Source organism: Marivita hallyeonensis (assembly GCF_900129875.1).
GTDB classification, from domain to species: Bacteria; Pseudomonadota; Alphaproteobacteria; order Rhodobacterales; family Rhodobacteraceae; genus Marivita; species Marivita hallyeonensis.
Window position 1 is genome coordinate 1,013,000 of the sequence record NZ_FQXC01000001.1, and the last position, 56,786, is coordinate 1,069,785.

Sequence of the window (56,786 nt, forward strand, 5' to 3'; positions counted from 1 at the left end):
TCCCACGCGGGACCGGGTCTGGATTGCAGAGCGCGCGGGGCTGCGGCTGGGCACGATCATGTGCGTGCATTCAGACGATCCGGACATCTCCAAGCTGCGGTTGTTTTTCGTCGATCCGCTGGCGCGCGGGCAGGGGATCGGAGCGGAGCTGGTGGACCGTTGTATCGCGTTCGCGCGGGAGGCGGGGTACGGCAAAATGGTGCTTTGGACGCAAGGCCAGTTGCACGGGGCGATCCGGCTTTACGAACGGGCCGGGTTCGTTTGCGTCGATCGACAGACCGAGACTGACTTCGGGCAGACGGTGGAGAACCAGAGCTGGGAGCTGCTGCTGTGAGCGGTGATGTGCAGCTGCGGGCGTACGGTCAGGAGGATTTCGACTGGCTCGTCGAGCTGCACCGCGTGCATTACCGCGAGGTCGACGGGTTCGACGACACCTTCGCGCCTTTGGTGGCGTCGATCCTGCGGGCGTTTCAGGACGAGCATGACCCGGCCTGTGAGCGCGGCTGGATTGCGGAGCGGGATGGCGTTCCGGTTGGCAGCATCTTTTGCGTGCGGCTGGACGAGGGCACGGCCAAGCTGCGTCTCTTTCTATTGGCACCCGAAGCGCGGGGGCAGGGGGTGGGCACGCAGTTGTTGACGGCGTGCATGGGGTTCGCGCGGGACATGGGATACCGGAAGATGCAGCTCTGGACGCATGAAAGCCATACGGCGGCCTGTGCGCTATATCGGAAATTCGGCTGGACCTGCACTTCGTCGAAGCCGGTGCACAGCTTTGGCGTTGATCTGGTGGAGCAGGCCTGGGAGATCGCGCTTTGACGCAGTTGGGTCTTGCATTGCTTTTGGCCTGCCGTTATCCCGCCGCGTAGTGCCGACATAGCTCAGTTGGTTAGAGCGCTTGATTGTGGATCAAGAGGTCCCCCGTTCGAGCCGGGGTGTCGGTACCATTTCACCAAATGCCGCGTTGTCAATTTGGCATTAGTTCGAATTGCATTTGATCGTATTGCTGTTCAAAATGCATTCTTGTTGGTTCCACATTTCCGCGTAACCGTTCTGCAGTATATTCGTAATGACACCGGGTATCGGTGTATTTGAGGATTTGATTATGATTATTGTAAGGATTTGGCAGCCCAATAAGGTTGGTGTGGGGCATGCGTCTGCGCAGTGTTTTCTCGACGGAAATCCCAACTACATTTCGTGGTGGCCTGATTTTGGGGACAAGAAGGATAGTGCGCCGGGCCGGGCTTTAGAGCGATACAACGAAGATGTGGAAATGGAAGGCAGACCAAGCGATTGGCACACAACCATAAAGGGGCTCAACGAGCGCAAAGGCTTGGAATGGTGGCATTCATTCTCGGGCAATCCAACGAGTACTTATGATGTCAGAGGCACGAACTGCTCTTGGGCTATCGCTACCTTTTTGCTCAAATGCGGTGCAGGCGAAAAATATTCGCTCGGTCAGCATGCATACAACGTCACGACTATAGCACCAAATCTTGGCGGATTCGGGCACATCTTGGCTTCAATACGCGCAATCAACCCTTATTCTGACATGGGCGCAAAGGTCGAATACGCAGATTACTACTCAGCGGTCTGGACTCCGGCTGATGTTCTGAGGATCGCCAACATCTGCAGTGGCAAGCGTGCTGAGGACGGACTAGCTGCCGCCAAAGCGACAGCGTTGAGGCACTAAGCGGATTAGTCCGACTCTGACGAGACAACGACATTAATAACCTGCAACAGCCGCCCGCTGTCGCGGGCGAAGATCAGGATTTGGTCATCCTCGGTCACTACGGCGTACCAGTTGCGGGCCTGTGTGAAGGCTGTAGCGGTGGTGCCGTCGGGCAGAGTGATCGTGTCCGGCAAAGGTGTGGCGCTTTGTTGCGTGCGGATGACAATCAATGCGGTGATGAGTATGACACCGCCAATCATCACAGCGGTCAGGACCGTCACGAGCCGGCGCAGGAAGCGCAGGTTGGCGGGTTCGGGGGCCGGGTCTTCGGGGGCGTTTTCCATGTCTGATCCCGTCTTGCACGTCACCATTGGCGCGTCACCGCCTGCGCGCCTTGATAAGGCTTTGGCGCGAGACGTGCCAGAGGCGGCGGCGCTGTCGCGGACACGGCTGGCGCGTTTGATTTCGGACGGTGCCGTGTCGCGGGAGGGTGCGGTCCTCGATGACCCGAAAGCGCGGGTGGCCGAGGGGGACGTGATCGAGATCGCGGTGCCGGAGGTCGTTGAAAGCCATATCGCGCCAGAGGATTTGCCGCTTGATGTGCGGTACGAAGATGAAGATCTGATCGTCGTCATGAAGCCTGCAGGCATGGTGGTTCATCCGGCACCGGGCACACCGTCGGGCACTTTGGTGAACGCGCTGTTGCATCATTTCGGTGGAAACCTGTCCGGGGTCGGCGGTGTTGGGCGACCGGGTATCGTGCACCGGATCGACAAGGATACAAGCGGGCTTTTGGTGGTGGCCAAGTCGGACCGCGCGCATCACGGGCTGGCGGAACAATTCGCCGCGCATTCGGTCGAGCGTGTGTATCAGGCGCTGGTCTACGGCGTGCCGGATCCGGGTGATCCGCGCCTGCGCGGTGTGCGCGGGGTCTCGATAGAGCCGGGGTCCGTGATCAAGATCACCAGCGATCTGGCGCGGCATAAGACCGACCGCCAGCGGCAGGCGGTGTTTTTCGGCCACGGCAAACATGCCATCACGCGCGTGCGCGTTGTCGTGCCATTCGGCACGCCGCCGCAGGTGGCGCTGGTGGAATGCCGGTTGGAGACGGGCCGGACGCATCAGATCCGCGTGCATCTGGCCCATGCGGGCCACGGGCTGATCGGTGACGCGGTCTATGGCGGACGGCGCAAGATCGCAAAGGGCGCTTTGCCGGATGTGGCCATGGAGGCCGTGGACAGGTTCGACCGGCAGGCGTTGCACGCGGCGGTGCTGGGGTTCACGCATCCGGTGACCGGTGACGCGCTTCGGTTCGAAGCGGAAGTGCCGGACGACATGGCCGACCTGATCGCCGCATTGCAGGTCAAAGACGCCCCGTGATCAGAAGCCAGAGACATAAGGCGACTTCGGCGAGAATGCAGATCAGGTAGGCGGGTTGGAAGACCACCAGCCAGTCTGGGGCAGTGAGGCGCAACAGGCCGCCTGTAATATACACAACCCCGGCCGCTGCGATGCCGATGGAAATCATCCGGGGCAGAGCGGTCACTTTCAGGAAAATGAGCGCCATCAAAAAGCAGTTCACGCCGAACAGGATCAGCCCCAGATCGTAACCGCCTGCATGGGCTTGGACGGCGGCAAGAACAAGGTCTTGCTGGTTCTTTGTTACAAGCCCGGGCACGGCGGCGAGAAGGACCAGAGAGGCGGCGATCACAGTGGCTTGCATCAAACGGAACACCATGGCCGAGAGGGCCAGGATTGGGGCGCGGTCGCTGAGCAGGGCGAAAAACACAAGCGCGAGGGCGATGTCCGCGAGCAACATGACGACATCGCCCACCAAGCCGGCGCGGAACATGCCCATGGATGCAGCGATGGCGTCGATGGTGGTGGTGGCGTCACCGGAGGACAGGAGCGGGCCGCGAAACACGAACTCTGCCGAGAGCCCAGAGAGGATGATGACGAGATATAGCAGTCCGGCCAGCCGAACTGCGGGCTTTGATGCGGATCGGGTCCCGACGGGGTGCGGCGATGCGGCGGTCACGGTGTTTGAGCCTTCGGTGAAATAAGGACCAGCGTAGCGCAGACCCTGCAACGGGGAAAAGGCGCTTGTGGTTGCGGGAATCAGCTTTCGCGACGTGCCGGTCGATCACGGGTTTGCGAGGCTGAAACAAACGTCCCATGTGCGTGAGAGCACTGACATTAGGCTTACGCCGCGGTGTCTGTGCGTTAAATTAGAATTAACGCGAAGACTTGAAACTGACGTGCGCGATACCAAATTTAATGTTAAGCGCATAAACATTGGAGGGACATGGGTATGGCGAACTATGCAAATCTCCCGGCCCCGTCGCCGGAAGCTGGCCTGAGCCGGTATCTGCAGGAAATCCGGAAATTCCCGCTCTTGGAGCCGGAAGAAGAATACATGCTGGCCAAACGCTGGGTCGAGCAGGAAGACACCGAAGCGGCGCACAAGATGGTGACATCGCACCTGCGCCTCGCGGCGAAGATTGCCATGGGCTACCGTGGCTATGGCCTGCCGCAGGCCGAGGTGATTTCGGAAGCGAATGTCGGCCTGATGCAGGCGGTAAAGCGGTTTGACCCGGAAAAGGGCTTCCGTCTTGCGACTTACGCCATGTGGTGGATTCGCGCCTCGATCCAGGAATACATCCTGCGGTCCTGGTCGCTGGTGAAGCTTGGCACGACCTCGGCACAGAAGAAGCTGTTCTTCAACCTGCGTAAGGCGAAATCGCGCATCGGCGCGCTGGAAGATGGCGACTTGCGGCCGGAACACGTGGCGAAGATCGCCCATGATCTGGGTGTGAACGAGGACGAAGTGATCTCCATGAACCGGCGTTTGTCGGGTGGTGATGCGTCCCTGAACGCGACCGTGGGATCCGACGGCGAAGGTGCCATGCAGTGGCAGGACTGGCTCGAAGACGAAGGCGCCGACCAGGCCGGTGATTACGAAGAGCGGGACGAACTGGAAGCGCGGCGCGAATTGCTGGCGCAGGCGATGGACGTGCTCAATGACCGCGAGAAAGATATCCTTACGCAGCGGCGCCTGGCCGAGAAGGCGGTGACGCTTGAGGAGCTGTCGGGTCAGTATGACGTCAGCCGGGAACGAATCCGCCAGATCGAGGTGCGTGCATTCGAGAAGCTGCAAAAGCGGATGCGCGATCTTGCAAAGGAGCAGGGGCTTCTGACAAGCGCCTGATCTCCACTTGATCTCCTCCCTGAGATGCGCCGGGCCTGTGCCCGGCGTTTTTCTGTGTTAGGGCTACCGAAAACGCGCGGAGGGGCGATCATGGCGGCCATCAGATGGGGTATATTGGGTGCGGCGAAGTTCGCACGCGAGCAGATGGGTCCGGCGATCAATGCCGCGCGGGATACGCAACTGGTGGCTTTGGCCACGTCCGATCCGGCGAAAGCCGCGCCGTTTCAGGCGATTGCGCCGGGGTTGCGGGTGTTCGACAGCTATGAGGCATTGCTCGCGGACCCGGAGATCGATGCGGTCTATGTGCCCTTGCCAAATACGCTGCATGTGGAGTGGACGCGCAAAGCAATGGAGGCGGGAAAGCACGTGCTGACCGAGAAGCCGATTGCGATGCGCGCAGACGAGATCGACGGGTTGATCGCACTGCGCGATCGAACCGGGCTGGTGGCAGCGGAGGCTTACATGATCGTGCACCACCCGCAGTGGCACCAGGTGCGCGACTGGTTGCAGACCGGTGCGATTGGCGACCTGCGCCGGGTGTCGGCCACGTTCACCTATGACAATTCCAGCGACCCGGACAACATTCGGAATGCAGTGGAGACCGGCGGCGGGAGCCTGCCGGATATCGGCGTTTACACACTGGGATGCGCGCGCTTCGTCACCGGGCAGGAGCCATCGGATATTCTCTTTGCCGATATCCGGCGCGAGAACGGGGTCGAGGTGCGGGCCGAAGCGGTGGCGCAGTTCGACGGCTTCACGCTGACCTCGCTGACCTCGATGCGGATGCTGCGATATCAGTCGGTGACGTTCCAGGGCACCGAGGGCGTGGTCGAGGTGCCGGTGCCGTTCAATCCGTTGGGCTATGGCGATGCGGAGGTTCGGTTGATGCGCAAATCGGGACCGGTTGAGGTGTTCCGGTATCCCGGTGTGAACCAATACGTGCTGCAGGTCGAAGCCTTCGGTGCAGCGGTGCGCGGTGAGGCGCCCTATCCCTGCTCGCTGGAGTTCAGCCGCGGGACTCAAGCGTTTATCGATATGATCTGGGCGGCGGAACGATAGGTCTGCACCTTGCGGGTCAGGATCAAGTGTACGAGCCCGTTGGACGGGTCGAGCCACCGGTGCAATGTCCTGAATTAGGTTTCAAAAACGACGATGCCGGGATGCTTTTCTGCTGGCGGTGGCGTTGGCCCGAAAGGGGACCATCAATTCGATGAAATGCTGCCTCATTCCTGCAAAACTACCCGAATAGGAAGGTTCAACGGCGAGGCTTAAGTCCCTTGGACGCTATGCAATCCAAGGGCAAAACGCGTGAGGGACAATGAAAGCTTTCCTGAACCATTTCGGGGCATGTGTGGTCGGCATTTGCCTGATGTCGAGTTCCACCCAAGCGATTGCAGACACTACTCAACGACTGACGGGGATCGATTTGTCCCATCACAACACTGTATCTGATTGGTCTGCAATAACGTCCGCTGAACTTTCCTTTGTCATTCTGAAGGCTACGGACGGAATGGATTATCTGGACCCCACCTTTGCGGACCGGTTCGAGACATTGGGGACTTTGGGCTTGGTCAGGGGCGCTTATCATTTCTACGAGACCAACGACGCCCCCGAGGTTCAAGCAAGCTGGTTTATTGAGAATGTCGGCCTTAGAGCGGGTGACCTGCCGCCGGTTGTCGACATAGAGCGGGTGAAGGCTCCGGTCAGAGAAGGACTTCAGGACGAGTTCAAAGTCTTTCTCGACATGCTCGAAGATCACTATGGCATGAAGCCGATCATCTATACGGGTCCCGACTTCTGGACGCATGTGATGAAGGAGCACCTACCACATTATCCGCTCTGGATCGCGCAGTATGGCGTAGACACTCCTGAAATCCCCGACGGTTGGGGGAACTGGACATTATGGCAGTATACTGACGCCCACGTTGTCCCAGGGATCAACGGTGAAACCGACGGCAACCATTTCAACGGCGGGATTGACGACCTCCGATCGGTGCTTCTGATCGACGGTTAGGGGTAATTTCGGCTCCCCGGCACCGGAACCGGGTATCTGCGCCGTTGAAGCGCATATGCGCTTTCTTCGGCCGTGCCGACATCACTCGCACACAAGATTCGTGAGGCGGCGTGTCGCGGTTTCCTCATCGCGGACATGGGCGAGGGCTCGGACGTCACGATGGAACGAAAAAGGGCCGATCCTGAGATCAGCCCTTTCGTATCATGCGGCGTTGGTGTTGGCCGGTTTTTGACTGGCCTTTTTCGCCTTAGGCGCGTCGCCCGCGTTGCTGTCGATGAAATCGAGCACCAGTGGGCGGATGTTGTTGCGCCAGCTTTTGCCGGCGAAGATGCCGTAGTGGCCGGCGCCCGGTTCAACGTGGCTCGCCTTCATGTTGTCCGGCAGTCCGGTGCAAAGGCCGAGGGCGGCGATGCATTGGCCGGGGGCCGAAATGTCGTCATTTGCGCCTTCGACGGTTTTGACCGCGACGTTGGTAATGGCGCCCATGTCGACCTTGTGGCCTTTGACCACGAATTCGTTCTTCGCGATTTCGCGTTTCTTGAAGATGCGGTCTACTGTGGACAGGTAGAATTCTGCCGGCATGTCCATCACGGCGAGGTATTCGTCGTAGAAGCGATTATGCGGATCGTGATCCGACGCGTCGCCACGCATGACGTTCTGGATCTGATTGGTGAAGGCGTTCGAGTGGCGTTCGCCGTTCATCGAAATGAACGAGGCAAGCTGCAGCAGGCCAGGATAAACCATGCGGCCGACGCCCTTGTACTTGAAGCCAACGCGCTGGATCATGGTCTCTTCGAGCTGACCCATGGTTACGCGGCGCCCGAAGTCGGTGACATCCGTTGGTGTCGCGTCCGGGTCCACCGGGCCGCCGATCAGCGTGAGCGTGCGGGGCTGGGCGTCTGGTTCAAGCTCGGCAAGGTAAGCGGTTGCGGCCAGTGTCAGCGGTACTGGTTGGCACACGGCGACGACGTTGGTGTCCGGTCCAAGCTCTTTCATGAAGTCCATGAGGTAGAGGGTGTAATCCTCCACATCGAACTTGCCGGCGCTGACGGGAATGTCGCGGGCATTGTGCCAGTCTGTCACGTACACTTCGCAGTTCACGATGAGAGATTTGACTGTGGACCGCAGGAGCGTCGCATAGTGGCCGGACATCGGCGCAACGAGAAGAATCTTGCGCGGCTGCTCTTCGCGGCCGACCACGTTGAAGTGGATCAGATCGCCGAAGGGACGTTCGACTATAGTATCAACCGAGACCAGATGATCCTTGCCGTCTTCACAGGTGAACGTCCGAATCCCCCAGTCGGGTTTGACGACCATGCGCTCGAATGTACGTTCGGTCACCTCGCCCCAGGCGGCGAGCCATTGCATGCCCGGGTTCGGTATCATCGCCCAGGCGGGATACGAGGCCATGGTTTTCGCGGTTGCGCCAAGCCATTGATTTGTATTGCGAAACGTCTCCATGAGATCGTAGGTCATCATGTAACGCATAGAGGCATCTCCTTCAGCATGAACCCTTTGACCGGGCCAATTCGTCGCTTTGCCTCCCCATGCGAGCGACTGTATTCTGCATGGCAGCATGCATAGGGGGGAATGTTGGCCATGACAACTACAGACGTCGCCGCACCAGAAATGAGCGCGGAACTTGAGGCCAATTTGCAAAAGATCGAAACACTGACTCAGCGGCTGATGTCCGCGTTGTCGAACAAGAGGCAAATCAATCCGTCGCTGCACGGTCCGGACGCGGCGCTTTACGGAAAAGCGATGCAGGCCTACTGGGCGGAATGGCTGCAGAACCCCGCGAAAATCCTTGAGCATCAGATCGAGTATTGGGGCAAATCGGTCACCCATTACGTGGAGGCGCAGCAAGCGCTGGCGAAGGGCAAGCTGCAAGCGCCGGAGGATCCGGGCCCAAAGGATCGGCGGTTTCAGAATCCGCTTTGGGATGAACACCCGTACTTCAATTTCATAAAGCAACAGTATCTGATCAACGCCGAAGCGATCCGCACGGCGGTCGAGGATATCGACGATCTGGATGCGACCGAGAAGAAGCGTCTGCGCTATTTCGCACAGCAAATCGTGGACATGTTCGCGCCGACGAATTTCCTCGCTACCAATCCGGATGCCCTGCAAAAGGCGCTGGAGACGGAGGGCGAAAGCCTTGTTCACGGGCTTGAGAACCTTGTCGCGGACCTTGAGGCCAATAATGGCGAGCTGGTCGTTCGGCTGGCCGATGAGGGCGCGTTCAGGATCGGTGAGAACATCGCCACCGCCGAGGGTGAGGTGGTCTATCGCAACCATATGATGGAGCTGATCCAGTATGCACCGACCACGGAGAAAGTGCATGAGACGCCCATCGTGCTGTTCCCGCCCTGGATCAACAAGTTCTACATTCTCGATCTGAAGCCGGAGAATTCGTTCATCCGCTGGGTGGTCGATCAGGGTTACACGCTTTTCGTGGTCAGCTGGATCAATCCGGATGAGAGCTACAAGGATGTGGGTCTGGAGACCTATATCGAGGATGGCTACCTGCGCGCCTTCGAAGAGGTCAAATCGATCTGCAACGTCGATAAGGTGAATGCGATCGGGTACTGCATCGCAGGGACGACGCTGAACCTGACCCTGTCGCTGATGAAGCAGCGCGGGGATAAAACGGTCAAATCGGCGACCTTTTTCACCACGCTCACCGATTTCTCGGATCAGGGCGAGTTCACGCCGTTCCTGCAGAACGATTTCATTGACGGGATCGAGGCCGAGATCGGCGATACGGGCATTCTCAAATCGTTCATCATGGCGCGGACGTTCAGCTATTTGCGGTCGAACGATCTGATCTACGGTCCCGCGATCAAGAGCTACATGATGGGCGAGACGCCACCGGCGTTCGATCTGCTTTACTGGAACGGCGACGGGGCGAATTTGCCGGGTAAGATGGCGATCCAATATCTGCGGGGTCTATGCCAGGACAACAAGTTCGCGGAGGGCGGGTTCGAGCTGATGGGCGAAACGCTCAGCCTCAAGGACGTGGATGTGCCGATCTGTTCGATTGCCTGCGAGACCGATCATATTGCGGCATGGAAGGACTGTTACCGCGGGGTGCAGCAGATGGGCTCCAAGTCGAAGCAGTTCATCGTCTCCGAGTCGGGTCACATCGCCGGGATCGTGAACCCGCCAACCAAGAAGAAATACGGCCATTATTCAAATGACGACCTGTCCCTGCCCGCGGACAAGTGGCTGGAAGGGGCGGAGTATACCGAAGGGTCGTGGTGGCCGGTCTGGGAAAAATGGCTGGCCAAGCGCGCGGGTAAGTGGATCAAGGCGCGCACGCCGGGTGACAAGGCGCATCCGACCCTGGCTCCAGCTCCGGGGACCTATGTGCGGGTCAAGGCCACCGCCTAAGCCTGCCATAACCTTCTTTACCCTGCGACACTTTGGCATGCTGCAGTGCAGAAAAAGGGTTGAAATGCTGCAGTGCGGCATGTATATATTCTGCATCTGCAAAACACAGCGGGGTGGGCCCGCCGAGCAGGAAAGGATTTTGAACGATGGCAAAGACACCTGACATGACCGCGACCCTGAAAGAGATGATGGGCGCATTCCCGGTTGACACGAAAGCAATGGAAGACGCTTTCAAGACAACAGCAACTCTGAACGAGAAGCTGTCGCACGTTGCTCTGGAAGCAGCTGAGAAGTCGACAGAAATCTCCGCCAAGTGGACCAAAGACACGCTCGCCAAGCTGGGCGACATGTCCAAGGCGAAGACAGAGCCGGCAGACTACGCCAAGGCGATGACCGATTTCGCGTCCGCTCAGGCAGAAGTTGCTGCCGAGAACATGGCGGCCTTCGCTGAGATCGCGAAGAAAGTCCAGATGGACACAGTCGAGCTGATGATGGCTGCAGGCAAAGACCTGTCGGAAGACGCAACAGCCGCTGTCAAGAAAGCGACTGCTGACGCAACTGCCGCTGCCAAGAAGGCAACTGCTGCTGCGAAGTAAGCACCGTTAAGAATTAGCGTTCTCTCCTCCCAAATCTGGAACGCTACATTCTGGCCGGGTCCCTTGTGGATCCGGCCTTTTTTCTTTTCGGCCATATGGTTGTGCGACAATGCTTTCTTTTTGTGCTGCGTGTGCGTAAGCTGCAATGCAGCGCTGGCTTTCCGGGGAGGGGACCTTGGCCGATACAGAAAAACCATTACTGATCAAACGTTACGCGAGTCGGCGTTTGTACAACACCGAGACCTCGGATTACGTGACGCTTGAGGATATCGCGACGTTCATCCGGGACGGGCGCGAGGTGCAGATCGTCGATCTGAAGTCAGGCGACGATCTCACGCGGCAATATCTTTTGCAGATCATCGCTGAACACGAAAGCCGTGGCGAAAGCGTGTTGCCGACCAATGTCCTGAACGATCTGGTGCGCAGTTACACGACGCAGGCGACGAGCGCCGTGCCGCAGTTTCTTGCGGCGAGTTTCGAGATGTTCCGCGACAGCCAGTCCAAGTGGATGGAGAACATGAACAAGGCTAACCCGATGGCGGGCATGCCCGGGTTCGAGGCGCTTCAGGCACAGCAGGAAGCGTTTCTCAAGGCCATGACGGGCGGAATGGGGAGCCAGTGGTCCGGCCCATCACCGGAGGAGACAGGGGCCCCATCACCGGAAGCACCGGCGGAGTCCGACGATCTGGATGCCATCAAGTCCCAGTTGGCGGAGCTACAGAAACAGCTCTCCAAGATAGACAAGAAATAAGCCTAGTCCAGTTCGAAGTCAGCGCGGATTCGGGTCAGCCGCTGTGCGTCTGAAATGTGGTATTTCTGAACAAACCGGGTCTTGTAGCCGACGCGGCCGCGCCGGGCCCCGAAGTTTTCACCGTGATTGAGCATGTAGAGCACCGCCGGGTATGACAGCGGTGTGAGAGGCTGTCCGGCAAGCCGAGCAAGGTAGGGAAACATGCGATGTTCGTGCTGCGTCATCTCGGTGAGGAAGGCGGTTGAGGCTGGCTCACGCGGGTCGTGGAAGAGCGCGGCGCAACTGCCGCAGAGTTTCCAAAACGGTTTGCGCATCGGTGCGCTGAGGCTGCGTGTGTCCGCGAGCGCGATCTCTTGCGTGGAGACGTCCATGACGAGACCGGACTGCACGAGGTACCCGCCCGAAGCTTGGCGTGTCAGCATCTCGTCCACGGTATCAGGGTGAAGAAGATCGTCGGCGTCGAAGGACATGACGTAGCCGGGTGTTTCCGTCAGGTCGGGCAGCGCCTCGTTCAGCAGCCGCAGCTTCCGCCATTTGTCATTCCCCGCAGCCGGGTCGGTGAAGGGCAGGTAGGAGATGCGGGGGTCGTCGGGCAGGTTCGGACGCTCCTGACAACAGATCGCAACGGTCCAGTTGGGATTGGTCTGGCGTTGGAAGGTCCCGAGCGTGGCGGTCAGGCGATGTGTGACCGCGTCCCAGTCTGAGACATGGTGCGGACCGACAAGGGGGATCAGAAAGGTCAGATGATCCGCGTGGCTCTTTTCAAGGGATTTGGCGCGCAGGGTGAGAGCGGCGTTCTCTGACGCGGCCATGCCCGGCGTTGGGGCAATCTGGCCCAGCCATTCGGCGCGCAGCAGGTGCCAGGCGCGGGTGAGTTTCGGAACGGCGGGAACCTGTGCCATGGGGCCTCGGATCAGGGATGTGCGATGCGCGCGACTTTGTCCTTGAGTTCCGCGTACAACACCTTGCGTTCGTCTTCGCTGAGAAACGCGCCGATCTCAACCTCTCTTCCCGCGCCGGACAGGGTCACGTAGTGCGGCACGGGGCCACCCTTTTCGTGCAGGTTGACCTGTGTCCAGTAGGGATTGCAGCGCCATTCCTGTGCGCTGCCCTTCGGGTTCTGGCGCGACAGGTGCAGGTCGTCCGGCGTGAGTGTCAGCACTTCGAGGATTTGCAGGTCCCGTTCGTTGCGCCTGAGCGCGTACCACATCGCACCGAGCGCGAGCAGGAGGAAGGGCAGGATACCCCAGAGCAGCACGGTGCCGATCAGGCCGTAGAGCGGGATCGTCGACAAGGTGAAAATGCCAAGGATCGTCGCCGCAAATCCGTGCGCCGGTAGCGACTGGTGCGGCCAGAGGCGCAATTCGGCAGTGTTGGTGTGGGTTTCCGTCCAGGTATAGGGCATCGTGCGCCTTCAGTAATCGGTGAGCAGCAGATCGGTGGCGCGGATGATCTCGTCGCGCTGGTGGGCGGCAGAGCCGATATAGGTTCCGAGTTCCTGTCTGGTCAATGTCGCCATCTGCGTCATCTGTACACGCAGCGAGATGTCCCCGAGGGCCAGTTTCGGTGAAAGGTTCTTCAAGGGTGGATCGGGCCAGTCGTCCGGCACCAGTCTTGCAACAACGCGCGTGGCGAGACTGTCAAACGTATCGCTTTGCAGCACGAGGACATAGGTGTCATTGGTTGTTCGATAGACATCGAATTGGCGCGCCATGCTTCACCATTTCCGGTAAGCATCAAGCGGGAGGCCTTCTGCCTCGACACGCTTGTTGTAAGCTTGGATCGCATCCTTGTTTTCCTCTTTCCAGCGTTCGGCTTCGGCCTTCCGCACGTCTTGCTCAATCCCAGCTTCGGCGGCGCGGGAGAGGTTCACGCCGACGCGCTTGGCGCGGGCGATGAGGTCTGCGTCGAGGCTGATGCTGGTGGATTTGCGGGGCATGGGCGCGTCTCCTTTGTGAATTAATCTACCGGAAAACGTACCCGATCTCAATGGTAGGTTCGTTAACAGAAAAGGCCCCGGCGGTGCGGGGCCTTTTGCTTTGGTTCGGATCAGACGTACGCCTAGTGCGCGTGCTGCTTGTCCCAGTCTTCCCGCTTCGGAAGCTGCTCGAACGTGTGTTCGGGCGGCGGGGAGGGCAGGGTCCATTCCAGCGTATCCGCGTATTCGTTCCACGGGTTCTTCGCGGTCTCGACCCGGCCTGCGCGCAGGCTGTAAACGATCACGCCGATGAAGAAGAGGAACGAGGCGAAGGACAGGAATGCGCCCCAGCTGGAAATGTAGTTCCAGTAAGCGAATGCCTCGGGATAGTCGATGTAGCGGCGCGGCATGCCCTGACGGCCCAGGAAGTGCTGGGGGAAGAAGGTCAGGTTGGCCCCGATGAAGAAGGTCCAGAAGTGCAGCTTGCCTGCCCATTCCGGGTACATGCGACCGGTCATCTTGGGGAAGTAGAAGTAGATCCCCGCGAAGATGCCGAACACGGCGCCAAGGCTCATCACGTAGTGGAAGTGCGCCACGACGTAGTAGGTGTCGTGATAGGCACGGTCCACGGCAGCCTGAGACAGAACGATGCCTGTCACACCACCCACGGTGAAGAGGAACAGGAAGCCGAACGCCCAGAGCATCGGGGTTTTGAACTCGATGGAGCCGCCCCACATGGTGGCGATCCAGGAGAAGATCTTCACCCCTGTCGGCACCGCGATGACCATCGTCGCCAGCATGAAGTAGGACTGCTGGGTCAGCGACATGCCAACGGTGTACATGTGGTGCGCCCACACGACGAAGCCCAGAGCGCCAATCGCGATGATCGCCCAAACCATCGGCAGGTAGCCGAAGACGGGCTTGCGGCTGAACGTGGCGACCACGTGGCTGATGATGCCGAAGGCCGGCAGGATCACGATGTACACTTCCGGGTGGCCGAAGAACCACAGGATGTGCTGGTACAGAACCGGGTCACCGCCGCCTGCAGGATCGAAGAATGTGGTGCCGAAGTTCCGGTCGGTCAGGAGCATGGTGATCGCGCCCGCAAGAACTGGCAGGGCCAGAAGGATCAACCAGGCAGTGACGAAGATCGACCACGCGAACAGCGGCACCTTGAAGAGCGTCATGCCCGGTGCGCGCATGTTCAGGAAGGTGGTGATCACGTTGATCGCACCGAGGATGGAGGACGCACCCGATACGTGGACCGCGAAGATCGCGAGGTCCATCGACATACCGCCTTCGGTCGTCGAGAGCGGTGGGTAGAGCACCCAGCCCACGCCCGAGCCAAGCTGACCGTTACCGCCCGGCGCGAAGACCGAACAGACCGCAAGCGTCGTACCGGCGACGAAGAGCCAGAAAGACAGGTTGTTGAGACGCGGGAACGCCATGTCCGGCGCGCCGATCTGCAACGGCATGAAATAGTTGCCGAAGCCGCCGAAGAGCGCCGGAATCACCACGAAGAACATCATCAGGATGCCGTGTCCGGTGATCAAAACGTTCCAAAGGTGCCCGTTGGGGGTACATTCACCGACCGCCGCTGCGGTCATGCGTGCGCCCTCCATACACATGTACTGAACCCCGGGGTTCATTAGTTCCATGCGCATGTAGACGGTGAAAGCCACCGAGATGAAGCCCGCGATACCGGCGGCGATCAGGTAGAGAATCCCGATATCCTTGTGGTTCGTGGACATGAACCACCGGGTGAAAAAGCCCCGTGTGTCCTCATGCTCGTGGCCGTGAATGGCGGCGTCTGCCATATCTGCCTCCTGCTGGTTCCCAATAAAAAGGCGCAAGGAATCCCGAGCGCCATTTTTGTCATCCCTCTTTTAGAATGTGTCGAAGGTGTCAGCAACGGACGTATTTGACGCAGATCAATCCTTATTGTCGCATGCGCGCGTGCTGTGGATTCCTGCACTCTTCGCCCGTTTTCAAGAGAAAACAATGGGTTGTTACCCACTCTTCCATTGATGCGTTGTTGCGCTCCGGTAGGCTGCGCTGACGAGGTCAGAGCACGGTGGGGGCTCACCGGTGGAGGTGTTGGACGGACGTGACGCGGAGCATCGCACCTCGTCGCTGCCGGGCATCGGAGAAGCGCGTCTAAGCGTTGAGCCGGCCTTTGCTGGAAGACCGGCTGACAAGAGGTGCTGCGCTACGCGCTTGGTGCCAATGACCGATGCGCCTGTCGGCAGACGCCATGCGGATTTGGCGGCGCCTCCCTTGAAGAGCGCCCTCTCGATCCCATCTGAATTTGAGACGCACCTTTTCATGAACCGGACCCGCCCATGTACGCCATTCCTCTTGTCGCCACGCTGCTCTTGGCGGCACAAAACGCGTCTGCGGATCCGAATGCTGAAATCCGTATGCTCGGAAATTGCGCGGATTGCGCGATCACCGGCGAAGACTATTCGGACCGCCCGCTCATGGGCCTTGACCTGAGCAATGCAGATGTGAGTGATGTCGACTTTTCCAATACGTCGATGTCGGTGGCCGTGCTGGATGGCGCGCGGCTGAACGGTGTGAACTTTGATGGTGCGGACCTGCGCGGGGCCACTTTCGTGAATGCGCGCCTGTCGAACGTGTCCTTTGCTGGTGCGGACTTGACCGGAGCGGTGTTCGAAGGGGCGGTTCTGGTCGACAGCGATCTGAGCGCGGCGCGCTTGTGCAAGACCCAGCTGCCTGACGACGCCATGGCAAATGACGGCTGTGGAGAGAATTGAGGTCTGAGCCCGCCGACGGTTCAGCCCGGCGTTTCTGCAGTGCGCGATGTGACGCAAGCCTCGAAATTGCGCTGCAGGGCAACGTCCACATCATCCATGGTGACCGGCAGGCCGAGATCGACAAGTGACGTCACACCGTAGTCGGTGATGCCACAAGGCACGATGCCGTCGAAATGGCTGAGGTCCGGCTCAACATTGATCGAGATGCCGTGGAAGCTGACCCAGCGGCGCATGCGGATGCCGATCGCTGCGATCTTGTCTTCGGCCATGCGCCCGTCGGCGAGCTTTGGTTTGTCGGGACGATCGATCCAGACACCGACACGTCCTTCGCGGATATGTCCGGTCAGACCGAACTCGCCCAGCGTCGCAATCACCCAGCGTTCGAGGTCCTGTACGAACCGACGCACGTCGCGGCCGCGCTCCCGCACGTTGAGCATGGTGTAGATCACGCGCTGCCCGGGACCGTGATAGGTGTACTGCCCGCCACGCCGGGTGGGGTGGACAGGGAAGCGGTCGGGATCCCTGAGGTCGGTCGCCTCGGCACTGGTGCCGGCGGTGTAGAGCGGCGGATGCTCCAGCAGCCAGATCAGCTCGTCCGCTTCGCCACGCGCAATGGCGTCGGCGCGTGCCTCCATGTCGGCCACCGCCTTTTCATATCCGGTCAGACCCTCGGTGATGATCCATTGTACCATGCGGCGTTCAGGGCAGCAGCCCGGCCTCTTTCAGCTTGGGGAGAGATCAGGGTTTCGCACTTTTGTCTGTAGCTTTCCATAGCAAGGTGCCTTTAACCGATTTGATGTCCATATTGGTCTTCCAACTTCAAGTGTGGATAACACACGCGACGCGTGAATCATCGGTTGACAAGTCGGTGATCAGTTTCAGAGAGTGGACAGGCGTGCTTGACCGCGCTTTTGCGCAAGATTTGAAAGGTTGCCGATGTTTACTAAGATCTCAATCCGAATTGTTCTGGCTTGTAGTGTCGCTCTATCTCCTGCCGTGGCAGCTGCTAATGATGCATTGATCGGCGGTATTGTCGGCGGGATTATCGGTGGAGCGATTTCCAACCAACCGAAGCGACAAACCACAACAAAGCGAGTATATAAACCGGCGCCTGTTAAAAGGACGGTCAATACCGCGCAACGAGAAGCTAATCGACAGACGCAAGAAGCACTGAATTACTTCGGGTTCAACGCGGGAGCACCTGACGGAGTGATGGGGCGGAACTCCCGAGCGGCAGTTACAGCCTACCAAGTTCATCTTGGGTATCCGGCGACCGGCCAAGTCACTCAATTTGAGAGAGATTTTCTGATTTCTTCATATTACAGAGCTCAATCCGGTGGCGCAACTACTGCGCAACTCATCGCGCAACACCCGCAAGGCGTAAGAGGGCTACTGCTTACCTACCGTGACGAAAAACTTAACGGTGGTGCGGGCTCTTCCGCAATTGCAGGGCATTATGGTATGCCGCCGGTTGTTGCCGCTGCGGTCAATGAAATTGCAAAAAGTTCTGATCCATCCGCCGAACAACTGATCCAACGCAGTGGGTTTGTACAATTAGCCGACATAAACGGAGATGGACAAACGGATTATATTTTGGATACCTCCGTTACCGGATCTGCTTTTTGGTGTAATGCACAAGCCTGCGCTGTGCGTGTGTTTGCCTCTACCCCCGACGGATATGAACGAAACGATTTTCAGGCGTTCAATGTTTCTCCGGCGATGTTTTCTTGCACACGTGGAACGTGTTCCAAGACCAATGACGGTTCTCAATTAGCTACCGCGCAATTGATTCCACAGCAGCCAGCTCCCGTTCCTACTCTGCCGAACACTCAAATGGCATCCATTCAGGCACCAGCCGGCGTTGCCACACCAGTTCCCTCTGCTCAGCCCGTCGTCAATGGTTCGACAACTGTCGTGAATTCGGCGCCAACCATTCCGAACTTTTTCGGTGGCTCAGAAGGGACTGCCCAATCGCTCACTTCCTACTGTGCCAAGGTAAACCTGATGACGAGCGCCAATGGTGGGTTCGTGACAGAAGCATCCTTCTCCGATCCGTCCTTCACGTTGGCGGAACAGATGTGCCTCACGCGAACTGCGGTCATGGCAGAGGGTGACGATCTAATCGCAAAAGTGAGCAATGTGACACCAGAGCAAGTCACGCAGCAATGCCGGTCCTTTGGGCCTCTGCTGAAGGAGCATGTTTCCGCTGTTTCGCTGAAATCGCGAGCCGATGCGATCGCTGGCGTTTCATCATTCGTACTGTCCAGTGGAATGTCGCCTCAACAACTAACGGCTACCGCCAAGATCTGCCTGTCTGTTGGTTATCGAGTCGACGACATGGATGTCGCGATAGGTTCGGCGTTGTTACTGGCTGCCTTGGGGGATCACGCGTATGGCGAGCTCGCTGGACATCACCTAAGTCAAGGCATTGGGGCGACGAAGCGCACTGATCTAGCTGCCGAATGGTATACGGCAACACTCACAGCATTGGCGGACGGAGCTAATCCCGTATTCGTGCCAAATCAGGGAGAGCGCCTCGCTCTACTGCAATTGGCGACGTCCAGCTTGACAGGCGGAGCTACGGTATCGGAACCAGTCCAAATGCAAATCCCGCAACTAATTGTGGATCAATAAAGCTGCGTATTCATAGCACCGTGGCAATCACGGTGCGCCGCATAATGCCACATCGGTTTCGTCGATCGCTCAATCTGACGAGCGGTCGGGATCCCTGAGGTCGGTCGCCTCGGCACTGGTGCCGGCGGTGTAGAGCGGCGGATGCTCCAGCAGCCAGATCAACTCATCCGCTTCGCCACGTGCAATGGCGTCAGCGCGTGCCTCCATGTCGGTCACCGCCTTTTCATATCCGGTCAGACCCTCGGTGATGATCCATTGTACCATGCGGCGTTCAGGGCAACAGCCCGGCCTCTTTCAGCTTGGGGAGGTTGGCGCGGCTGACGGGAATGTCGGGTCCGTGAGACATCGACAGAATGGCGCGGTCGCCCTGGCGGGTGACGGACGTCACCTGATCGTAGCTGACCCAATGCGAGCGATGCACCTGCGCGCCACGCAAAGGTTCGGTCTCGCGAATGGCATCTGACAGGCGCATGAGCAGCATGTCTTCCCCGTTTGTCGTTCTGACCCGGACATAGTGGTCTTCGACCGAAAGCGCCACTATCGCGCCGCGCTTGTCGAGGGGCAGGCGGTCGAGAAGACGCGGCGGGTCGAGGTCGGCGGCCCTGACTGCGACGGGCTGCAAGTGTTGGTCGAACTGGTCGAGCACCGCCATGATGATGACGGAAATCGCGATGGTCGTCAGCGCGAAGGCAGGCCAGGTTGCGGTGGAAGGGACGATGCGGAAGACAAGCCAGTTGAGCCCGGCGATGAAGAGCGTCATGGCACAGCCGGTCAGGCAACCGGCCAGTATGACCCGAGACGCGCGCCGCGCGGGTGGGGCCTGTCCCTTCAGAAGCCGCGACCCGAAAGCATAGCCCGTGACATATCCAACACCGGTGAGCGTCGTCCAATACGCCGCACGTTCGGGCAAGGACAGCAGGTCTTGCGTGCCGAACGGCCCGACCAGCGCAAGAATCGCCGCGACGGATGCCAGCGCTGTCAGGGTCAGCGGATGAAAGACGTGCTGCCGCCATTCGCGCAGCGTGGAATGCGAAGGGTCGTTATTCACGAAGTCCAGCCGTCATTGCCGCATCCTTTGTGGCCTTTGATGCAGGGGTATCGATGTGGTGCCGCATCGAGATCAAAACGACAAGAGGACGCCATGACGCTTGTGCCCCTTTTCAACGGGTCGGTTGCCATCCAAATCCACGTGATCGCTGCCCTGATCGGAATGAGTGTCGGCGCTTTTGCGCTGTATCGCCCGCGACGTGACAGGGTGCACAAGGTGCTCGGGTATGTGTGGGTAATCGCGATGGCGGTTTTGGCGCTGAGCGCGTTTGCGATCCCCTCGACCCTTTCGCCTGTCGGGCTTGGACCTCTGCACGTGTTTGCGGTGATCACGCTCTTGTCGCTCTGGACCGGCGTACGCCATGCGATCCGCAGGGAGTTCGCGGCGCATGAGGCGGTGTTCCGCAGTCTTTATACCTACGGCCTGATCGTCGCGGGCCTGCTTACGGTGATGCCCGAGCGCACGCTCAACCGCGTGGTTTTTCCCGATGCGCCGCAGCTGGGTTGGCTGCCGGTCACAGTGTGTGTGCTATGGGTCTGCGTTCGGTTGGCGCGCCCTCGGAAGCACGACCGCCTCCAGGGGTAACCGCGATCAAATTTGCGCTTGCCCCGGCTTTGGCGTTTCGCTAATGACCCGCCTACCAAGTCAAGACAGTGCGGTCGTGGCGGAATTGGTAGACGCGCAGCGTTGAGGTCGCTGTGGGGTAACTCCCGTGGAAGTTCGAGTCTTCTCGACCGCACCAATCACTTCAGTTCAGTGCGCGGCTTCAGTCCTCATCGTCTTCCTCCATCGGATCGACGGTCAATATGGGTTTTTGCTCTTCTACCGGCATCGCGCCGCTTTCTTGTATTTCGCCGATCATCGACTCCTTGCTTTCGAGTTTAAGCTCGAAGGCGGCGAAGTAAATCTCGCGATGCGGGTCATCCGGATCTCCGGTTTCGTTCACGAAGGGGACGATCTTGCGTGCGACCCAATGGGTCTTGTTGGCAGGTCGCTTCCAGTACTGCAAGTGCTCCACATTGAAGAGCGTGTAGCCATCACCGACTTGATCGGGTTTTCCGATTTCGTCGAATAATCTGTCTATAACGGCTTGGGCGACGTTGGTAGCGCCTGAAAAGCTCGACCCGAACGAAACCATGGCTCCATTTGCCAGTGCTTTCGAATTGCTTCTAAACTCTTCGAGGATCTCTTTTGACAGGTCGTCGGAAGTGTCGAAGGCCTGCACGGTCAGCGACGCCGATGCCGGTGCGATATCTAGCGTGTCTATGACCAGTATTGTTGAGCCGATCTTCAACCGTTTGCCGACTTTGGCGTCACTATCCGACGGGGCGACCGAAAAACCGGAAGAGTTTCCATTGTGCGAAATCGAGCCAACAAAGCGCGGATCCTCATCAAAGCCAATGAATTCGTAAGATGCAGAGATGTACATCCAATCCAGACTGACGCTGAATTTGCGCCATCGCTCGCTGCCGCGAGTGATCGGAAGACGCACCTCCTGATGGGCATGAAGAATGGTGGGGGCGACCGAGTTGTAGATGCCTTTGTAGATCTGTTTTTCGGCATGACTGCCCATATTTCTGAATTTTTCTGTGGATTCAAAGCTCACAGCGACCTCCCAATCTGACTACTGAAGCGTCATTGACGTAGCGTCAATTTAACATAATTTTTTTGGCGCGGTGCTTCTTTTTGCGAAGCGCCTGTATCAGAGCTACGACCGCATATCCCGGGTTATTGAAAGACACGTGGCTCAAGACCTGGCTCGAGCCGAGTTAGGAGTCATTCCTTGGTCCAGGTCGAAGCAGATGCGGTCGATGGGGCAGAGCGATCTCCACGCCGTTCAGGTAGCCCCCTTGAGCAAAGAAAATGAGCAATGTGTCCGGCGATGGCCCGACTTATTCAGTCGAAATGCCGAATGCTGTTTTTTTCCCTCGAGACCTCGGAAACTCTTGGGAAATCTGGGCCTTGGGGGTAGCGTGTCGAAAAGACGTGGGGGGATATGCTTGATCTTTTGATCCGCGATGTGCGGTTGCCGGACGGGCGTGGGCCGCTGGATGTGGGGGTTGTCGACGGGCGCATTACAGTGATGGAGCCGTCGCTGGAGGCGGACGCGCGCGAGGTGATCGACGGGGCGGGGCGCTTGCTGTCGCCGCCGTTTGTCGATCCGCATTTTCACATGGATGCGACGCTGAGCCTTGGGCTGCCGCGGTTGAACCAGTCGGGAACGCTTTTGGAAGGGATCGCGCTTTGGGGTGAGTTGAAGCCGTTGCTTACGGTCGACGCGGTGGTCGAACGGGCGATGCGCTATTGCGATCTGGCGGTTTCGCAGGGGCTGTTGTCGATCCGGACCCATGTGGATGTGAGCACGGCGCCCTTGATCGGGGTCGAGGCGCTGTTGGAGGTGCGCAAACGGGTCGCGCCCTATATCGATCTGCAACTGGTGGCGTTTCCTCAGGACGGGCTGTTCCGGGCCGGAGAGGCGGAAGCGAACCTGGTGGCAGCGCTGGACATGGGCGTGGACGTTGTCGGCGGCATCCCGCATTTTGAGCGGACGATGGCGGACGGCGCGCGGTCGGTGACGCGACTTTGCGAGATCGCAGCGGAGCGTGGGCTACAGATCGACTTGCACTGTGATGAAAGCGACGATCCGATGTCGCGGCACGTGGAGAGTTTTGCGGCGGAAGTCACGCGGCTTGGGCTGGGAGACCGCGCGACGGCGAGCCATGTCACGGCGATGCATTCCTATGACAATTACTACGCCTCGAAGCTGATCCCGCTGATCGCGGAATCGGGGATGAACGTCATCCCAAACCCGCTCATCAACATCACATTGCAGGGACGGTCGGACACCTATCCGCGGAGGCGCGGTTTGACGCGTGTGGCCGAGCTGCGGGCGGCGGGGGTGAATGTCGCCTTCGGACAGGATTGCACGATGGACCCGTGGTATCCGCTGGGCTCTGCGGACATGCTGGAGGTGGCGCATATGGGCGTGCATGCGGTGCCGATGACCTCGCGCGAGGCGATGGATTGGGCGTTCCACTCCGTCACTTTGGGCGGCGCGGCGGCGATGGGGTTGCCGGACCCGACATTGCGCGTGGGTGGACCGGCGAACATGGTGCTCTTGCAGGCGCGCGATCCGATCGAGGCGGTGCGGCTGAAGGCGACACGGCTGGCGGTGATCCGCGACGGACGGGTGATTTCGCGCACTTCGCCACGGCGCGCAGAGCTTTCGCTGGAAGGGCGGCCCGGCACGCTGGACCCGGCGGATTACGCGCCGCCGCTGAATGAATAACCAACATAAGACGACCAACAGGAAAGGACTTGCCATGACTTTGAAGACAAATCGACGGAGCCTGATGATCGGCGCGGCGGCGACGCTGGCGCTGCCTGCCTATATCCGCCGGGTGAACGCGCAATCGGTGACGAAGGTGGCGGGCGTGCATGCCTCGCCTGTCGAGAACGCGTGGAACAGCCGTATCCATCTGGCAATGCAGCAGGCGGCAGAGGCCGGGCTGATCGAGTACGAATTCTCGGAAGGTGTGGCTGCAACGGATTATCCGCGCGCGATGCGGGAATATGCGGAAAGCGGGGTTGGCCTTGTCTGGGGCGAATCCTACGCGGTGGAGCGTGAGGCGCGCGAAGTGGCGGCGGATTACCCGGACACGGCGTTCCTCATGGGATCGTCCGGCGGGCCGGAAGGCGACAATTTCGGCGTGTTCGGCACGCGCAATCACGAGGCGGCCTATCTGGCGGGGATGCTTGCGGGCACGATGTCCGAAAGCAACGTGTTTGGGTCGGTTGGCGGCTATCCGATCCCGGAAGTGAACCTGCTCATCAACGCGTTCCGCGCAGGCGTGTCCGAGGTGAACCCGGAGGCCTCCTTCCTTAATGGCTTTATCGGCGCGTGGTTCGATCCGGCGCGGGCGCAGGAGGCGGCGATTGCGCAGATCGACGCGGGCGCAGATATTCTCTTCGGTGAACGCATCGGCACGGCAGACGGTGCGCAAGCGCGGGGCGTGAAGGCCATCGGGTCGCTGATCGACTATACGCCGCGCTATCCCGAGACGGTGTTCGCCAACGCGATCTGGAACTACGGGCCAACCATCGAGGCGATCGTGGCGGATATCCAGGCGGGCAACCCGGTGGGTAAGGATTACACCGAGTTTTCGTTCATGGAGCATGGTGGAAACGAGTTGATCTACGTGGCCGACATGGTGCCTGCGGACGCGATCCCGGCGATGGAAGCGCGTCAGGCGGCCATTCAGTCGGGTGAGTTCGAGGTACCGATCGACAATAACGAACCGGCCTGATCCTTCGTGACCGACGCGACGGCCCTTGCGGCCGCCATTGCCGAAGGTCGGGTGTCGACCAGAGACGTGATGGCGGCCAGCCTTGCACGGATGCGCGAGGTGCCCGGAGCCGTGTCCCGGGTGCTTCCTGACGAAGAGGCTCTGGCGTTGGTGGAGGAAGCCGCGCCGGGGCCGTTTTCGGGTGTCCCGTTCCTTGTCAAGGATTTGGGGTCACTCGCGCGCGGGTTGAAGCAATCGGCGGGGAGCGCCGCCATTGCCAAGCGGATCGAGGCATCGAAGGCGGACAGCAGCCTGATTGCATTGTTCCGCGCAGCGGGGCTGGTGCCGTTTGGCCTGTCTGCGGTGCCCGAAGTCGGGCTTGCGTTGTCGACGGAGCCCGAAGGCCAACCGCCTGCGACCAACTCCTTTGATGCCAGTCGCACACCAGGCGGCTCCTCTGGTGGTGCGGCGGCGGCCGTGGCCAGCGGGATTGTCGCAATTGCCCATGCGACCGATGCCGCCGGGTCGATCCGGGTACCGGCTGCCTGCTGCGGGTTGTGGGGATTGAAACCGTCGCGCGGGGTGTCTCCGATGGGGCCGGATTACAACAATTGGCTGATGGGCATCGCCTCCGAGCTGGTGCTGGCGCGGTCGTTGAGGGACGTTCGGACGGCTTTGGCCTGCGTTGCCAAGACCGACGTGCCGCTTGCGCCGCGTGTGGCGGTGATCATACCGGAGACCTGTGACGACAGCCAACGCGCAGCCACGCTTGGCGCGGCGCAGGCGTTGGAGGCTGCGGGATATACTGTGACGGACGGGCCGCCGTCTTCGCCCAATCCTGAATACATCTCGCGGCCGATGTCCGTGATCCGAACAATCCTTTGCGCCGCTTTGCACGAAGGCTTGACCGCCACGGGCGTACCCGACGAAGAGCTTCCGCCGCTGATCCGGGCGGCGCGGCAGGAAGGGGAAGCGCTGACAGGGGTCGAGGTGTTCGGTGCGTCGCGGTCCCTCATGGAGTTGAGGGATAACATCCTTGAGTTCTTTGGTGAGACGGACGCGCTTTTGATGCCAGTTCTGTCCGGCCCGCCGCCGAAACTGGGCGCGTTTCCGATGGATTATGCCGATCTCGACGCGCATTTTCTGAAGATGGAAAGCCTGGCCCCGAACGCCGCCTGGGCCAATGTGGCCGGCTTGCCGGCGCTGGCTTTTCCTGCCGGGTTCGACGACGGACTGCCGGTGGGCGCGCAGCTTATCGGGCGACCGAACAGCGATACGGCGCTTCTCGACATGGCGGCGCCGTTGGCGCATCTCGTGGATATTCCGTTCCCGCAGACTATTGCGGGGATGCCGATATGACGCCGGTTCTGGAACTGTCGCATATCACCAAGCGGTTTGGTCCGCTGGTGGCGAATGAGGACGTGTCGTTGCGCCTTGGACAGGGGGAAATCCTCGCACTGCTGGGGGAGAACGGCGCGGGCAAGACGACGCTGATGAATATCCTTTTTGGTCATTACGAGGCCGACGAGGGCGAGGTGCGCGTCTTCGGAGAAACCCTGCCCGCAGGCAAACCGCGCGCGGCGATTGCGGCGGGGGTGGGCATGGTGCACCAGCATTTCACCTTGGCCGGCAATCTGAGTGTGCTCGACAACGTCATGCTGGGCTCCGAACGCCTGTCCCGGATCGGGTCCGACCGGCGCGCGGCGCGCAAGAAGCTGATGGCGATCTCGGAGCGGTTTGGATTGCCTGTGGACCCGGACGCAAGGGTGTCGAAGCTCAGCGTGGGGGAGCGGCAGCGGGTTGAGATCCTGAAAGCGCTCTATCGTGATGCGCGGGTGCTGATCCTTGATGAACCAACTGCGGTTCTGGCGCGGCCCGAGGCGGAGCGGCTGTTCGAGACCTTGCGGGGGATGACGCAAGACGGGCTGTCGCTAATCTTTATCAGCCACAAGCTGCATGAAGTCATGGCGGCGTCCGACCGGGTGGCGGTCTTGCGTGGTGGCCGCATGGTGGCAGAGCGCGCAACGTCTGAGACGTCGTCGTCAGAGCTTGCCGAACTGATGGTCGGGCGGAAAGTGCAGCGACCCGTGCGACAGGACCACGCCATCGGAGCGCCGGTACTCCAGGCCGAGCGGATCACCATTGTCGAAGAGGGTGAGACGCGGCTTGAGGATATATCGTTCACCGTGAACGAAGGGGAGATCCTGGGGATTGTCGGGGTGTCCGGAAACGGACAGGGCGCCTTGGGGGCGCTGTTGTCGGGATTGATGGCACCCACGTCGGGCGCGTTGCGTCTGAACGGTGCGGATGTCGGGCAGTTGGGGCCACGCGGCTTGATCGCGGCGGGGGCAGCGCGGGTGCCGGAGGATCGCCACGCCGAGGGCGCGGTGGGTGAGATGACGGTTTGGGAAAATGCAATTCTGGAGCGGTTGCGCAGTGCGGCGTTCTCGCGTTTCGGCTTTGTCCGGCGCGCCGAAGCAAAGGCGCATGCAAGGGAGTTGATCCAGCGGTTCGATGTGCGCGGGGCAGGGCCGGACACGCGTATTCGGCTGCTCTCGGGCGGGAATATGCAGAAACTGATCCTTGGGCGGTGCCTGGCGACGGGCCCGCGGTTTCTCTTGGCAAACCAGCCGACGCGAGGACTTGACGAGGGGGCGATTGCGGCGGTGCATGAGGAGTTGCTCGCGGCGCGGGCCGAGGGGGCGGCGATCCTCCTGATCTCGGAAGAGTTGGAGGAAGCGGTGCAATTGTCGGATCGCATTCAGGCGATTGTGAAGGGCCGCTTGTCGGAGCCGGTGGCGGCAGGAGAGGCCGACGCGCGGCGTTTGGGGCTGATGATGGCCGGTGTGTGGGACACGCAAGATGCGGCTTGAACGGCGGGAAACGGTGCCACTGACGCTGGTGGCGACAGCGCCTTTGGCGGCCGTGGTAGCTGCGCTGGTGCTGGCCGCCGGGCTGATTGCGGCGGCAGGGGTGAATCCGCTGGCGGCCTATGGTGAGATGCTGCGCGGTGCGTTCGGATCGCGCCTGTCACTGACCGAGATGCTGACGCGGGCGACGCCACTCATTCTGACCGGGCTTGCGGCGGCCGTCGCGTTCCGGGCGCGGCTCTGGAATATCGGAGGCGAGGGTCAGTTCTTCATGGGCGCGCTGGCGACTGCTTGGATCGGGCATTCGTTGGCCTTGCCCGGTCTCCTGGGCATGGCCGTCCTGATGATCTGCGGCATGGCGGCGGGGGCGTTGCTTCTGGCAGGTCCGGCGTTCCTTCGGCTCCGGTTCGGGGTGGACGAGGTGGTGACGACGTTGCTGCTCAACTTCATCGTGATCCTGTTTGTCGGTTTGATGATCGAAGGCCCGCTGCGCGACCCGCTGGCCTTTGGCTGGCCGCAGTCGGTACCGGTGGATTCGGCGTATCGGCTGGCCGATCTGGTGCCCCGCACGCGATTGCACATGGGGCTTCTTGTGGCCTTGGCGGCTGCGGGAGTTGTCTGGCTCGTGCTCACGCGGACGGTCTTCGGGGTCGAAACACGGGCCGCCGGGTTGAACGCGCGGGCGGCGGCGTTTGCCGGGATTTCCTTGCCGCGCACGATCATGGGGGTGGCTTTGCTGTCGGGTGCGTTGGCCGGTTTGGCGGGTGCGATCGAGGTGATGGGCGTGACTGGCGGCGTCACGACGACGATGTCGCCCGGGTTCGGCTATGCCGGGATTGTCGTCGCGATGCTGGCGGCGCTGCATCCGGCGGGCGTGGTGGCGGCGGCGGTGTTCGTTGCCACCGTCTTTGTCGGCGCGGATGCGATGAGCCGGGCGACGGGCGTGCCGAGCTTTATCGCGGATGTGATCGTCGCTTTGTCGCTGCTGACGATGCTGGTGGCGCTTCTCTTCACGACCTACCGGGTGCGGCGATGATCGAAGCGCTGGACCTGCTGATGAGCGAAAGCCTTTGGGCGGCTGTGCTACGGATCGCGACGCCGCTGATCTTCGGTGTCCTGGGCGCGCTCCTGTGCGAGCGATCAGGTGTGCTGAACCTCGGGATCGAGGGGATCATGACCATGGGCGCGATGACCGGGTGGCTGACGGTCTATCTGGGCGGAGACCTTTGGATGGGTCTGGTCATCGCGGCCTTGGCCGGGGCGCTCATGGGGCTTTTGCATGCCGGGCTTACAGTGCCTTTGGGTCTGTCGCAGCATGTGTCGGGCCTGGGGATCACGCTTTTTGCGTCCGCTTTGGCCTATTACCTCTACCGACTGATCGTCGAGGTGGGCGAGACGCCACCGACGATCGAGCCGTTCCGGCCCTACGCGGTGCCTGTCTTGTCGGACATCCCGGTGTTGGGACCGGTGCTGTTCACGCAAACCGCGCCGACCTATTTGGCTTTGGTGACGGTGGCGGTGCTGGCCTACGTTCTGGCGCGCACGCCGCTGGGTCTGGCGATCCGCATGACAGGGGAAAACCCGCACGCGGTCGAGGCGCAGGGGTTGAACCCGAACGCCTTGCGCGTTGGCGCGGTGGTGGCCGGATCGGCGCTGATGGGACTGGGCGGAGCGTTTCTGACCACGGCGGCGTTCAACTCGTTCTTCCCGGAAATGGTGCAGGGGCGCGGCTGGATCTGTATCGCGCTGGTGGTGTTCGCCTCTTGGCAACCCGGCAAGGCTTTGGTCGGCGCGCTCTTGTTCGCGTTTTTCGATGCGTATCAGTTGCGGTTGCAGACGGTCGTGGAAGGCGTACCGTATCAGTTGTTCCTGATGGCGCCCTACGTGTTATCCATCGTTGCACTCATTCTCGTGGCGCGGCGGGCGGAAGTGCCAGAGGCGTTGATGGCGCCTTACAGGCGTGGAGAGCGATAGGCGTGGACTATATACGAAATACGGAAGACCGGCGAGCGGTGTTGATGGACGCCTTGGCCGACGTGCCACTGCCGAGTGTGGATGCGGAGCGGACTGCCGCACTGTTGGCGCGGTGCCCGGTGGCGGCGGAGACCCCATTGGTTGCGTCGCCTGCCTTGGCGGAAGCCACAGGTGTGGCGGAAGTCTGGGTCAAGGACGAACGCGGGCGTATGGGGCTGGGAAGCTTCAAGGCGCTGGGCGCGGCCTATGTGATTGCGCGGGATGCGGAGGCGGGTGTCGCCAAGGGACGGACCTATGTAACCGCAAGCGCGGGCAACCACGGTCTGTCGGTTGCGGCCGGGGCGCAGGCGTTCGGGGCGAATGCGGTCGTCTTTCTGGCCGAGACGGTGCCAGAAGCGTTTGCCGAGCGGTTGCGGGCATATGGGGCCGAGGTACGTCGCCACGGGGCCATCTACGAGGACGCGATGGCCGGTGCGGCGGAATGCGCCGAGACCGAGGGCTGGGCGCTTTTGTCGGACAGTTCCTGGCCGGGCTATTTCGAGCGCCCGCATGTGTTGATGGAGGGATATCTCGCGCTGATGCAGGAGGCCGTGGCACAGATGGCGCAAGCGCCGACGCATATCTTTCTGCAAGCGGGTGTCGGTGGCCTGGCGGCGGCGTGCGCAGCCTATGCGCGGCAGGCATGGGGAGATGTCCCGCGCATCGTCGTAGTGGAGCCAGAGGTGGCGCCGGCGTTGTTTGCATCTGTTGTGGCAGGTGGACCGCAGATCACGAAGGGCCCGAGTTCCGAGATGGGTCGGCTCGATTGCAAGGAACCGTCGCTTATCGCGCTCAAGGGTCTTGCGCGGGATGCCGATGACTATGTGCTCATTTCTGAGGATGAGGCCGCGATGGGTGTTGACGCCTGTTCGGTCGCGGGTTTGCCGACCACAGCCTCTGGCGGCGCCGGGGTGGCGGCTCTGCTGGCCGGGGCGAAGGTACAAGGGGTGCTGGGACTGGATGCATCATCGCGCGTGATGCTAATCCTGAGTGAAGCGGCGTGACGATGCCCGCGCGGGGGTTTCCGGCATCGGAGTTTCAGGCGCGTGTACGGGCCGCGCAAGCGTTGATGGCCGAGGCTGATCTCGCGGCGCTCCTGCTCACGACCGAACCGGAGATCCGATATTACACCGGTTTCCTCACCCGGTTCTGGGAAAGCCCGACGCGCCCTTGGTTTCTGGTATTGCCGTCAAGCGGGGATCCGATTGCGGTGATTCCCTCGATCGGGGCGCATCTGATGGGGCAGAGCTGGGTGCGGGACATCCGGACCTGGGCCGCGCCGGATTACATGGACGACGGGATCGGGCTTTTGGCCGACGCCCTGTGCGAAGTGGTACCGGTCGATGGCCGGATCGGGATCGCTGACCAGATGGAAAGCCATGTACGGATGCCGTTGGCGTCGTTGCGCGCACTCGAACGCGCGGTCACGGACCGTCCCATTGTCGGCGACGCCACCATCACGCGGCGGTTGCGCCTGATCAAATCGGAGGCGGAGATTGCCAAGATCGCCGTAGCTGCGGGCATCGGCGACCGCGCTTTCGACCGGGTGAGCGGCATTGCCAAAGCAGGCGTGCCTCTGTCGCAGGTATTCCGCGATTTCCAGCGGCTCTGCCTCGAAGAAGGTGCGGATTGGGTTCCCTACCTCGCGGGCGCGGCAGAGCACGGGGGCTATGCGGATGTGATCTCTCCCGCGTCGGACGCGCCGCTGGTCGCCGGTGATATGCTGATGCTCGACACTGGATTGGTCTGGGACGGGTATTTCTGCGATTTCGACCGGAACTACAGCGTTGGAAGGCCAAGTGCAGCGGTCGCGGACGGACACGCGCGCCTTGTTGACGCGACGCAGGCCGCGTTCGAGATTGCTCGTCCTGGCAAGACCATAGCAGACCTTTTTCACGTGATGAATGACGTCGTGAACCCTGCTGGCGCAGAGATGGAGGCTGGGCGGTTGGGACACGGTCTTGGGATGCAACTGACCGAATGGCCGTCGATCATCCCGCAAGACCACACGCCATTGCAGGCGGGTATGGTTCTGACACTGGAGCCATCGGTCGCTGTCGGAGAGGGGCGCATCCTTGTGCACGAGGAAAACATCGTCGTGCGTGAGGACGGGGCCGTGTACTTGTCAACACCGCAAACCGCTCAGATACGGGTAATTTGATGGCACTCCCCTATACGCTTGAAACTGACCGGCCCCTGCAGGTGGGCGTCCTTGCCTTGCAGGCGGATGAGAGCCTCGAGCCGGACCTGCGTCGGATGATCCCGGACGATGTCGAATACCTCGTGTCGCGCGTTCCGTCGGATGTGACCGTGTCGCGCGAGACGTTGCGCGCGATGGAGGGGCGGATCACCGGTGCGGCGTCGCTCTTGCCGCGCGGCGCGGAAATCGCGGCGGTGGCATATGGCTGCACATCCGCCTCGGCCGAAATCGGGTCGGAGCGTGTGGGCGCGCTGGTGCAGGCCGGTGTTGCGACGCCATACGTGACCGAACCCCTGTCCGCCGTGATCGCGGCCTGCCGGGCCTTGCAGGTCACGCGGATCGGGGTGATCAGCCCTTACGTGGAAGCGGTGTCGGATCAGCTTAGACACGCGCTTTCAGAAGCCGGTCTGAAGGTCACCGCATTCGCCAGTTTTGAAGAGGCGGAAGAAGCGCGCGTCGTCCGCATCGCCCCCGCGTCTCTTGAGGCGGCGGCTGTGGAGATGGGACGGTCAGAGACCTGCGACGCGGTGTTCCTGTCCTGTACCAACCTCAGAACTCTTGATGTCATCGAAGTGGTGGAAGAACGGATCGGCAAGCCCGTCCTCTCGAGCAATCAGGCCCTGATCTGGCATCTCGCCCAGCTGGCCGGTTTCGCCGACCGCGTGCGCGGAGTTGGGCGAGTCTTTGCGACGACGCTGGCTCGTTAGCCTTCGCTTTCTACGCGAGATTTACTGGCAACCGCCGGCAGCCCATTGTCTGAGATTGCGTTTCAGAATGCCGTCAAACGGATGAGCTTTCTCAAGTGACCTCTGTCCACTGAGATTCAGGTAGACGTTGGATTGCTCGCATAGACGTTCTCGATTCCATTCATGGCAATTCGAGCAGGTTTGTTCTTTCCAAAATTCTTCGGGAAGATCGGGGATCGGCGGAAACTGCGGTGACAAGTTCGTCAGCTCGGACAGTAAAATACCGTCAATGATGCTTCCCGGAGCGACCAGAGGCGTGTCGAATGTCACAACGCTCGGCTCGGCAGTGGAGCGTTCGCTCAGGGCCGCCACGGTCTCTGTTTCCGGCTCGGGTTCGGTCACACCTTCGCCAACAGGATCGGTGCTGGTCTGGCTACGCAGGGCGGCGATTTCCTGATTTGCGAATTCAACGAAAGCACTATTCGGGAACGTTGCAACGAATTCCTCGTAGCCTGCAAGTGTTGGGTTTTCCTGCAGGGCTTCGAACATCTTTTGCTCATCGTCGGGGGGTGCGGCCGCAACTGATTGCTGCGGTTCGCCGCCTTCCTCGAGTTCTTCCGCAATCGCCCTCGCCAGTAAATCACGCGCCTGATCGGCGTATTTGCTGTCAGGATACCCACGCAGGAAGAGCATAATCTGTACCGGGTCTGCGGTCGCTTGAACCGACTCCCAGAGTTGCCGGGCCGCTAGGTCTTCGGATGTCTCGACAGGCGCATCCACAAACTTGAAATTGCTTGTAAGTGAGGACGTGTCCCACGGTGTCTGTTGGCCTGCGGTCTTTTCTAGCACCGCTACACGGACCTGTTTGAACATCTGTTCGGCCGGTACGCCGGGCTTAACGATTTCCTGTGCCAATGCAGTCGTGAAGGGGCTGTTTTCGCCGAGTCCATCAAGCGCGACACCGCCGGGCGCAGTTGCATAGGACAGGAACGTCCCAGTTGGCGCTTTCATCTCGGCGAGGCCCGGTGCGTCGAAATCGGCCATGTCGGCAAATGGATTGTTGCGGCAAGCGTCGAGAATCACGAAATTCGTTCGGTTGCGGGCAGAAGCCATTTGGCGCAGAACGGCTTGCGCTTCCACGCCTTGTAGGTCGAGGTCAGCCGCGTCTTCCAATGCGACATCGACAGGAAGCAAGTAGTTGTTGCCAAAGCTCTGAACGCCGTGACCGGCGTAATAGAACAGCCCCGTCGTGTCCTCACCGCCGCTGCGAAGATCGCGCCCGAACTGGGCAAGGGCGCGGATCATCTCAATCTGAGATGCGTCGATCAGAAGCGTGACATCGAACCCAACGGTTTCAAGCGTCTCGGCCATCAGTTGAGCATCACGGGTCGGGTTATCCAACGATGAGACGGAGCTGTAACTGGAGTTTCCAACTATCAACGCGATGCGCTCTTCCGCGGATCCGACGGACGCGGAGCACATTAATGAGAATAAGACCGCAATGGTTACTGAAACCGCACGCCTCGCGATCCCGTAGCTAACCTTAGTCAAACCGCTTCTCCCATGGCAAATCCGAGTGTTTTCAGAGACTTGTATAACTATGTATTTCAAAATCATCTTTTTATCGCTCGTCCTATGCAAGCATGCAAGTTTTCTGTTAAACTCTCAACCAGAAGACTAACATTATCAGCTTGTACCTTTCGGTGCGCATATTGTCAGCGAGGTGATTATGAAATCCGCAGCTTTTCGTGTCCTGTGTGTCTTTGCGTTTTTGCTGGCCCTGCCTCTCGGTATGGCTTCCGCACAAAGCGCAGACCCGTTCGAGTATGGCTGGAATTTGGATGGTGACGCGTCCGAATTGAGGTTTTTGTCAGTCAAAAAATCAAAGATTGCCGAGACGAGTTCGTTTGCGACGTTGTCAGGCCTGATCACCGAGAATGGGCAGGCACAGGTGCGCGTGCTCTTGGATTCGGTCGATACGAAGGTGGACCTGCGCAATGTGCGCATGCGTTTCCTGTTCTTCGAAACCTTCAAGTTTCCCGAAGCAATCATCACGGCGGAACTCAATCCCGAACTTTTGACCGATCTACACATGACACGGCGCAAAGAGATCGAATTGCCGTATTCCTTCACGTTGCGCGGCGTGACGCTGGACCGGACGACCGACGTGGCTGTGACGCTGATCGACAACGATCGCGTGGTTGTATCCTCGATCACGCCAATTGCGTTCACCCTAGAGGAACTGGACCTCGAAGAAGGTCGTATGAAGCTACAGGAAGCGGCGAACGTAGACATCACGCCGGTTGGTGTGGTGAGCTTCAATTTTGTTTTCAACCGCGCGCAGCCAGGGACGCCGCCGGACATTCCGGAAGCCGTTTTGACCCCGGCGGCAGTTGCGCTGGAGACGAAGGGCGATATGTCCGAAGAAGCCTGCCGCGGTCGGTTTGAGATCTTGTCGAAAACCGGCAACATTTTCTTTGCCTCGGGCAGTACGCGGCTCGATGACAAGAGCATACCGCTTTTGGAGAACCTTTACGACATCGTGAACCGTTGCCCCGGCTTCCGATTGGAGATTGCGGGCCATACGGACTCGATCGGAAGCGACCAGCAAAACCAAGTGATCAGCGAACGCCGGGCGGCGTCAGTGCGGACTTGGCTGCTTGACAAGGGCATTCCGAGTGATCGCATGGCGGCGGTTGGTTATGGCGAAGCTCGGCCCATCGTGAGCAACGACACGCCGCAGAACCGCGCACGAAATCGCCGAATCGAATTCACTGTTCTGAATTGATCGTTCTGTTCACAAATTGATAGGGCATCCGCTTCGGCGGGTGCCCTTGGTATTTGTTAAGCTGCATTTCGGCTGAGACACCCGTCGTAACGTCCGACATTTGAAGCAATGCAGCGGTCGGAAGGGTAGAATGTGGGGCGAAGCTGAAGCTTGGTAAGTTTTATTGAACGTCTGCTACCTTCAAACAAACGGCAGAAAACCGGTGATCAGTGATGGCTCTTCCCATTCCCCCCTTTGAAGATTCCTGCCTTTGCGGTTCCATTCAAGTTCGCGTTAAGTCGCCACCGCTTTTGACCTTGGCGCGCCGACTACAACCACAACCGCCCACATTCGAGCCTCGGCGGGCTCATCCCGTGCGAGTATCACCAACGGTCAAGAGAGAACCAAACCCTGAACGGAGCCAAGTAATAAACGTGGACTCTCAGGGGAGCAGGTCACCTGCATCAGCCGTCGAACGTATTGTCCAGAACGCCTATGACCTGCATCAGGAACTCTCCGGTATTTGAGCTGAGCGCCGCCGTATGGAAATCGTCGATGCGGGCGACGGCTGTGTTGATGCTGCTCTGAGAGCCGTCGAACAGGGACATGGCCTCGACCGCGTTGTCGACGTCAGACATACCTCGGTGAACGGCAAAATACGCGCCTATGTCGGTCTTGCTCTCAAGGTAAGCGCGGTCAGCGAGTTGCTGGTCGACGAAGTCCTGACCTTCTTCTGGTTTCAGTGCGGACTTGGCGCCCTGCAAGACGCTTAGGATAAAGCCATCCCGCGTGACGCTACCGGTGTTGAGCGCGTTCACCCAGAAATCGAGGCCACTTGCGTCGGGAGTGCGACCCAGCACGTTATTGTAGACGGATGTTGCAAAGTCGAGGCTGCTGGTGCCGTCTGGGTACGCAGCCTGGGTTTCGGGTTGGCCCACGAAGAGTGTTGCCATTTCGGCCAGCGTGGTTCCGTTGGCAAAGGCCGTACCCCAGAAATTGAGGCCGACCGCATCGGGGGCGCGGTTGAAATAGGCGATATAAAGCTCGATGAAGCTCTCGAAATCAGGAGCGGACAGCCCGGTCGGTCCACCGAAAATCTGCAAGTTGAACGGCCCGCCATCGTTGAAGTTGGTATCGAAGCTGAGAAATTCGATGTCTATCAAGGTGTCGAGGCCATTCTCGCCTCCACGACGGTCCTGGACGGTGGTCGAATTCGCACTCAGGGTCAGCGTATACGACGATTGAGCGCCGCTAAACGTTGCGGTGTCCGTTCCGTTGCCTCCGTTGATCTGGTCATTACCTGCACCACCGGAAAGAACGTCGTTGCCGGACTCTCCTATCAAGGTGTCATTGCCGCCGAGGCCAACGAGACTGTCGTTGTCGCCGCCGCCGTGGATGAATTCGGCATTATTGCCGCCTCGGACATAGTCGTCATCCGCGCCCACAAAGATGCGATCGGTTTCGGGGCCGCCTCCATTCGGATTAAAACGGGCAACCGTGTCGGGCAGCGTATCGACAACCACTATATTCGGGCCGTCGATCGGGTAGTTTGGCCATCCCGAAATGATATCAGCCACGTCGACAGGTTTTTGCGTGTAGTCGATGGCTAAGAGAAGCGTCCCGGATTGTGAGAAGACTTCCATAGAGTCGACGGTCCCGACAATACCGTTAACATTGGTCGGATTGGTCTTTTCGAACGCGCCTTTGATTTCGACCACGAGGTTGTCGCCGGTGACACCTTCAATGAAGAGGGCAGACGTACCGCTTATCCGGATAAGTTCTGAGTTGTCGCCATTGAGCGCATAGCTTCCGGGGGATTCCGACAGAGTGTTCGGACGAGCGTAGATGAAAACGGCCCCGGTCGGAAATTCGTCCGGATCAGGAAGATCGGTTGCGAGGCGGAAGGAGCGGGCGCTTGCCGCGTCAACCACCGCAGCGTCGGTCGAGGCGCTTTGCGAATTTTGGGTGACACGCAGTTGCGATCCGAAGAATAGGCTGTACGGATCGGCGGCTCCGTAACTGACCGTATAGCCGAGATCCTGCATGGCGCCGATGGTCAGCTCGCTGAGCGGATTATCCGTCACACCGGGGGGGCGCGGATCAGAATTGATGCCGCGAAACTCAATCCGTGGTGTCATCAGTTCGGCGTTGAAGATGGACTCGCGCCAGTATTCTCCTGCAAGTGCGCCGTCGGCTCCATCTTCAAGAAGGTCCGCGCCATCGAGGTCGTCGTTGAGATCGTCCAACTCGCGCAGCGTGTTTGACCCAACGTAGGTCAAGATGCCATCGATATCGCGGACAAGGCCGAATTCTTCCCAAAGAGAACCGAATCCGAGCGCGCGCCCAATGGTGTTCGCGGCAAGATCTTCGAGATTGCGGATCACTCGGTCGGCTTCGTCTGAATTCACGACAATCCGCGAAAACGTTGGCAATGATGCTCCTTCGTTGGACAGAGGGGAGCGTTGGTCAAGTATGCTTGAGATGGCGATGATGGTTTGTTCAACGCCCGCAAATTCGAGATCGATATCATCGACCGTTATTTCGATCAGGATGTCATCGACAAAGCCAAACCCTTCGACCGATGCGAATGGCAAGTCGGCGGTGATGACTTCTTCCCACCTATCGGCGGCTGCCTCGAACGCAGAGAGATACTGGTTTGGTCCTTCGTAGTTGAGCGTGATGTCGAAATTGTCGTCATCTACAACGCCGCCACGGTCGGACAGGATCAACCTGTACTGGCCGGTGTTTTCAAGAAATCCTCCTGCCGACAGGTAATATGTCCCGCTTTGTTCGGTCGAAAACAGAATTGCACTGCTTTGACCGTCACCACCGTCGTCATTTTCTGTGTTTGGAATGAGGACCCCGTTGCTGTCGTAGACACCGTTAAACAAAGGATCCGAGAGGGCGTTACCATCTCCGATTGGCACAAGCTCTATTTCATAGAGACGACCTGCGGAAAGAGAGGCTTCGAACCAGTCCGCGTCTTCGGGGAAATCGATGCGACCGGTCGCATTGCCATTCACAGAGATAGCGCCGTTCGTGGTGGGATCCGCTGCGAAGTCATCAAGTAGGCCAAGATCATCAACAGTGACCGTGTAGGTCCCGATCCCGTCGTCGAAACTACCTACTTCGACAATGTAAGTCCCGGACTGCGGTGGGGTGAAGTTGGAAAGGCTGTCGCGTCCAATACCGCCGTCATCGTCAAAGGTTTGCGAGAAGGGGACGATCCCGCCCTGATTGAAAACGCCTAGAATGATCGGGTCAGCCAGTGTGCCGCCGTTCGAGTCCTGACCGAGCAAATTGATCTGATAAGTCGTGTCCGCATCGAGGTTCAGAAGAAAGCCGTCAATGTCGTCCGGTGCTTCAATGATGCCGGTTGCGGAGCCGCCGGTAGCGACTGATCCGAACCCGGCAGCAACTCCGGGGAGATAGTCGTCAAGGAAGCGCACGAGATCCACTGACAGTGAATAATCGCCCACGCCAAGGTCGCGAGCGCTGGCTACTTCGATTTGATAGACGCCATCCGTTGGAACAAGCAGGCCATCCACGAGCGCATTGAAACCGACGCCCCCGTCATTGTTTGTTGTCCCGGCCAGAAGTGCGCCGTTGCTGTTGAAAACGCCAGTGATCTGAGGATTGGCAAGCGACCCGGCGCTGGTCGGCGCGCCTTCGAGCGAGATGTCGTATTCGATCCCTGCCTGGAGGAAGACTTCAAACCGGTCGCGGTCACCATCACGTTCAATGATGCCGGCGACGGGCACATCGACCAAAGCGCTACCGAAATCACTGGCAAAAACGCCGGGCAGGTAATCGTCCGCAGAGCCCAGATTGTCGATCGACAGCTCATACCCGCCGCGTCCGATGCTTGTATGGCTCCCGACCTCGATCTCGTAAGTTCCAGTAACATCCACGACTAGGTCAACCGCGGCGTCGAGACCGATACCGCTGTCGTTGTCAGCCGAATTTGGAATCAACACGTTCAGGCTGTCGAAAACGCCGAAAATTTCGGGATCTGCCAGCGTCCCGCTAGGCGTTGTCGCAGAGGCGAGATTGATCTCGTAGAGTTGCCCGGCTTCCAACAACACTTGGAAGCGATCACGGTCATCTGCCCGTTCGACACTGCCAATCTCGGTGCTGTCGACGGCTATGGACCCGAGCGCGAGCGCGGTGTCTCCGGGCAGGTAGTCGTCGCGCAGAGCACCGAAATTGATGGTCTGCTCGCCAATGGTTTGCGCTCCGCGCGCATCTTCAACGATGAATCGCAGCGTAACGGTGTCGCCGGGATTTCCGAACGCGTCGGTGATCCTCAGATCGCCGTTCGCCAGAACCTCACCTTCGATATGGTCACCGGAAAAAAGGAACGGAACGGCATCGAAGAATTCACCACTGCCGTCGGTGAATGTATCCAGTAGATTGGTAACGATCTCCGGACCTTCGAAAGTGTAATCATCTATGTCCAGAGGATTGCCTTCTGGTGCGGAGTTGATCGTGACGTCAAGGCTGAAATCGACGATTTCCTGTTGAATTTCGCCGAATACTATTCCGCCCAGAAGGTTTTGAATGTTTTGACCATTGGTGATGAATGGTGGCACGATCCAATCGATCGTTCCGTCGACCTCAACCAGAACAGTTTCGTCGTTCTCCACCAGATCGTCGTTGAGCGCTCGGAAAATGAGTGACTGTGGGCTTCCTACGCTGTAGTCCACCAGGAAATCGTCGCCCTGCGTAGCGTTTCCTGTTGTGATTGTGATATTGATGTTTCGTGCGGCGATCCGTTCGTCCACGGAAAGCAACTGCGGCACGACAAGAGCGATGGACGGCGGAATTGGCAGACTGACGGCCAGTTCCAGTTCGTCGCCTTCGTTCACGCTAGCGTTGAATATACCGGGCGAAACGACCGGCGGTGGCGTCGTGCCGAAATCGAAAAATTGCAGTTCGTAGGTGCCGAGGTTTGAGCTTCCCGACGGAGCAGGAGCAGCGGCAGCTGCGAAGTAATGGAGCCCGGTATAAGTGGGAGTGAAGTCGACCTGACTGTTGGGGTTCTGCGCGTTCGCGTCGTCGTTGTCGAAGCCGATTAGTTGGCCGACACCATCGTAGACGCCAGAAAAGAATGGGTCGGACAGGGTCCCGTCGCCGGTGAAGCTCCCACGCAATTGAATTTGGTAATTGTGACCTTCGACCAATTCCACCGCGAACCAGTCAACATCGCCGGATTCCTCGATTTCGCCCAGGGTAGGAACGGAAACCGCGGTGGTTCCTGTCGTAAAGATCGAGTCATCAAAATCGTCTGGCATGGTGGGTCCAGTCTATTGCCTTCGCCCACGGGTGCGGCCTGAGCACGAACGGGGCCGTCAAAAAATAAGCCTCAAGACTGTAGCTGCTTTGCTCTGAACTTGTTTTTGATCGAATTACCCGAGACCGGTCTTTGATGGAAATCTTTGCGATTTTTCGAGGCAGCCACACTCGGCTCAATGAGAAGCGGAAACGGTAAACGAGTCAAGCGGATGGTTGTCCTTTTGAAGTTTTCCGGACGTCCCAACCCGAACATGGAAACGCAAAGAAGTGAGTGAATTTTTGCGAGGGTCCGCTACAGTCGGTCCGTGTATTGGACATTTGTGGACGCGATTTCTGTCATGACCCAGCTCGTTCGTCGCCTCTTTCTCCCAGTTCTGGTGCTTCTATCGCAGGCCAGTCTGGTCTGGGCCAGCCCGGACCGTGTCGCGCTTGTCGTTGGTATGGCGGAGTATCGGACGATCACGCCACTGGAAAATACGCGCAACGATGCGGAAGACCTGGCCGAGGTGCTGACCGAGATCGGATTTGACGTGACGCTTGGTATCGACCTGACCGAGGCGGAACTGCGCAACACGATGAATGACTTTGCCTTTCGGTCTGAAACTGCCGACCTTGCACTGATCTATTTCGCCGGGCATGGGATCGAGGTTCAGGGCGAAAATTTCCTGATCCCAATTGATGCCACGCCGCTTACAAACCTTGATGTGCAGCGACAGTCGGTGTCACTCAAGGAGATGTTGGACGTTGTCGAAAAAGCGCGTGTAATGCGGATCGTCATCCTAGACAGCTGCCGCGATAATCCACTGGGCGGGAGCATCGATACAGATGCAGTTGCAACGGCGGTTGCACAAGCGACTGAACAAGCGACGCGCGGGGCCGGTGGATTGGCACCGGCCAATCCGGATCGTGGCACTCTGGTGGCTTTTGCCGCCAAAGATGGGCAGGTTGCGCTTGATGGGACGCAAGGCAACAGCCCCTATGCGCGCGCTCTGATGGAAAAGATGGCGAAGCCCGGGTTAGAGATAAGCCTGATGTTCCGTCAGGTGCGCGACGCTGTGTTGGCCGAAACGCAGAACCTTCAGGAGCCATACACCTATGGGTCGTTGACGGGGACTCCGTTCTATCTGTCTGGCGGGCCGGAAAGTGACGTCGAAGTGGCGGCTGCCGAACCGGCGAAAAGCTGGTCCAAGTTACGCCCAGATCAGGAATCCCAACTCCTTGCTTTGGCAGACCTTGGCGATACGCGGTCGATGCTGGGACTTGCCTACATTCGGCTCAACCCGGAGGACCCTCGTTTTGATCCGGCCCAGGCCGTAGACTTCCTTGAACGAGCGGTGGCGAAAGGTTCGCCTGAGGCGCAAATGGAGTTGGCGAAACTGTATGAGCAGGGAATTGGAGTTGGTGTCGATCACTCGCGGGCGTTGGAACTTTATCAGGCCTCGGCCGATCAGGGATTCGCCGATGCGATTAATGATCTGGGCTTCCTGCACTACAATGGCGGTTTGGGTTTACGACCCAATCCGGGGAAAGCTCTTGAACTGTTCGCCAAAGCTGCGGACTTGCGTCATCCTGAAGCGCAATTCAATTACGCAGCATTGATTGATGATGGCCTCATCCCGGGTAAAGGGCCTAGCGAGTCTGCCAAATACCTCTATCAAGCGCTGCGCAGCGGTAGCACCGATGTGCTTAACCTGCTTTTGGAACGGCCGACCATGTTTACGGAGGAGACGCGACGCGAGTTGCAGGTACAATTGCAGGCGTTCAACTTCTACGAAGGCACGATCGACGGTGACATCGGTCCTGGCACAAAAAGAGGCATTCGCGCGGCTTACGGTTTGGATTGAATTTGTTCAACTTGAACGCAATAGAACCTTGTTCGATCCGACCGCAGCGGCGATGCGTTGGTAATGGATTGCGCGGGTAGCGTCGGACCTGGCAGAGCGGAGCAGCACGGTTTCCGCTTCCTCTAGAATATTGCTGGCCTGACGATTGAGTTGCACAGCTCGGTCGGCGCGAACGGCTGCGATAGGCGGCGTCTGCACGGATTGTCCTGACGGTGCTCTGAGCCGCGCGCGCAGGGCCGGTTTCTGGCGATCACGATTGGAACGAACGAGGGTATCCAATTCGCGCGCGGCGTTCAGGATCGTCTCGCGCGCTACGGCATAGTCGCCGTTCGCGGGAATGTCGTCTGCCAGTTCTCGATAGGTGGTGGCGATACAGGCGAGGCGATATTCGTCGCCCATGAATTCGCAGATTTGCTGGATGCGTTCGAGTTGCGTGACAATCTGCGCAGTCTGCCCGTCGGACACAGGGACATCCGGACCCGCAGGCGGCGTGCGTCGATTGCTTCCGCCATCATCCGTCCCTCCGCCGCCGCCGATTTCGTCGCCGCCGACTTGGGCCAATTGTGGACCCAGCAACTCGATCCGAGACGTATCGACAAAGCTTCGTCCCACCTGTGCTGAATCGGGTGCTCTGGCCAGCATGGGTGTAGCCAGAAGACCAAGGGCAAGTGGTGTAGCCAATCCAACTGCGAAATGTTTCTTTGAGATCATGGTGCAAACTTTCTGTTGCGGTCGGTAGGCATCAAGCACGTACTTCGGGGCTTAGGCTGCGAATTTTTGCGGCATTTTCGCTTTACTCTACGTCAGAATGCTATGGCGCGTCCTTGTGCAACGCAAGCTCGGTGTCAGCGAGGCCCCGAAGCTTGAGTGTCAATTCGCCGAGGTGGAAACAAAGAAATACACCCATTCGCCTTTGAAGTCAGGATGCCGATCCCGCAGTGTGGTGACGCGGTCACGCAACCAGGCAAGGTATTGATCCGCTGGCTCGATTAGGGGGCGAACACCGTCATGAAGCGGAACGGAGGTTGCGAAGGCGACAGCGATCTCCTGTCCGAATGGCGGACCGATGCGGATGTGCAGACCCGGCTCGCCGGGTAATAGCTTGTTTTCCGAGCCAATCCGAATTGAGGTTTTTGCCGCAGTCACTTCCAAAGGAACGAATTCATTGGGCGCAAGGTGCAGGACATTGCCACCGGCGTCGAAGAAATCGACATAGATGAAGGCGTCATAGTCGGCACCCTGCAGGTCGAGAACAAGTGCTTGGCCTTCGACGTAGTTGAACTCTCGCGCGTGCAAGTCCGGTCCTACGAGCAAAGGGTTGGTGATCTGATCAGTCGATTGTGCCAAACCGACCCGATCAATGCCAGTCAGCGCGTTGCATTGTGGGCTGGGGAGGATGCGCAGACTTTCCCGCACTGGGATATCTGCCCCCATTTTGGACTGCATTGCGGTGACCACGGACTGGCGCAGCGCGGGCTCGGGGACGTGGCCTCCCACAATCAAAGTGTTTGCATCGGGGTCGAAGCGAACCTGGAGCCGGGAACAGGGTATGTCCGCCAGCGCATTGGCTATCCCATCGCGCACATCGGTCGTTTGTGCGCCAAGGCTGTCAGGTGCCATGAAACTCTGAAACGCGGTCAGGGAGACGGGATCTATGGGTCCGTCACCTGGTGCATCGAATGCTAAAGCGGCACGCGCGCTGACACTTGTTGGCTCCACGGGAACCGCTGCGAGAATTGGTTTCTGTTGAGGGGGTGCGAGTTGGACGAGGGGCCTAGAGGGCATGACACCTTGAGATGACGGACGCATCACCGCGATCTGTGCCCCCATGACCGGAGCTGTGGTGGCTACACTCACCATCGGTTCTTGGATGGCGGATGTGGCTGTTCTCGCCGATAGAGCTTCAGCGGTTTTGGGAACTATCGACTGTGGCGTGATTGCGTCTGTTGGCAACGAACCGGTCTCAGTCGAGGTGATGGGTGCATCAACTATACTCGCTGGTTCTGCATGTGCGATATCTTGGAGCGCGTCGGTCGTCGATGTCAGCAATGTCACTGACGTGGCCTCATCCCGTAAAGCTGAAAGAGCTTCCACCGTCGGCGCGATCGATGGTGCAGACGTGGTCGCGACCGCCGCCTGACCTAAGCGGGTTCCATCAACGTCATTGGCAGCGAGCGTGTCGGCGTCTGGGGTGGCTGCCTCGGCTTCAGACCGTTTCACCGGGTAGGCGGCGAGGTGAAGCTCTGTTTCCGGCGGAGTTTGGACGGCCATTTCACCCGGTTGTACAGCCCAAAGAAGAGCCGCAGCGGCTCCTGTGTGCGCCAAAACGGACGATCCCAGACTGAATGACCATATGACAGATGACTTCGTCATGGTTGTGCGGCTTCTGGCGTGACGACAAGAACCACTTCATATCCGCCAAGCGCTTCGATCTTGCTGACGAGTGGAAGCACATTCCGCAACTCCGCTTTTCTGTGAGCGTTGATGCGGACGAGAGGTGTATTTGCTTTTGTGCTCCTGTCGGACAGGGCCTCGGCAAGACGATCTGGCTCTATCAATTCACCGTCCAGCGCGAGGATGCCGCCAGCCGAGACCGAAAGTGTGACCCCTCCCGCTGGCATGTCCGCACCGGTAAGTGCAGTTGGCGGTGTTACTTCGAAGGGTGCCGTCGCGTCCATGCGCCCGATCAGCATGAAAAAGACCAATAGAAAGAAAACAACGTCAATAAGTGAGATGATGGTCTCAGGCGGTTGTTTTGCTGGCGGACGTGTAAGCCTCACGGCGACGCTTCCAAGCGGACAACGCTTACGTTTGTCGCCCCTGCGCGTGATGCGGCATCCATGAGCGTCACCAGAGCCTGCATGTCAGCGGCACCGGACGGTAAGATGAGGATGCGTGCGTCCGGTCTTTGCTGAACCAATGCTGCAAACGCTTCGTCGGTCAGTGTTTGCCCGCGAAACGTAGCCGTCCCGTCGGCGGCGAGACGGATCAAAACGGCCCCGCTTGAAGCGCTGCTGGAATCGGTTGAAGGACTCTGTGCTGCCTCGGATCGGTTCGCTGCGGGGATCATGTCAAGGTTCAGGTACGTGGACGTCACCATGAAAAAGACGAGCAGGATTAGCATGACGTCGATCATCGGAACCAAAGAGATCGCCGCTTTCGGCGGCGTAGGGCGTTTCAGCGTGAGCGTTGCAGAGGCGGGCAGCATTGTGGTCACGGCTTTGGCGCGTCGGCAGCCAGCATGAGTTGTGCTACTGCGCCTTCGATAAGCTGTGCCGCGCGCTCGGCCCGAGATGACAGGAGCGATGCGCCTACCGCGGCCGGGATAGCGACGAGCAGGCCCGCTGCTGTTGTGAGCAATGCTTGCCAGATACCGCCGGCGAGCACCGACGCGTTCGCCGCGCCTTGCGCTAGTTCAAGTTCCTGGAAGGACTGGATCATACCAAGCACCGTGCCAAGAAGCCCCAAGAGCGGAGAGATCATCGCAATCAATTCGAGCAACCGAAGATGCCGCGTCATTGCATTGAACTCTTCGTTTCCCCGGCGTGTCAGTTCCGTCATCAACGCAGCGCCCGAACGGCCTTTTTCCAATGAAGTAATGGCGAATGCCAAAACGCGATCCGCTGGGGCACGGCCTTGTTCCGCAGAAGATTGCGCAGAAATAGTGTCGCCGTCTTCGTATTTGGCGATAAGGTCTTGCCGTCGGATTTCTCCAGATGTCACCGACCACAGTTGGAGCGTTTTCATAACGATCAAGGTCAGCGAGACCAAAGACAAAACCAGAAGCACTGCAATAATCGGCCCGCCGGTCCCGAGTGTTGAGAGGGACCCAAACACGACTATTTCACCAAAGCGGCATTTGTTTTGCTTTGCAGGTCAAGGAAGGCGAAGCAATCCGTCTCCTCTTCGTTTTGCGGCCGGCAGGACGCCATGTCGTGCAGAACGATCTCGGAAATGTCGGTGCATGCGATCTCGGGAATGGCAAAAAGCTTGAGAGTGGTTCGCGCGATTGGCAACGGGGCCGCATCGACGGACAGGAGGCGGTCAATAACCCCGGATCGATCTAAAATTGCAAGGCTCATCTCAAAGCCTTCAAAGCTTTTGCCTGTCTGGTTTCGGAAGAGAAAATATGCCTGACATCCGCCGTCCTCAGCCGTTTCAAACTTGTTCAATTCAACGCTCAGAAGTGCATCTTGTGCCGTTGCGGACTGGGCTGAAACCGCCAGAGCAGCAACCAACAGCCAAACTGACACATCCTTCATAAGAGCCTCCCAAAATTTAATTCACCCATCTAAGAATATGAATTTATTCAATAATAACGGGTTTTTCGGCGCAGACACGTCCAGTATCGGATTGCTCTGGCGCATCCCTTGCCTAAGGAAACGCGAAGTAAGCAAACGGGTCAAGTGACAAGGGAAAGGGGTCTATTCAAAATTGCTGCCGAGGCGCGGTTTGTTTTGTGCGGTCAAGTGTGGGAACGTTGCTGGACGAGTTTCTTTGCGGAGCAAGTGGATGATGCTGCAAACGGCCGACACGCCAGAAGCGATCTACGCACAAGTTGAAGCCTTTCGATCAAAGGTTGCAGACCAGGTTGGCGTTATCGTTGAAGAACTGTGCAGGAATTATCGTCGCAACGGCGATCGTATCGCCTCGGCGTGCTTGAAAATCGATCAAGCCATTCGTGATTACCATGCTTTCTTGCCGCGTATCGATGCTGTCCGGGCTCGAGCAGAGCAAGAAGCAACGGACCACAGTGAATTCATTGAACTGCGCCGTCTTTGGGGGCCAACAACCGCGAATGCCAGTTTATTCAGGATAGAGCTGAACCGGTGGCATGAAATGCGCGTTCTGGTCGACAGGCAGCGTAAGCCCAAGCGAAGACGGCTTTACGTTCCGACAGCGAAAGTGCCGGAAATCACGATGTCTCAGATGCTTGCAGGAGATGACGTATTTCATGCCATCCATGCAGTACTGAACCCCGCTGACCAAAGTGCGTCTGCCGAGGACTACGGGTGTTTCCCTGACATCGGGCTTTCGAACAGTGATTTCCACGCACATCTTCATGCCGCGTACCGTGTCCTTCTCGCACGACCCGAGAAAAAGGACTGGCGATTTCTTGATGTGGGGTGCGGAGCGGGACTTAAAGTGATCTCAGCGAAGCGTTATTTTGATGAGGTTTTCGGATTTGACTACGATCCGGCTTATGTAGACTTCGGCAAGTCTTTGGCGACGCGCGGAGGTTTGGATCCCGCCCGCATTTTTCAACAAAATGCCCTAAGCTATGACGACTACGGCGAGTTCGACGTCATTTATTTCTATCGGCCCATGCGGGATGAGGATTTGTTGATGGAGATGGAAAAGTTGATTGTCGAGACAGCGCACCCTGGAACGCTGCTCATCGCGCCTTATCGTGCATTCACCCATCGGTACGAAGATCTTGGCTGTGGACACATAGAGGGCGATCTGTACCTTGCACAAGCTAGCGCAGAGGACGCCCAAAAAGCGCGTCGCGCGGCAGAGCGGATGGGCCCGTTCATTGCAAAACGCGACGAGTCGTTGCTCAGAACGGTGTGGTCACCGATCTTGGACCAATCACGAGCGAATGGATACGATTTACCGACCCGCTACGCGAAACCGCGGTACTGACATTTGGTCTTTTGTGCCGCTCAGATGGCGGGTCTAGAGCCCACGACTGACAATCTTCAGTTGAGCCGAACTCGAAAATATAGTTCGTTTCAAATTCTTCGCTAGATTTTTGACAGAGGTTTGATAGCATTCCGCCACGTTAGCTATTTTGTTTGTACTTTTTTTCTCAAGACCTGAAGGCTGCCACATTGTCTGACTTGTTTATTGCCCATGGAGATGACGCTCCAAGTGGGGAAAACCTTGAGTACGATCCCGACTTCACGGCGATGGAGTTGGCTGCCCAGCCAGAGGAAGAGCGCCAGGCTGGAGATGAGATTGTCGAAGGCAAAGACCCGGATTTCAAAGACCTCGCAGCCAAGGCACGTGCCATCCTTGAGCGGTGTCACGATATCCGAGCGGCGGTATATCTCGCGAATGCGGAGCTGCGACTGACCGGATTATCCGGTTTCGCTGAGATGACGCGTTACATCCGCTTTTGCCTCGAAGAGCACTGGGACACCTGCCATCCCCAGCTGGATGCTGACGATGACGATGACCCCACCATGCGGATCAACGCCGTCACAAACCTGTCAGATCGCAGCACGATCTTGAGAGGTTTGCGCGTGGAAGCGCCGTTGACCGACAGCCGGGCATTTGGGCAGGTCACGCTGCGTGACATTGAGGTGTCCAAGGGAGAGACACCTCCGCGTGAGGACGAAACACCGATGCCGGCTTCGGATCTGAACGGCGCGTTTCTGGATACGAATGATGAAAAGCTGAACGAGTTTCTTACGAGCGCGCAGGCCGCTTTGGAGAATGTTAACGCAGTCGACGCTGTTTTCCTCGAGAAGACTCCCGGGTTTGGACCGTCGCTGGAACCGCTCCAGAAAATGTTGGCGCAAGTCATCTCGGTCTTGTCGGAAGCTGTTGGCGAAGATGAGCCGGAAGCTACAGGACAATCCTCGAACGCGGGCCCAACAGTGTCAGCTTCGATCGAAGGCGGTAGCGGCACACCGGGACAAATCGCGTCTCAGGCGGATGTGGCAGCCACGCTGGATCGGATCATTGCTTATTATGCCAAGCACGAACCCTCGAGCCCAATTCCGATCCTGCTTCAGCGTGCGCGCCGACTGATTGGAGCGGATTTCCTAACTATTATCAATGATTTGGCGCCACTTGGTGTTGAGAACGTCAATTTGGTTGGCGGGATCTCGGAAGAGGAGTCCTACTAGCAAGTGCCGTCAAGTTGAGGCGGCGAAACTCAAGTCCAAAACCACAAAAAGCCGATGGAATAGGGAGAAAAGATGTCTAGTTCACAAAAATTTATCGCAAGAAATCGGGCTCCGAGAGTGCAGATCGAGTATGATGTGGAGCTCTACGGATCGGAAAAGAAAGTTCAACTTCCATTCGTAATGGGCGTTATGTCTGATCTGGCTGGCAAATCGGAAGTCGAACAGCCGGGCGTCGCCGATCGCAAGTTTCTTGAGATCGACGTTGATAACTTCGACGATCGCATGAAGTCCATGAAGCCACGTGTCGCGTTTTCGGTGCCGAATACGCTGACCGGCGAAGGTAATCTGTCGGTCGATGTCTCGTTTGAAAGTATGGACGACTTCTCTCCTGGCAGGATTGCCGAAAAAGTCGAGCCGTTGAAAAAGCTACTCGATGCGCGCAACGAACTATCGAATTTGGCTACGTACATGGACGGCAAACCTGGTGCCGAGGAACTGATCTCGAAGGCCATGAACGATCCGGCCTTGCTGAAGTCACTTGCTGCGCAGGCGGCCCCGTCTGACGACGAGTCAACCAAGGAAGAGGGATAAGCGATGGCCGAACAAGCAACAGAAGCGCAGGTGGCAGAAGGTACAGCCGAAGCCACGGAGTCTGATTTCGCGGCGCTGCTTGAAAAGGAGTTCAAGCCAAAAACCGATACTGCCAAATCAGCCGTCGAGTCTGCTGTCACCACTTTGGCCCAGCAGGCTTTGGAAAACGCGTCGCTTATCTCGGAAGATGTGTTGCTGTCTCTGGAAGCGATGGTCGCAGAGATCGACAGGAAACTTTCCGAACAGATCAACCTGATCATCCACCACGAAGAATATCAGCAACTCGAAAGTGCTTGGCGCGGTCTCCATTTCCTGGTGAACAACACCGAAACGGATGAGATGCTCAAGATCCGGGTGATGAACATCTCAAAGAAGGACCTGCACAAAACCTTGCGCAAGTTCAAAGGCACAGCCTGGGATCAATCACCGATCTTCAAAAAACTGTATGGCGAGGAGTACGACCAGATCGGCGGAGAACCATATGGCTGTCTCGTCGGCGACTATTATTTCGATCATACGCCACCGGATGTTGAATTGCTGGGCGAGATGTCAAAGATCGCCGCGGCCGCGCACGCGCCCTTTCTGGCAGCAGCAGCACCGTCATTGATGCAGTTTGAAAGCTGGTCTGAGTTGTCGAATCCGCGCGATCTGACGAAGATCTTCCAGACGCCCGAATACGCGGGATGGCGCAGTCTTCGGGATAGCGAGGACAGCAAATACCTTGGCCTCGCGATGCCGAAATTCCTCAGCCGTCAGCCCTATGGTGCCAAGTCGAACCCGGTCGAGGAATTCGCCTTCGAAGAAGACACCGGAAACGGCGACTCCTCCAGATTTGCCTGGACGAATGCTGCATATGGCATGGCGATGAACATCAATCGCTCGTTCAAGGAGTATGGCTGGTGCAGCCGAATTCGTGGCGTTGAGTCTGGTGGAACAATCGAAGGTCTGCCGACGCACACATTCCCGACGGATGATGGCGGTGTCGATATGAAGTGCCCGACCGAAGTCACCATTGGCGACCGCCGGGAAGCGGAGTTGGCGAAGGCCGGTCTTATGCCGCTTTTGCATCGAAAGAATACCGACAACGCGTCGTTCATTGGAGCGCAGTCTTTGCACAAGCCGGCTGTCTACGAAGACCCGGATGCAACAGCGAACGCCAATCTGGCAGCACGTTTGCCATATCTCTTCGCGACATGCCGTTTTGCGCATTACCTGAAGTGCATGGTTCGGGATAAAGTCGGTTCGTTCAAAGAGCGCGAGGATATGGAGCGCTGGCTGAATGAATGGATCATGCAATACGTCGATGGCAGTCCCGACCGGTCCACGGAGCGGACGAAAGCCGAAAAACCTCTTGCTGCAGCCGAAGTCGTTGTCGAGGCTGACGAGGAGAACCCCGGTTACTACCGTTCGCAATTCTTCTTGCGACCTCATTACCAGTTGGAAGGTTTGTCGGTGTCGTTGCGGCTGGTTTCGAAGCTGCCTTCCGAAAAGCAATAATGATAGGCCCAAGGCGCATGGTGCGCCTTGGGCAATCATTTCAACAGAGCGGTGGGTGCCGCATTTGAAGAAAGGAAGATCATCATGGCCGTTGATATGTTTATTAAGATCGGACCGCTTGACGGGGAGTCCAAGGACCACAAAAAGAAGGGCGAGATCGACGTTCTGGCGTGGTCGTGGGGTTGCAGCAACTCCGGCACATGGCACCACGGTGGCGGCGGCGGCGCTGGTAAAGCGAACTACCAAGACCTTTCGATCACCACATATATCGAAAATTCTACCTCAGCCCTTCTTCAAGCATGCGGGACCGGAGAGCATTTTGATGATGCGACGTTGACGGTTCGAAAGGCTGGCAAGAAGCCGCTTGAATATCTCGTCATCAAAATGAAGAAGATTTTGGTCACGTCAGTGTCTTTCGGTGGGTCCGGCGGCGAAGAACGACTGACGCAAAACGTCACTTTGAACTTCGCCGAAATCGAATGGACCTACAAAGAACAAAAAGACGACGGTTCCGGCGGTCCTGACAAGAAGTTCGCCTTCGACATCGAAGCAAACGAAGACAAAAGCTAAGTCCCGTCCGCTCGCGGCGCGCGTAACCATTCTGGAGACTGCCAGTGATGAATACTGCTCAGGACTTACTCAAGGCCGGAGACCTGCAAGGGGCACTGGCCAGTCTTCAGGATGCCGTGCGTGCAAAGCCGGAAGACGCGAAATTGCGCGTCTTCCTCTTTCAGTTGCTTTGCGTGATGGGCGATTGGAACCGCGCGGTGGCTCAGCTCAAGCTTTGCGCGCAGCTTGATGCGGCGGCGCTTCCAATGGCGCAGACGTATCGAGAAGCCATCATATGCGAGGTCTTTCGTGAGAAGGTCTTTTCGGGTGAAAAAGATGCGTTGATCTTCGGGCAACCACAGGATTGGGTGGCACTGTTGGCGCAATCTGTAAAAGCTTTGGCGCGGGGTCACGCTGACCAAGCGGCACAGCTCAGGGAAGAGGCGTTCGAAAAAGCGCCAACGACCAGCGGAGCGCTTGATGAAATCGATTTCGAATGGATTGCCGACGCCGATATGCGATTGGGTCCTGTGCTCGAAATCATTATCAATGGCAAGTACTTCTGGATGCCATTCAACGTTCTGGCCAGTTTGCGATTGGACCCACCGGTCGATTTGCGTGATGCGGTTTGGACCGCAGCGAACCTGACGCTTCACAATGGTGGCGAACTTGTCGGGCTAATTCCCACACGTTATGCCGGGACCACTGACCGTGGAGACGATGCGATGAAGCTGTCTCGTGCCACGCATTGGGAAGACCTTGGCGGCGGAACTTTTGGCGGCGTAGGGCAACGGCTTTTTGCGACGGACCAGTCCGAAGTTGCGATTATGGATGCGCGTAATTTCCAGTTCGCTCCGAATTTGACCCAAGGTGCGGATGATGGCTGACCGCACGCTCACAGAGCGCCTTCAGCCGTCAATCATCGATAGGCTGACTGACCACGAGCCTTCGAAGAAAAGTGAAACGCAGGCGGAACGGATGATCGATATCCGAAGGCTTCGCGAAATCATTCAACGGGATCTGTCTTGGCTCTTAAACACGGGAAATCTTGATAGCGAAATCGACAGCGAAGAATATCCGCACGTCATGACTTCCGTGTTGAATTACGGTGTTCCTGACCCCACGGGTGATTTCGCAAACGTCGAACGCGCGACGGCGGTACGTGACGCGATCCAAAAAGCCATTGAGTTATTCGAACCGCGGATCATTGATGGCACCCTGAAGGTCATAACACGCACAGACGATGCCAAACGAGAGGCAATCGTCGAGTTCGACATTCTTGCCGACATGTGGGCCGAGCCGTTGCCCACAGAGCTTTATCTGCGCAGCCAGTTTGATGTGACAACCGGCCAGATAAGTCTCGAGCGCGGGAGCTGACGAAAATGGATACGCGACTTCTTCGTCACTATGAAACCGAGCTCGCGTTCCTGCGCGAGATGGGCGCCGAGTTCGCGAAGTCGTACCCAAAGATCGCGTCGAGGTTGGGGATGGACGGTCTTGAGGTCCTCGATCCTTATGTTGAGCGGCTGATCGAAGGGACGGCGTTTCTCACAGCACGTGTCCAGCTCGAATTGGAGATGCAGTATCCTGCATTTACCAACCATTTGCTTGATGTCGTCTTTCCGCATTTTGTCGCGCCGACACCGTCGATGATGATCGCCGAGTTTGCTCCCGATCTCGAAGATGCGGACCTGGCATCCGGTTATACCTTGCCCAGACACACGGTTCTGCGATCGAAAATCGTGTCTGGCGCTCAGAAAGCCTGCCAGTTCAGGACCGCGCACGATCTTGAGCTCTGGCCTCTCACGGTTGCAGAGACGGAGTACATAGATGGTCGCGGTGCCTTGGTTGCCGCAGGGGTCGCAAAGGATCCTAAAGCTCGCGCCGCGATACGCATCCGGCTCAAGAGGCATGCGAAGCTTCCTATTTCCGAATTGCCGTTAGACCGGCTGACGTTCTTCCTCGGGGGGCAACCCAACACGTCCTGGACGCTGCTTGAGATGCTCTGCGCGCATCCTTCGATGGTGATCGCGCGGTCCACGGATCGACGCGACGACTGGGTGGCGCCTCTTGACGCGCGGTTGCGATCGCGGGGTCTCGACCGGGACGAAGCGTTACTCCCGACGCCGCGTCCGTCTTTTGACGGGTACCGCCTTTTGCAAGAATACTTCGCGATGCCGGAGCGAAACCTCTTCGTCGAGGTGGCCGGTCTAAAATCGGTCTTGCCGGACGCGAAGAACGATGACGTCGATCTTTACATTCTGCTGCGTGAAAACAAGCCGGAGATCGCACCCAATATCACGCTGGAGGCATTCAAGTTGAATTGCGTACCAGCGATCAATCTCTTTCCGAAACGCTGTGATCGCGTGCCAGTCAGCCCGAGTGTAACCGAATATCATCTGGTTCCGGATCGGACGGCCCCAAAGGACTTTGAGGTATTCTCGATCAAGAAAGTTATGGGTGTCAGCAAGGACGGGAAGGCGGATATCCCGCTTTCGGCCTTCTACTCATCAGATGAGCTGACTGCCGCAGGCGGAGGCGGGTCTGCATATTATACGCATCAGCGGCATCTTCGACAGCGCACCGAGAGCGAAGCACTGCAAGGTATGCGCACGAACTACCTAGGATCCGAAAGCTTTCTGTCGGTCGTCGATGCGCAGCAAGCGCCTTTTGCAGAAAGGTTAAGCCAGCTTTCTGTCGAAGCCATGGTCACCAATCGCGACTTGCCAATGTTGTTGCCGAACGGTGTCGCGGATGTTTTTCATTTGCCTGACGGTGGACCAGTCGCAAGCATCCGAACGCCGGTAGGCCCAACCAAGCCGCGTGCGTGTCTTGCACAGGGCGATGCAGCGTGGAGAGCGGTCAGTCACCTCAGCCTGAATTACCTATCCATCGCCGATGACTCGGGTGCCGAAGGCGGTGGTGCGGCGGCATTGCGTGAAATCGTGGGTCTATATTCCCCGATCGGCGACCGCGCGTTGCAACAACAGCTGGAGGGTATCACCTCGGTTACAACCCGTCCGATTGTGCGCCGCATGCATGACGGTGTTTTGTCCACTGCGGTCCGCGGCCAACAGATCACATTGGAATTTGACGAGGCTTTGTTCGAAGGCAGTTCGGTCTTTGCACTGGCTTTGGTTCTGGAGCGATTTTTCAAGAAGTACGCAACAATAAACAGTTTCACGGAAACAGTATTGAGAACACAACAACGGGGAGAGATTACGCGATGGGCACCCAAAATGGGGATGAACCGCGTGATCTGACCCACCTGGAGCGTCTGATCCGCGAAGCCGAATCCTACCACATTTTCTTTGCGTTGCGCGTACTTGAGGCGCAGCTTCCCGACTGTCCAAAATTCGGCGAAGCACGGCGGCCTCGGCAGGATAAGGTTAGGTTCGGACAGGAACCAACACTTGGATTTCCGCCGTCAACGATTGCCGCGTACGTGCCGAAGAAGGCGGATGTGCCTCCTAAACTGGTAAACTATTTCTTTGGATTGTTCGGGTCCAACGGCCCACTACCTTTGCATCTGACCGAATATGCGCGGTCGCGGAAGTTCAACTACAGTGACCCGACATTCACGGCTTTTGCGGATATGCTGATGCATCGGCCAATGACGCTCATGTATCGTGCTTGGGTTCGTGGACAACCGACGGCGGCATTTGACCGAGGCGACAATAGTGAAACGGAAAACAAAATTGCGGCATTGAGCGGCTTTCTTGGCAATCATCTGCGCAGTCGGGACGAAATGCCCGATCTCGCCAAGCGACATTTCGCGGGCATGCTTTCCGCAGCCCCAAAAAACGCAGAAAGCCTCGTCGCAATCCTTAATGGCTTCTTCGGCGCAAAGGTCGAACTAGAGGAATTCATCGGGGATTGGTTGTACCTGGAACCCGATGACAGATGGATGCTTGGGTCCGGGGGAGGACTAGGAAGTACTACGTGCATCGGCGAACGGGTGTGGTCGAATGCAGCGAAGTTCCGGCTAAGAATTGGGCCATTGTCGCTTGAAGACTATAAACGATTTCTGCCGGGCACTCCGGCGTTGCGGCGCTTGCGCGCGATCGTCCGCAATTTCATCGGCGACCAGTTTGAGTGGGATCTCAACCTTGTGATCAAGGGGGATGAAGTCCCGCAGGCGAAGTTGGGGGCCTCTACACAACTCGGCCTGACAAGCTGGATCGGTTCGGACGCCCATCCGCCAGAAGTTAATGATCTGTATCTGAGTCCGATGAGCCAAAAGGCGTCGGGCGAAGCGCTGGCAGCTTAGAAGAAATCAATTGTCGCGTAGACGCGAAGGAGACCGATATGAGCGAGATTAGCCGAGTGGCCCTGTTTGGGAAGTTGAACAAGGTTGGGTATCAGGCCATTGAGAGCGCCACGGTCTTTTGCAAGATGCGAGGGAACCCGTATGTCGAGGTGATCCACTGGCTGGCACAGTTGGTTCAACTGGATAACTCCGACATTCAAAAGATCATTCAGCACTACGATATCGACCCGGCAAAGCTGTCTGCGGACATGACGCGCGCGTTGGACGCGCTGCCGCGCGGCGCGAGTTCGATCTCGGATCTCAGTTCGCATTTGCAGGACGCGATGGAGCGCGCATGGGTGTACGGGTCTCTGCTTTACAACTCCAACCAGGTGCGGACGGGGCATCTCATTCTCGGGATGCTCAAAACGCCCGAGTTGCGATCAATCCTTTTTAACATCTCGCGGGAGTTCTCGAAGGTTGGCGCGGACGATCTGTCTGACAATTTCGATGCGGTCACGGATGGCTCGGTTGAAGATCGGCTCAGCCCGCAGGATGGGTCGAACACGGGCGGGGGAGCAGTGCCTGGTGAAGCATCCGGCGCTATGGCACCGGGTGCGATGGGAAAGGAAGAAGCCCTCCGGCAGTTTTGCACCGATTTGACCGAGCAGGCCCGCAACGGTGAGATTGACCCAATCGTCGGTCGCGATGAAGAGATCCGTCAGATCGTTGATGTGCTGATGCGGCGGAGACAGAATAATCCGATCCTTACGGGTGAGGCCGGTGTCGGTAAGACTGCTGTCGTTGAGGGTTTTGCCCTACGCATCGCGCGAGGTGACGTACCGCCTGCGCTGCGCGAGGCGCGCCTCTTGGTGCTGGATGTCGGACTGCTTCAGGCCGGCGCGTCAATGAAAGGAGAGTTTGAGAACCGTCTGAGACAAGTGATCGACGAAGTGCAAGCCTCGACGGTGCCAATCATCATGTTCGTGGATGAGACGCATACGCTGGTCGGCGCAGGCGGCGCAGCGGGCACCGGGGATGCGGCGAACCTGCTCAAACCCGCCCTCGCGCGTG

General features: G+C 58.5%; 53 protein-coding genes, 2 tRNA genes and 2 pseudogenes (2 of these 57 running past the window's edge). 37 read left to right on the forward strand and 20 right to left on the reverse strand.

Going from position 1 to position 56,786, the window contains the following annotated elements; translation table 11 throughout:
* The 4 genes from BUA42_RS05150 to BUA42_RS05165 all read left to right on the forward strand — a co-directional run.
* On the forward strand, positions 1-334 hold the end of the coding sequence (locus BUA42_RS05150) for a bifunctional helix-turn-helix transcriptional regulator/GNAT family N-acetyltransferase (RefSeq protein WP_143152615.1). Its footprint begins 578 nt before the window's first position; 334 of the gene's 912 nt are visible here — the last part of the coding sequence; its start codon lies off the left edge, out of view; its stop codon occupies positions 332-334.
* Positions 331-816 carry a GNAT family N-acetyltransferase gene (locus BUA42_RS05155; RefSeq protein WP_072776567.1) on the forward strand — a complete coding sequence of 162 codons (486 nt, stop codon included), beginning with the start codon at positions 331-333 and terminating at the stop codon, positions 814-816. Before BUA42_RS05150 ends, BUA42_RS05155 begins: the two co-directional genes overlap by 4 nt.
* 51 nt (positions 817-867) lie before the next feature.
* Positions 868-944, forward strand: a tRNA-His gene (locus BUA42_RS05160).
* Between the two features lie 122 nt (positions 945-1,066).
* On the forward strand, positions 1,067-1,690 hold the full coding sequence (locus tag BUA42_RS05165) for a hypothetical protein (RefSeq protein ID WP_072776568.1): 624 nt from the start codon (positions 1,067-1,069) through the stop codon (positions 1,688-1,690).
* Positions 1,691-1,695: 5 nt separating this feature from the next.
* On the opposite strand, the gene BUA42_RS05170 is transcribed toward BUA42_RS05165, so the two are convergent.
* Positions 1,696-2,013 (reverse strand): DUF6476 family protein, encoded by a 318-nt coding sequence (locus BUA42_RS05170; protein WP_072776569.1) that lies wholly within the window; start codon positions 2,011-2,013, stop codon positions 1,696-1,698.
* Here BUA42_RS05170 and BUA42_RS05175 point away from each other — a divergent pair.
* On the forward strand, positions 2,012-3,049 hold the full coding sequence (locus BUA42_RS05175) for an RluA family pseudouridine synthase (protein WP_072776570.1): 1,038 nt from the start codon (positions 2,012-2,014) through the stop codon (positions 3,047-3,049). The genes BUA42_RS05170 and BUA42_RS05175 overlap by 2 nt on opposite strands.
* On the opposite strand, the gene BUA42_RS05180 is transcribed toward BUA42_RS05175, so the two are convergent.
* Positions 3,033-3,707, reverse strand: coding sequence for a DUF4386 domain-containing protein (locus BUA42_RS05180; protein ID WP_072776757.1), 675 nt, complete (start codon positions 3,705-3,707; stop codon positions 3,033-3,035). The two genes, BUA42_RS05175 and BUA42_RS05180, sit on opposite strands and share 17 nt — an antisense overlap.
* 273 nt (positions 3,708-3,980) lie before the next feature.
* Between BUA42_RS05180 and rpoH the strand changes: the two genes are divergently transcribed.
* The 3 genes from rpoH to BUA42_RS05195 all read left to right on the forward strand — a co-directional run bounded on the left by rpoH (position 3,981) and on the right by BUA42_RS05195 (position 6,891).
* Complete coding sequence (rpoH, locus tag BUA42_RS05185) at positions 3,981-4,877, forward strand: RNA polymerase sigma factor RpoH (RefSeq protein ID WP_072776571.1); 897 nt, start codon at positions 3,981-3,983, stop codon at positions 4,875-4,877.
* A 90-nt stretch (positions 4,878-4,967) separates the two neighbouring features.
* Positions 4,968-5,936 carry a Gfo/Idh/MocA family protein gene (locus BUA42_RS05190; protein WP_072776572.1) on the forward strand — a complete coding sequence of 323 codons (969 nt, stop codon included), beginning with the start codon at positions 4,968-4,970 and terminating at the stop codon, positions 5,934-5,936.
* Positions 5,937-6,246: 310 nt separating this feature from the next.
* Positions 6,247-6,891, forward strand: a complete 645-nt coding sequence (locus BUA42_RS05195) for a glycoside hydrolase family 25 protein (protein ID WP_245818964.1) — start codon at positions 6,247-6,249, stop codon at positions 6,889-6,891.
* 201 nt (positions 6,892-7,092) lie between these two features.
* Here the strand turns inward: BUA42_RS05195 and phaZ are convergent, their stop codons facing one another.
* Positions 7,093-8,379: a polyhydroxyalkanoate depolymerase gene (gene phaZ, locus BUA42_RS05200; RefSeq protein ID WP_072776574.1), complete on the reverse strand. Its 1,287-nt coding sequence runs from the start codon at positions 8,377-8,379 to the stop codon at positions 7,093-7,095.
* 111 nt (positions 8,380-8,490) lie between these two features.
* Here phaZ and BUA42_RS05205 point away from each other — a divergent pair, with 111 nt between their 5' ends.
* The 3 genes from BUA42_RS05205 (at position 8,491) to phaR (ending at position 11,631) form a co-directional block, all read left to right on the forward strand.
* A complete protein-coding gene (locus tag BUA42_RS05205) occupies positions 8,491-10,284 on the forward strand; it encodes a PHA/PHB synthase family protein (protein WP_072776758.1) in 1,794 nt (597 codons plus the stop codon).
* A 146-nt stretch (positions 10,285-10,430) separates the two neighbouring features.
* Entirely contained in the window at positions 10,431-10,880 is a 450-nt protein-coding gene (locus tag BUA42_RS05210; protein WP_072776575.1) for a phasin family protein, read from the forward strand.
* A 175-nt stretch (positions 10,881-11,055) separates the two neighbouring features.
* Entirely contained in the window at positions 11,056-11,631 is a 576-nt protein-coding gene (gene phaR / locus BUA42_RS05215) for a polyhydroxyalkanoate synthesis repressor PhaR (RefSeq protein ID WP_072776759.1), read from the forward strand.
* 2 nt (positions 11,632-11,633) lie between these two features.
* Here phaR and BUA42_RS05220 read toward each other — a convergent pair whose 3' ends face one another.
* The 5 genes from BUA42_RS05220 to ctaD form a co-directional block, all read right to left on the reverse strand.
* Positions 11,634-12,533, reverse strand: coding sequence for a hypothetical protein (locus BUA42_RS05220; RefSeq protein ID WP_072776576.1), 900 nt, complete (start codon positions 12,531-12,533; stop codon positions 11,634-11,636).
* A gap of 11 nt (positions 12,534-12,544) precedes the next feature.
* Positions 12,545-13,036: a DUF2244 domain-containing protein gene (locus tag BUA42_RS05225; RefSeq protein ID WP_072776577.1), complete on the reverse strand. Its 492-nt coding sequence runs from the start codon at positions 13,034-13,036 to the stop codon at positions 12,545-12,547.
* A gap of 9 nt (positions 13,037-13,045) precedes the next feature.
* Positions 13,046-13,345 carry a CcdB family protein gene (locus BUA42_RS05230; RefSeq protein WP_072776578.1) on the reverse strand — a complete coding sequence of 100 codons (300 nt, stop codon included), beginning with the start codon at positions 13,343-13,345 and terminating at the stop codon, positions 13,046-13,048.
* 3 nt (positions 13,346-13,348) lie between these two features.
* Entirely contained in the window at positions 13,349-13,570 is a 222-nt protein-coding gene (locus BUA42_RS05235) for a type II toxin-antitoxin system CcdA family antitoxin (protein WP_072776579.1), read from the reverse strand.
* 122 nt (positions 13,571-13,692) lie between these two features.
* Complete coding sequence (gene ctaD, locus BUA42_RS05240; protein ID WP_072776580.1) at positions 13,693-15,366, reverse strand: cytochrome c oxidase subunit I; 1,674 nt, start codon at positions 15,364-15,366, stop codon at positions 13,693-13,695.
* Between the two features lie 525 nt (positions 15,367-15,891).
* On the opposite strand from ctaD, the gene BUA42_RS05245 reads away from it, so the two are divergent.
* Positions 15,892-16,326 (forward strand): pentapeptide repeat-containing protein, encoded by a 435-nt coding sequence (locus BUA42_RS05245; RefSeq protein WP_084066113.1) that lies wholly within the window; start codon positions 15,892-15,894, stop codon positions 16,324-16,326.
* A gap of 20 nt (positions 16,327-16,346) precedes the next feature.
* Here BUA42_RS05245 and lipB read toward each other — a convergent pair whose 3' ends face one another.
* On the reverse strand, positions 16,347-17,018 hold the full coding sequence (lipB, locus tag BUA42_RS05250; RefSeq protein WP_072776581.1) for a lipoyl(octanoyl) transferase LipB: 672 nt from the start codon (positions 17,016-17,018) through the stop codon (positions 16,347-16,349).
* A 244-nt stretch (positions 17,019-17,262) separates the two neighbouring features.
* On the opposite strand from lipB, the gene BUA42_RS05255 reads away from it, so the two are divergent.
* Entirely contained in the window at positions 17,263-18,960 is a 1,698-nt protein-coding gene (locus tag BUA42_RS05255) for a peptidoglycan-binding domain-containing protein (protein ID WP_072776582.1), read from the forward strand.
* 81 nt (positions 18,961-19,041) lie between these two features.
* On the opposite strand, the pseudogene BUA42_RS05260 reads toward BUA42_RS05255, so the two are convergent.
* Positions 19,042-19,224: pseudogene (locus tag BUA42_RS05260) on the reverse strand (lipoyl(octanoyl) transferase LipB); the annotation flags it as partial.
* 7 nt (positions 19,225-19,231) lie between these two features.
* Positions 19,232-20,008: a LytTR family DNA-binding domain-containing protein gene (locus tag BUA42_RS05265; RefSeq protein WP_072776583.1), complete on the reverse strand. Its 777-nt coding sequence runs from the start codon at positions 20,006-20,008 to the stop codon at positions 19,232-19,234.
* Between the two features lie 93 nt (positions 20,009-20,101).
* Here BUA42_RS05265 and BUA42_RS05270 point away from each other — a divergent pair, with 93 nt between their 5' ends.
* On the forward strand, positions 20,102-20,593 hold the full coding sequence (locus BUA42_RS05270; RefSeq protein WP_072776584.1) for a DUF2306 domain-containing protein: 492 nt from the start codon (positions 20,102-20,104) through the stop codon (positions 20,591-20,593).
* 70 nt (positions 20,594-20,663) lie between these two features.
* Positions 20,664-20,750: transfer RNA gene (locus BUA42_RS05275), tRNA-Leu, on the forward strand.
* Between the two features lie 24 nt (positions 20,751-20,774).
* Here the strand turns inward: BUA42_RS05275 and BUA42_RS05280 are convergent.
* Positions 20,775-21,614 carry a hypothetical protein gene (locus tag BUA42_RS05280; protein WP_143152616.1) on the reverse strand — a complete coding sequence of 280 codons (840 nt, stop codon included), beginning with the start codon at positions 21,612-21,614 and terminating at the stop codon, positions 20,775-20,777.
* Positions 21,615-22,004: 390 nt separating this feature from the next.
* Here BUA42_RS05280 and BUA42_RS05285 point away from each other — a divergent pair, with 390 nt between their 5' ends.
* From BUA42_RS05285 to BUA42_RS05325, 9 genes are read left to right on the forward strand one after another with little or no spacing between them, the layout of a single operon-like run.
* Entirely contained in the window at positions 22,005-23,297 is a 1,293-nt protein-coding gene (locus BUA42_RS05285; protein WP_072776586.1) for an amidohydrolase family protein, read from the forward strand.
* Between the two features lie 34 nt (positions 23,298-23,331).
* Positions 23,332-24,315, forward strand: coding sequence for a BMP family protein (locus BUA42_RS05290; protein WP_072776587.1), 984 nt, complete (start codon positions 23,332-23,334; stop codon positions 24,313-24,315).
* Between the two features lie 6 nt (positions 24,316-24,321).
* Entirely contained in the window at positions 24,322-25,653 is a 1,332-nt protein-coding gene (locus BUA42_RS05295) for an amidase (RefSeq protein WP_072776588.1), read from the forward strand.
* Entirely contained in the window at positions 25,650-27,167 is a 1,518-nt protein-coding gene (locus BUA42_RS05300; protein WP_072776589.1) for an ABC transporter ATP-binding protein, read from the forward strand. Before BUA42_RS05295 ends, BUA42_RS05300 begins: the two co-directional genes overlap by 4 nt.
* Positions 27,157-28,200 (forward strand): ABC transporter permease, encoded by a 1,044-nt coding sequence (locus BUA42_RS05305; protein WP_072776590.1) that lies wholly within the window; start codon positions 27,157-27,159, stop codon positions 28,198-28,200. The genes BUA42_RS05300 and BUA42_RS05305 overlap by 11 nt, the downstream gene beginning before the upstream one ends.
* Entirely contained in the window at positions 28,197-29,138 is a 942-nt protein-coding gene (locus tag BUA42_RS05310; protein WP_072776591.1) for an ABC transporter permease, read from the forward strand. The genes BUA42_RS05305 and BUA42_RS05310 overlap by 4 nt, the downstream gene beginning before the upstream one ends.
* A 2-nt stretch (positions 29,139-29,140) precedes the next feature.
* Positions 29,141-30,181: a pyridoxal-phosphate dependent enzyme gene (locus BUA42_RS05315; RefSeq protein ID WP_425435020.1), complete on the forward strand. Its 1,041-nt coding sequence runs from the start codon at positions 29,141-29,143 to the stop codon at positions 30,179-30,181.
* A gap of 2 nt (positions 30,182-30,183) precedes the next feature.
* Complete coding sequence (locus BUA42_RS05320; RefSeq protein WP_072776593.1) at positions 30,184-31,338, forward strand: M24 family metallopeptidase; 1,155 nt, start codon at positions 30,184-30,186, stop codon at positions 31,336-31,338.
* The gene (locus BUA42_RS05325) at positions 31,338-32,084 is read left to right on the forward strand and encodes a maleate cis-trans isomerase family protein (RefSeq protein WP_072776594.1); all 747 of its coding nucleotides are present in this window, start codon (positions 31,338-31,340) and stop codon (positions 32,082-32,084) included. The genes BUA42_RS05320 and BUA42_RS05325 overlap by 1 nt, the downstream gene beginning before the upstream one ends.
* Before the next feature lie 21 nt (positions 32,085-32,105).
* Here BUA42_RS05325 and BUA42_RS05330 read toward each other — a convergent pair whose 3' ends face one another.
* Positions 32,106-33,680, reverse strand: coding sequence for a caspase family protein (locus BUA42_RS05330; protein ID WP_245818955.1), 1,575 nt, complete (start codon positions 33,678-33,680; stop codon positions 32,106-32,108).
* 112 nt (positions 33,681-33,792) lie between these two features.
* Between BUA42_RS05330 and BUA42_RS05335 the strand changes: the two genes are divergently transcribed.
* Positions 33,793-34,851, forward strand: a complete 1,059-nt coding sequence (locus tag BUA42_RS05335) for an OmpA family protein (protein ID WP_072776596.1) — start codon at positions 33,793-33,795, stop codon at positions 34,849-34,851.
* 297 nt (positions 34,852-35,148) lie between these two features.
* Positions 35,149-35,259: pseudogene (locus BUA42_RS21505) on the forward strand (integrase core domain-containing protein); the annotation flags it as partial.
* Between the two features lie 35 nt (positions 35,260-35,294).
* Here BUA42_RS21505 and BUA42_RS05345 read toward each other — a convergent pair.
* Complete coding sequence (locus tag BUA42_RS05345) at positions 35,295-40,124, reverse strand: DUF4214 domain-containing protein (RefSeq protein WP_072776597.1); 4,830 nt, start codon at positions 40,122-40,124, stop codon at positions 35,295-35,297.
* 339 nt (positions 40,125-40,463) lie between these two features.
* Between BUA42_RS05345 and BUA42_RS05350 the strand changes: the two genes are divergently transcribed.
* The gene (locus tag BUA42_RS05350) at positions 40,464-41,969 is read left to right on the forward strand and encodes a caspase family protein (RefSeq protein WP_072776761.1); all 1,506 of its coding nucleotides are present in this window, start codon (positions 40,464-40,466) and stop codon (positions 41,967-41,969) included.
* Positions 41,970-41,975: 6 nt separating this feature from the next.
* On the opposite strand, the gene BUA42_RS05355 is transcribed toward BUA42_RS05350, so the two are convergent.
* From BUA42_RS05355 to BUA42_RS21475, 6 genes are all read right to left on the reverse strand, one after another.
* A complete protein-coding gene (locus BUA42_RS05355) occupies positions 41,976-42,680 on the reverse strand; it encodes a hypothetical protein (RefSeq protein ID WP_143152617.1) in 705 nt (234 codons plus the stop codon).
* Positions 42,681-42,839: 159 nt separating this feature from the next.
* On the reverse strand, positions 42,840-44,189 hold the full coding sequence (locus BUA42_RS20935; RefSeq protein WP_143152618.1) for a DUF4384 domain-containing protein: 1,350 nt from the start codon (positions 44,187-44,189) through the stop codon (positions 42,840-42,842).
* A 149-nt stretch (positions 44,190-44,338) separates the two neighbouring features.
* Positions 44,339-44,749, reverse strand: a complete 411-nt coding sequence (locus BUA42_RS05370; protein ID WP_072776601.1) for an ExbD/TolR family protein — start codon at positions 44,747-44,749, stop codon at positions 44,339-44,341.
* Positions 44,746-45,177: an ExbD/TolR family protein gene (locus BUA42_RS05375; protein ID WP_072776602.1), complete on the reverse strand. Its 432-nt coding sequence runs from the start codon at positions 45,175-45,177 to the stop codon at positions 44,746-44,748. Before BUA42_RS05375 ends, BUA42_RS05370 begins: the two co-directional genes overlap by 4 nt.
* A gap of 5 nt (positions 45,178-45,182) precedes the next feature.
* Positions 45,183-45,716 carry a MotA/TolQ/ExbB proton channel family protein gene (locus BUA42_RS05380; RefSeq protein ID WP_084066134.1) on the reverse strand — a complete coding sequence of 178 codons (534 nt, stop codon included), beginning with the start codon at positions 45,714-45,716 and terminating at the stop codon, positions 45,183-45,185.
* Positions 45,717-45,808: 92 nt separating this feature from the next.
* On the reverse strand, positions 45,809-46,051 hold the full coding sequence (locus BUA42_RS21475) for a hypothetical protein (protein WP_342715941.1): 243 nt from the start codon (positions 46,049-46,051) through the stop codon (positions 45,809-45,811).
* Positions 46,052-46,481: 430 nt separating this feature from the next.
* Between BUA42_RS21475 and BUA42_RS05390 the strand changes: the two genes are divergently transcribed.
* From BUA42_RS05390 to tssH, 10 genes are all read left to right on the forward strand, one after another.
* Positions 46,482-47,615, forward strand: coding sequence for a class I SAM-dependent methyltransferase (locus BUA42_RS05390; protein WP_072776605.1), 1,134 nt, complete (start codon positions 46,482-46,484; stop codon positions 47,613-47,615).
* 188 nt (positions 47,616-47,803) lie between these two features.
* Positions 47,804-48,826, forward strand: coding sequence for a type VI secretion system protein TssA (tssA, locus tag BUA42_RS05395; RefSeq protein WP_072776762.1), 1,023 nt, complete (start codon positions 47,804-47,806; stop codon positions 48,824-48,826).
* Positions 48,827-48,898: 72 nt separating this feature from the next.
* On the forward strand, positions 48,899-49,417 hold the full coding sequence (tssB, locus tag BUA42_RS05400; RefSeq protein ID WP_072776606.1) for a type VI secretion system contractile sheath small subunit: 519 nt from the start codon (positions 48,899-48,901) through the stop codon (positions 49,415-49,417).
* A 3-nt stretch (positions 49,418-49,420) separates the two neighbouring features.
* Positions 49,421-50,914: a type VI secretion system contractile sheath large subunit gene (gene tssC / locus BUA42_RS05405; RefSeq protein ID WP_072776607.1), complete on the forward strand. Its 1,494-nt coding sequence runs from the start codon at positions 49,421-49,423 to the stop codon at positions 50,912-50,914.
* 84 nt (positions 50,915-50,998) lie between these two features.
* Positions 50,999-51,484: an Hcp family type VI secretion system effector gene (locus BUA42_RS05410; protein WP_072776763.1), complete on the forward strand. Its 486-nt coding sequence runs from the start codon at positions 50,999-51,001 to the stop codon at positions 51,482-51,484.
* A 47-nt stretch (positions 51,485-51,531) separates the two neighbouring features.
* Entirely contained in the window at positions 51,532-52,350 is an 819-nt protein-coding gene (locus BUA42_RS05415) for a type VI secretion system accessory protein TagJ (protein WP_072776608.1), read from the forward strand.
* Positions 52,343-52,840, forward strand: a complete 498-nt coding sequence (gene tssE / locus BUA42_RS05420) for a type VI secretion system baseplate subunit TssE (protein ID WP_072776609.1) — start codon at positions 52,343-52,345, stop codon at positions 52,838-52,840. Before BUA42_RS05415 ends, tssE begins: the two co-directional genes overlap by 8 nt.
* Positions 52,841-52,845: 5 nt before the next feature.
* Positions 52,846-54,726: a type VI secretion system baseplate subunit TssF gene (gene tssF, locus BUA42_RS05425; RefSeq protein WP_072776610.1), complete on the forward strand. Its 1,881-nt coding sequence runs from the start codon at positions 52,846-52,848 to the stop codon at positions 54,724-54,726.
* Positions 54,690-55,733, forward strand: coding sequence for a type VI secretion system baseplate subunit TssG (gene tssG, locus BUA42_RS05430; protein ID WP_072776611.1), 1,044 nt, complete (start codon positions 54,690-54,692; stop codon positions 55,731-55,733). The genes tssF and tssG overlap by 37 nt, the downstream gene beginning before the upstream one ends.
* 38 nt (positions 55,734-55,771) lie before the next feature.
* Positions 55,772-56,786, forward strand: the 5' portion of a protein-coding gene (gene tssH, locus BUA42_RS05435) for a type VI secretion system ATPase TssH (RefSeq protein ID WP_072776612.1). It continues 1,697 nt past the right edge of the window; only the first 1,015 of its 2,712 coding nucleotides appear in the window; the start codon lies at positions 55,772-55,774; its stop codon lies off the right edge, out of view.

What these genes read in the sequence shown, in the direction of transcription:
- BUA42_RS05165 (WP_072776568.1), top strand. Translation starts at nt 1,067, where the DNA reads ATGACACCGGGTATCGGTGTATTTGAGGATTTGATTATGATTATTGTA.
- BUA42_RS05175 (WP_072776570.1), top strand. Translation starts at nt 2,012, where the DNA reads ATGTCTGATCCCGTCTTGCACGTCACCATTGGCGCGTCACCGCCTGCG.
- BUA42_RS05170 (WP_072776569.1), bottom strand. Translation starts at nt 2,013, where the DNA reads ATGGAAAACGCCCCCGAAGACCCGGCCCCCGAACCCGCCAACCTGCGC.
- rpoH (WP_072776571.1), top strand. Translation starts at nt 3,981, where the DNA reads ATGGCGAACTATGCAAATCTCCCGGCCCCGTCGCCGGAAGCTGGCCTG.
- BUA42_RS05190 (WP_072776572.1), top strand. Translation starts at nt 4,968, where the DNA reads ATGGCGGCCATCAGATGGGGTATATTGGGTGCGGCGAAGTTCGCACGC.
- BUA42_RS05195 (WP_245818964.1), top strand. Translation starts at nt 6,247, where the DNA reads ATGTCGAGTTCCACCCAAGCGATTGCAGACACTACTCAACGACTGACG.
- phaZ (WP_072776574.1), bottom strand. Translation starts at nt 8,379, where the DNA reads ATGCGTTACATGATGACCTACGATCTCATGGAGACGTTTCGCAATACA.
- BUA42_RS05205 (WP_072776758.1), top strand. Translation starts at nt 8,491, where the DNA reads ATGACAACTACAGACGTCGCCGCACCAGAAATGAGCGCGGAACTTGAG.
- BUA42_RS05210 (WP_072776575.1), top strand. Translation starts at nt 10,431, where the DNA reads ATGGCAAAGACACCTGACATGACCGCGACCCTGAAAGAGATGATGGGC.
- BUA42_RS05220 (WP_072776576.1), bottom strand. Translation starts at nt 12,533, where the DNA reads ATGGCACAGGTTCCCGCCGTTCCGAAACTCACCCGCGCCTGGCACCTG.
- BUA42_RS05225 (WP_072776577.1), bottom strand. Translation starts at nt 13,036, where the DNA reads ATGCCCTATACCTGGACGGAAACCCACACCAACACTGCCGAATTGCGC.
- BUA42_RS05230 (WP_072776578.1), bottom strand. Translation starts at nt 13,345, where the DNA reads ATGGCGCGCCAATTCGATGTCTATCGAACAACCAATGACACCTATGTC.
- BUA42_RS05235 (WP_072776579.1), bottom strand. Translation starts at nt 13,570, where the DNA reads ATGCCCCGCAAATCCACCAGCATCAGCCTCGACGCAGACCTCATCGCC.
- ctaD (WP_072776580.1), bottom strand. Translation starts at nt 15,366, where the DNA reads ATGGCAGACGCCGCCATTCACGGCCACGAGCATGAGGACACACGGGGC.
- BUA42_RS05245 (WP_084066113.1), top strand. Translation starts at nt 15,892, where the DNA reads ATGTACGCCATTCCTCTTGTCGCCACGCTGCTCTTGGCGGCACAAAAC.
- lipB (WP_072776581.1), bottom strand. Translation starts at nt 17,018, where the DNA reads ATGGTACAATGGATCATCACCGAGGGTCTGACCGGATATGAAAAGGCG.
- BUA42_RS05255 (WP_072776582.1), top strand. Translation starts at nt 17,263, where the DNA reads ATGTTTACTAAGATCTCAATCCGAATTGTTCTGGCTTGTAGTGTCGCT.
- BUA42_RS05270 (WP_072776584.1), top strand. Translation starts at nt 20,102, where the DNA reads ATGACGCTTGTGCCCCTTTTCAACGGGTCGGTTGCCATCCAAATCCAC.
- BUA42_RS05285 (WP_072776586.1), top strand. Translation starts at nt 22,005, where the DNA reads ATGCTTGATCTTTTGATCCGCGATGTGCGGTTGCCGGACGGGCGTGGG.
- BUA42_RS05290 (WP_072776587.1), top strand. Translation starts at nt 23,332, where the DNA reads ATGACTTTGAAGACAAATCGACGGAGCCTGATGATCGGCGCGGCGGCG.
- BUA42_RS05300 (WP_072776589.1), top strand. Translation starts at nt 25,650, where the DNA reads ATGACGCCGGTTCTGGAACTGTCGCATATCACCAAGCGGTTTGGTCCG.
- BUA42_RS05305 (WP_072776590.1), top strand. Translation starts at nt 27,157, where the DNA reads ATGCGGCTTGAACGGCGGGAAACGGTGCCACTGACGCTGGTGGCGACA.
- BUA42_RS05310 (WP_072776591.1), top strand. Translation starts at nt 28,197, where the DNA reads ATGATCGAAGCGCTGGACCTGCTGATGAGCGAAAGCCTTTGGGCGGCT.
- BUA42_RS05320 (WP_072776593.1), top strand. Translation starts at nt 30,184, where the DNA reads ATGCCCGCGCGGGGGTTTCCGGCATCGGAGTTTCAGGCGCGTGTACGG.
- BUA42_RS05325 (WP_072776594.1), top strand. Translation starts at nt 31,338, where the DNA reads ATGGCACTCCCCTATACGCTTGAAACTGACCGGCCCCTGCAGGTGGGC.
- BUA42_RS05330 (WP_245818955.1), bottom strand. Translation starts at nt 33,680, where the DNA reads ATGATTTTGAAATACATAGTTATACAAGTCTCTGAAAACACTCGGATT.
- BUA42_RS05335 (WP_072776596.1), top strand. Translation starts at nt 33,793, where the DNA reads ATGAAATCCGCAGCTTTTCGTGTCCTGTGTGTCTTTGCGTTTTTGCTG.
- BUA42_RS05345 (WP_072776597.1), bottom strand. Translation starts at nt 40,124, where the DNA reads ATGCCAGACGATTTTGATGACTCGATCTTTACGACAGGAACCACCGCG.
- BUA42_RS05350 (WP_072776761.1), top strand. Translation starts at nt 40,464, where the DNA reads ATGACCCAGCTCGTTCGTCGCCTCTTTCTCCCAGTTCTGGTGCTTCTA.
- BUA42_RS05355 (WP_143152617.1), bottom strand. Translation starts at nt 42,680, where the DNA reads ATGATCTCAAAGAAACATTTCGCAGTTGGATTGGCTACACCACTTGCC.
- BUA42_RS05375 (WP_072776602.1), bottom strand. Translation starts at nt 45,177, where the DNA reads ATGCTGCCCGCCTCTGCAACGCTCACGCTGAAACGCCCTACGCCGCCG.
- BUA42_RS05380 (WP_084066134.1), bottom strand. Translation starts at nt 45,716, where the DNA reads ATGAAAACGCTCCAACTGTGGTCGGTGACATCTGGAGAAATCCGACGG.
- BUA42_RS21475 (WP_342715941.1), bottom strand. Translation starts at nt 46,051, where the DNA reads ATGAGCCTTGCAATTTTAGATCGATCCGGGGTTATTGACCGCCTCCTG.
- BUA42_RS05390 (WP_072776605.1), top strand. Translation starts at nt 46,482, where the DNA reads ATGATGCTGCAAACGGCCGACACGCCAGAAGCGATCTACGCACAAGTT.
- tssB (WP_072776606.1), top strand. Translation starts at nt 48,899, where the DNA reads ATGTCTAGTTCACAAAAATTTATCGCAAGAAATCGGGCTCCGAGAGTG.
- tssC (WP_072776607.1), top strand. Translation starts at nt 49,421, where the DNA reads ATGGCCGAACAAGCAACAGAAGCGCAGGTGGCAGAAGGTACAGCCGAA.
- BUA42_RS05410 (WP_072776763.1), top strand. Translation starts at nt 50,999, where the DNA reads ATGGCCGTTGATATGTTTATTAAGATCGGACCGCTTGACGGGGAGTCC.
- BUA42_RS05415 (WP_072776608.1), top strand. Translation starts at nt 51,532, where the DNA reads ATGAATACTGCTCAGGACTTACTCAAGGCCGGAGACCTGCAAGGGGCA.
- tssE (WP_072776609.1), top strand. Translation starts at nt 52,343, where the DNA reads ATGGCTGACCGCACGCTCACAGAGCGCCTTCAGCCGTCAATCATCGAT.
- tssF (WP_072776610.1), top strand. Translation starts at nt 52,846, where the DNA reads ATGGATACGCGACTTCTTCGTCACTATGAAACCGAGCTCGCGTTCCTG.
- tssG (WP_072776611.1), top strand. Translation starts at nt 54,690, where the DNA reads ATGGGCACCCAAAATGGGGATGAACCGCGTGATCTGACCCACCTGGAG.